General features: G+C 65.6%; 56 protein-coding genes and 3 tRNA genes (1 of these 59 only partly in view). 27 read left to right on the forward strand and 32 right to left on the reverse strand.

Annotated elements, in window-relative coordinates; all coding sequences use genetic code 11:
• The 12 genes from dnaA to LDO14_RS00060 all read left to right on the forward strand — a co-directional run bounded on the left by dnaA (window position 1) and on the right by LDO14_RS00060 (window position 13256).
• Complete coding sequence (dnaA, locus tag LDO14_RS00005; protein WP_018769876.1) at window positions 1-1422, forward strand: chromosomal replication initiator protein DnaA; 1422 nt, start codon at window positions 1-3, stop codon at window positions 1420-1422.
• 538 nt (window positions 1423-1960) lie between these two features.
• Window positions 1961-3085 (forward strand): DNA polymerase III subunit beta, encoded by a 1125-nt coding sequence (dnaN, locus tag LDO14_RS00010; RefSeq protein WP_018769877.1) that lies wholly within the window; start codon window positions 1961-1963, stop codon window positions 3083-3085.
• 114 nt (window positions 3086-3199) lie between these two features.
• On the forward strand, window positions 3200-4084 hold the full coding sequence (gene gnd, locus LDO14_RS00015) for a phosphogluconate dehydrogenase (NAD(+)-dependent, decarboxylating) (protein ID WP_018769878.1): 885 nt from the start codon (window positions 3200-3202) through the stop codon (window positions 4082-4084).
• Between the two features lie 45 nt (window positions 4085-4129).
• Complete coding sequence (gene recF / locus LDO14_RS00020) at window positions 4130-5335, forward strand: DNA replication/repair protein RecF (protein WP_223993189.1); 1206 nt, start codon at window positions 4130-4132, stop codon at window positions 5333-5335.
• Window positions 5325-5879, forward strand: a complete 555-nt coding sequence (locus LDO14_RS00025; RefSeq protein WP_018769880.1) for a DciA family protein — start codon at window positions 5325-5327, stop codon at window positions 5877-5879. Before recF ends, LDO14_RS00025 begins: the two co-directional genes overlap by 11 nt.
• A gap of 378 nt (window positions 5880-6257) precedes the next feature.
• Window positions 6258-8342, forward strand: a complete 2085-nt coding sequence (gene gyrB, locus LDO14_RS00030; protein ID WP_026265861.1) for a DNA topoisomerase (ATP-hydrolyzing) subunit B — start codon at window positions 6258-6260, stop codon at window positions 8340-8342.
• Between the two features lie 55 nt (window positions 8343-8397).
• Window positions 8398-11076, forward strand: coding sequence for a DNA gyrase subunit A (gene gyrA / locus LDO14_RS00035; protein ID WP_018769882.1), 2679 nt, complete (start codon window positions 8398-8400; stop codon window positions 11074-11076).
• Window positions 11069-11740, forward strand: coding sequence for a DUF3566 domain-containing protein (locus LDO14_RS00040; protein WP_026265862.1), 672 nt, complete (start codon window positions 11069-11071; stop codon window positions 11738-11740). Before gyrA ends, LDO14_RS00040 begins: the two co-directional genes overlap by 8 nt.
• Before the next feature lie 97 nt (window positions 11741-11837).
• A tRNA-Ile gene (locus LDO14_RS00045) sits at window positions 11838-11911 on the forward strand.
• 71 nt (window positions 11912-11982) lie between these two features.
• Window positions 11983-12099: a DLW-39 family protein gene (locus tag LDO14_RS00050; protein ID WP_018769884.1), complete on the forward strand. Its 117-nt coding sequence runs from the start codon at window positions 11983-11985 to the stop codon at window positions 12097-12099.
• Window positions 12100-12171: 72 nt separating this feature from the next.
• A tRNA-Ala gene (locus tag LDO14_RS00055) sits at window positions 12172-12247 on the forward strand.
• An 82-nt stretch (window positions 12248-12329) separates the two neighbouring features.
• A complete protein-coding gene (locus tag LDO14_RS00060; protein WP_018769885.1) occupies window positions 12330-13256 on the forward strand; it encodes a DMT family transporter in 927 nt (308 codons plus the stop codon).
• A 1-nt stretch (window position 13257) separates the two neighbouring features.
• Here LDO14_RS00060 and LDO14_RS00065 read toward each other — a convergent pair whose 3' ends face one another.
• Both LDO14_RS00065 and LDO14_RS00070 read right to left on the reverse strand, forming a co-directional pair.
• Window positions 13258-14133, reverse strand: coding sequence for a glycosyltransferase family 2 protein (locus tag LDO14_RS00065; protein WP_223993191.1), 876 nt, complete (start codon window positions 14131-14133; stop codon window positions 13258-13260).
• 169 nt (window positions 14134-14302) lie between these two features.
• Window positions 14303-15265 carry a hypothetical protein gene (locus tag LDO14_RS00070; RefSeq protein WP_018769887.1) on the reverse strand — a complete coding sequence of 321 codons (963 nt, stop codon included), beginning with the start codon at window positions 15263-15265 and terminating at the stop codon, window positions 14303-14305.
• Window positions 15266-15420: 155 nt separating this feature from the next.
• Between LDO14_RS00070 and LDO14_RS00075 the strand changes: the two genes are divergently transcribed.
• The 3 genes from LDO14_RS00075 (at window position 15421) to LDO14_RS00085 (ending at window position 17862) form a co-directional block, all read left to right on the forward strand.
• Window positions 15421-15966, forward strand: a complete 546-nt coding sequence (locus LDO14_RS00075; RefSeq protein ID WP_018769888.1) for a peptidylprolyl isomerase — start codon at window positions 15421-15423, stop codon at window positions 15964-15966.
• Between the two features lie 9 nt (window positions 15967-15975).
• Window positions 15976-16854 carry a rhomboid family intramembrane serine protease gene (locus tag LDO14_RS00080; protein WP_026265864.1) on the forward strand — a complete coding sequence of 293 codons (879 nt, stop codon included), beginning with the start codon at window positions 15976-15978 and terminating at the stop codon, window positions 16852-16854.
• A 540-nt stretch (window positions 16855-17394) separates the two neighbouring features.
• Complete coding sequence (locus tag LDO14_RS00085) at window positions 17395-17862, forward strand: carboxymuconolactone decarboxylase family protein (RefSeq protein WP_018769890.1); 468 nt, start codon at window positions 17395-17397, stop codon at window positions 17860-17862.
• A gap of 247 nt (window positions 17863-18109) precedes the next feature.
• Here LDO14_RS00085 and LDO14_RS00090 read toward each other — a convergent pair whose 3' ends face one another.
• Together LDO14_RS00090 and LDO14_RS00095 are read right to left on the reverse strand one after the other, a co-directional pair.
• Window positions 18110-18715, reverse strand: a complete 606-nt coding sequence (locus LDO14_RS00090; RefSeq protein ID WP_223993193.1) for a DNA-3-methyladenine glycosylase I — start codon at window positions 18713-18715, stop codon at window positions 18110-18112.
• Window positions 18716-18749: 34 nt separating this feature from the next.
• Window positions 18750-19001 carry a cell division protein CrgA gene (locus LDO14_RS00095; RefSeq protein WP_018769892.1) on the reverse strand — a complete coding sequence of 84 codons (252 nt, stop codon included), beginning with the start codon at window positions 18999-19001 and terminating at the stop codon, window positions 18750-18752.
• 173 nt (window positions 19002-19174) lie between these two features.
• Between LDO14_RS00095 and LDO14_RS00100 the strand changes: the two genes are divergently transcribed.
• From LDO14_RS00100 to LDO14_RS00110, 3 genes are read left to right on the forward strand one after another with little or no spacing between them, the layout of a single operon-like run.
• Window positions 19175-19969 (forward strand): class E sortase, encoded by a 795-nt coding sequence (locus LDO14_RS00100; RefSeq protein WP_056392318.1) that lies wholly within the window; start codon window positions 19175-19177, stop codon window positions 19967-19969.
• A gap of 2 nt (window positions 19970-19971) precedes the next feature.
• Window positions 19972-20142, forward strand: coding sequence for a hypothetical protein (locus LDO14_RS00105; RefSeq protein WP_186447823.1), 171 nt, complete (start codon window positions 19972-19974; stop codon window positions 20140-20142).
• Window positions 20139-20780 (forward strand): aminodeoxychorismate/anthranilate synthase component II, encoded by a 642-nt coding sequence (locus LDO14_RS00110; protein ID WP_018769895.1) that lies wholly within the window; start codon window positions 20139-20141, stop codon window positions 20778-20780. Before LDO14_RS00105 ends, LDO14_RS00110 begins: the two co-directional genes overlap by 4 nt.
• A 42-nt stretch (window positions 20781-20822) precedes the next feature.
• Here LDO14_RS00110 and pknB read toward each other — a convergent pair whose 3' ends face one another.
• The 7 genes from pknB to LDO14_RS00145 are packed head-to-tail and all read right to left on the reverse strand — an operon-like array spanning window position 20823 to window position 30351.
• Window positions 20823-22817, reverse strand: a complete 1995-nt coding sequence (gene pknB, locus LDO14_RS00115; protein ID WP_276573326.1) for a Stk1 family PASTA domain-containing Ser/Thr kinase — start codon at window positions 22815-22817, stop codon at window positions 20823-20825.
• Between the two features lie 15 nt (window positions 22818-22832).
• Window positions 22833-24560: a protein kinase gene (locus tag LDO14_RS00120; RefSeq protein ID WP_223993199.1), complete on the reverse strand. Its 1728-nt coding sequence runs from the start codon at window positions 24558-24560 to the stop codon at window positions 22833-22835.
• Entirely contained in the window at window positions 24557-26017 is a 1461-nt protein-coding gene (locus LDO14_RS00125; protein ID WP_018769898.1) for a penicillin-binding protein 2, read from the reverse strand. Before LDO14_RS00125 ends, LDO14_RS00120 begins: the two co-directional genes overlap by 4 nt.
• Window positions 26014-27402 (reverse strand): FtsW/RodA/SpoVE family cell cycle protein, encoded by a 1389-nt coding sequence (locus LDO14_RS00130; protein WP_223993200.1) that lies wholly within the window; start codon window positions 27400-27402, stop codon window positions 26014-26016. The genes LDO14_RS00125 and LDO14_RS00130 overlap by 4 nt, the downstream gene beginning before the upstream one ends.
• Window positions 27399-29072 (reverse strand): PP2C family serine/threonine-protein phosphatase, encoded by a 1674-nt coding sequence (locus tag LDO14_RS00135; RefSeq protein ID WP_155845571.1) that lies wholly within the window; start codon window positions 29070-29072, stop codon window positions 27399-27401. The genes LDO14_RS00130 and LDO14_RS00135 overlap by 4 nt, the downstream gene beginning before the upstream one ends.
• Window positions 29073-29131: 59 nt before the next feature.
• The gene (locus LDO14_RS00140; RefSeq protein ID WP_018769901.1) at window positions 29132-29611 is read right to left on the reverse strand and encodes an FHA domain-containing protein; all 480 of its coding nucleotides are present in this window, start codon (window positions 29609-29611) and stop codon (window positions 29132-29134) included.
• A complete protein-coding gene (locus LDO14_RS00145; protein ID WP_018769902.1) occupies window positions 29608-30351 on the reverse strand; it encodes a DUF3662 and FHA domain-containing protein in 744 nt (247 codons plus the stop codon). The genes LDO14_RS00140 and LDO14_RS00145 overlap by 4 nt, the downstream gene beginning before the upstream one ends.
• A gap of 395 nt (window positions 30352-30746) precedes the next feature.
• Here LDO14_RS00145 and LDO14_RS00150 point away from each other — a divergent pair.
• Window positions 30747-30829: transfer RNA gene (locus LDO14_RS00150), tRNA-Leu, on the forward strand.
• A 126-nt stretch (window positions 30830-30955) separates the two neighbouring features.
• On the opposite strand, the gene LDO14_RS00155 is transcribed toward LDO14_RS00150, so the two are convergent.
• Window positions 30956-31690 carry an FCD domain-containing protein gene (locus LDO14_RS00155; RefSeq protein ID WP_018769903.1) on the reverse strand — a complete coding sequence of 245 codons (735 nt, stop codon included), beginning with the start codon at window positions 31688-31690 and terminating at the stop codon, window positions 30956-30958.
• 9 nt (window positions 31691-31699) lie between these two features.
• Complete coding sequence (locus LDO14_RS00160) at window positions 31700-32827, reverse strand: mandelate racemase/muconate lactonizing enzyme family protein (RefSeq protein ID WP_018769904.1); 1128 nt, start codon at window positions 32825-32827, stop codon at window positions 31700-31702.
• Between the two features lie 154 nt (window positions 32828-32981).
• On the opposite strand from LDO14_RS00160, the gene LDO14_RS00165 reads away from it, so the two are divergent.
• A complete protein-coding gene (locus LDO14_RS00165; protein WP_043425038.1) occupies window positions 32982-33911 on the forward strand; it encodes an NADP-dependent oxidoreductase in 930 nt (309 codons plus the stop codon).
• A gap of 30 nt (window positions 33912-33941) precedes the next feature.
• Here the strand turns inward: LDO14_RS00165 and LDO14_RS00170 are convergent, their stop codons facing one another.
• Entirely contained in the window at window positions 33942-34655 is a 714-nt protein-coding gene (locus tag LDO14_RS00170) for a TetR family transcriptional regulator (RefSeq protein ID WP_026265867.1), read from the reverse strand.
• A gap of 135 nt (window positions 34656-34790) precedes the next feature.
• On the opposite strand from LDO14_RS00170, the gene LDO14_RS00175 reads away from it, so the two are divergent.
• Both LDO14_RS00175 and LDO14_RS00180 read left to right on the forward strand, forming a co-directional pair.
• Window positions 34791-36182, forward strand: coding sequence for an NAD(P)/FAD-dependent oxidoreductase (locus tag LDO14_RS00175; RefSeq protein ID WP_018769907.1), 1392 nt, complete (start codon window positions 34791-34793; stop codon window positions 36180-36182).
• Between the two features lie 66 nt (window positions 36183-36248).
• Entirely contained in the window at window positions 36249-36731 is a 483-nt protein-coding gene (locus LDO14_RS00180) for a pyridoxamine 5'-phosphate oxidase family protein (RefSeq protein ID WP_018769908.1), read from the forward strand.
• A 38-nt stretch (window positions 36732-36769) separates the two neighbouring features.
• Here the strand turns inward: LDO14_RS00180 and LDO14_RS00185 are convergent, their stop codons facing one another.
• Complete coding sequence (locus LDO14_RS00185) at window positions 36770-37378, reverse strand: hypothetical protein (protein ID WP_018769909.1); 609 nt, start codon at window positions 37376-37378, stop codon at window positions 36770-36772.
• 59 nt (window positions 37379-37437) lie between these two features.
• Complete coding sequence (locus LDO14_RS00190) at window positions 37438-38094, reverse strand: hypothetical protein (protein ID WP_051081377.1); 657 nt, start codon at window positions 38092-38094, stop codon at window positions 37438-37440.
• A 190-nt stretch (window positions 38095-38284) separates the two neighbouring features.
• Here LDO14_RS00190 and LDO14_RS00195 point away from each other — a divergent pair, with 190 nt between their 5' ends.
• A complete protein-coding gene (locus tag LDO14_RS00195; protein ID WP_018769911.1) occupies window positions 38285-38722 on the forward strand; it encodes an NAD(P)H-dependent oxidoreductase in 438 nt (145 codons plus the stop codon).
• Between the two features lie 16 nt (window positions 38723-38738).
• Window positions 38739-39119 (forward strand): VOC family protein, encoded by a 381-nt coding sequence (locus tag LDO14_RS00200; protein WP_026265868.1) that lies wholly within the window; start codon window positions 38739-38741, stop codon window positions 39117-39119.
• A gap of 3 nt (window positions 39120-39122) precedes the next feature.
• On the opposite strand, the gene LDO14_RS00205 is transcribed toward LDO14_RS00200, so the two are convergent.
• Complete coding sequence (locus LDO14_RS00205) at window positions 39123-39527, reverse strand: DUF5997 family protein (RefSeq protein ID WP_026265869.1); 405 nt, start codon at window positions 39525-39527, stop codon at window positions 39123-39125.
• On the opposite strand from LDO14_RS00205, the gene LDO14_RS00210 reads away from it, so the two are divergent.
• Window positions 39526-40323, forward strand: a complete 798-nt coding sequence (locus LDO14_RS00210; protein ID WP_081620206.1) for a LysR family substrate-binding domain-containing protein — start codon at window positions 39526-39528, stop codon at window positions 40321-40323. The genes LDO14_RS00205 and LDO14_RS00210 overlap by 2 nt on opposite strands.
• An 84-nt stretch (window positions 40324-40407) precedes the next feature.
• Here the strand turns inward: LDO14_RS00210 and LDO14_RS00215 are convergent, their stop codons facing one another.
• Genes LDO14_RS00215 through LDO14_RS00225 form a run of 3 tightly spaced genes read right to left on the reverse strand, consistent with a single transcriptional unit; the run spans window position 40408 to window position 42394 of the window.
• Entirely contained in the window at window positions 40408-41070 is a 663-nt protein-coding gene (locus tag LDO14_RS00215) for a DUF3618 domain-containing protein (protein WP_223993201.1), read from the reverse strand.
• Window positions 41067-41498 (reverse strand): phage holin family protein, encoded by a 432-nt coding sequence (locus LDO14_RS00220; protein WP_223993203.1) that lies wholly within the window; start codon window positions 41496-41498, stop codon window positions 41067-41069. The genes LDO14_RS00215 and LDO14_RS00220 overlap by 4 nt, the downstream gene beginning before the upstream one ends.
• A complete protein-coding gene (locus LDO14_RS00225) occupies window positions 41498-42394 on the reverse strand; it encodes a hypothetical protein (protein ID WP_223995326.1) in 897 nt (298 codons plus the stop codon). The genes LDO14_RS00220 and LDO14_RS00225 overlap by 1 nt, the downstream gene beginning before the upstream one ends.
• A 274-nt stretch (window positions 42395-42668) precedes the next feature.
• Between LDO14_RS00225 and LDO14_RS00230 the strand changes: the two genes are divergently transcribed.
• The gene (locus LDO14_RS00230; RefSeq protein ID WP_018770406.1) at window positions 42669-43208 is read left to right on the forward strand and encodes a MarR family transcriptional regulator; all 540 of its coding nucleotides are present in this window, start codon (window positions 42669-42671) and stop codon (window positions 43206-43208) included.
• A gap of 118 nt (window positions 43209-43326) precedes the next feature.
• On the opposite strand, the gene LDO14_RS00235 is transcribed toward LDO14_RS00230, so the two are convergent.
• The 9 genes from LDO14_RS00235 to LDO14_RS00275 all read right to left on the reverse strand — a co-directional run bounded on the left by LDO14_RS00235 (window position 43327) and on the right by LDO14_RS00275 (window position 52790).
• Window positions 43327-44487, reverse strand: coding sequence for a Vms1/Ankzf1 family peptidyl-tRNA hydrolase (locus tag LDO14_RS00235; RefSeq protein ID WP_223993205.1), 1161 nt, complete (start codon window positions 44485-44487; stop codon window positions 43327-43329).
• 117 nt (window positions 44488-44604) lie between these two features.
• A complete protein-coding gene (locus tag LDO14_RS00240; protein WP_018770404.1) occupies window positions 44605-44949 on the reverse strand; it encodes a hypothetical protein in 345 nt (114 codons plus the stop codon).
• A 22-nt stretch (window positions 44950-44971) separates the two neighbouring features.
• Window positions 44972-46222, reverse strand: a complete 1251-nt coding sequence (locus LDO14_RS00245; RefSeq protein ID WP_223995334.1) for a D-arabinono-1,4-lactone oxidase — start codon at window positions 46220-46222, stop codon at window positions 44972-44974.
• Window positions 46223-46281: 59 nt separating this feature from the next.
• On the reverse strand, window positions 46282-47190 hold the full coding sequence (locus tag LDO14_RS00250; protein ID WP_223993208.1) for a pentapeptide repeat-containing protein: 909 nt from the start codon (window positions 47188-47190) through the stop codon (window positions 46282-46284).
• A 183-nt stretch (window positions 47191-47373) separates the two neighbouring features.
• Window positions 47374-49170 (reverse strand): amidase, encoded by a 1797-nt coding sequence (locus tag LDO14_RS00255; protein ID WP_223993210.1) that lies wholly within the window; start codon window positions 49168-49170, stop codon window positions 47374-47376.
• Window positions 49167-50195 carry an agmatine deiminase family protein gene (locus LDO14_RS00260; protein ID WP_223995336.1) on the reverse strand — a complete coding sequence of 343 codons (1029 nt, stop codon included), beginning with the start codon at window positions 50193-50195 and terminating at the stop codon, window positions 49167-49169. The genes LDO14_RS00255 and LDO14_RS00260 overlap by 4 nt, the downstream gene beginning before the upstream one ends.
• A gap of 122 nt (window positions 50196-50317) precedes the next feature.
• Window positions 50318-51028, reverse strand: a complete 711-nt coding sequence (locus LDO14_RS00265; protein WP_018770399.1) for an alpha/beta hydrolase — start codon at window positions 51026-51028, stop codon at window positions 50318-50320.
• 44 nt (window positions 51029-51072) lie between these two features.
• Complete coding sequence (gene rsgA, locus LDO14_RS00270; protein ID WP_223995338.1) at window positions 51073-52230, reverse strand: ribosome small subunit-dependent GTPase A; 1158 nt, start codon at window positions 52228-52230, stop codon at window positions 51073-51075.
• Window positions 52231-52517: 287 nt separating this feature from the next.
• Window positions 52518-52790, reverse strand: coding sequence for a zinc-ribbon domain-containing protein (locus LDO14_RS00275; protein WP_223993212.1), 273 nt, complete (start codon window positions 52788-52790; stop codon window positions 52518-52520).
• Between the two features lie 111 nt (window positions 52791-52901).
• Between LDO14_RS00275 and LDO14_RS00280 the strand changes: the two genes are divergently transcribed.
• Complete coding sequence (locus LDO14_RS00280) at window positions 52902-54053, forward strand: GGDEF domain-containing protein (RefSeq protein ID WP_018770396.1); 1152 nt, start codon at window positions 52902-52904, stop codon at window positions 54051-54053.
• 37 nt (window positions 54054-54090) lie between these two features.
• On the opposite strand, the gene LDO14_RS00285 is transcribed toward LDO14_RS00280, so the two are convergent.
• The 3 genes in view from LDO14_RS00285 to LDO14_RS00295 are tightly spaced (at most 51 nt apart) and all read right to left on the reverse strand, a layout consistent with a single transcriptional unit that may run on beyond the window.
• Complete coding sequence (locus LDO14_RS00285; protein ID WP_018770395.1) at window positions 54091-55206, reverse strand: Gfo/Idh/MocA family oxidoreductase; 1116 nt, start codon at window positions 55204-55206, stop codon at window positions 54091-54093.
• Complete coding sequence (locus LDO14_RS00290) at window positions 55191-55889, reverse strand: ThuA domain-containing protein (RefSeq protein WP_018770394.1); 699 nt, start codon at window positions 55887-55889, stop codon at window positions 55191-55193. Before LDO14_RS00290 ends, LDO14_RS00285 begins: the two co-directional genes overlap by 16 nt.
• A 51-nt stretch (window positions 55890-55940) precedes the next feature.
• Window positions 55941-56436, reverse strand: the final stretch of a protein-coding gene (locus tag LDO14_RS00295; protein WP_018770393.1) for a sugar phosphate isomerase/epimerase. 509 nt of this gene lie beyond the right edge of the window; only the last 496 of its 1005 coding nucleotides appear in the window; its start codon lies off the right edge, out of view; it ends in the stop codon at window positions 55941-55943.

Here is a 56436-nt window from a genome sequence, read left to right on the forward strand (position 1 = left end):
ATGACAGTAGACGAAGCCAACCACGCCAATACTGTCGGAAGTTCCTGGCGCCGGGTTGTCAGCCTGCTGGAACAGGACCACCGCGTATCACCCCGCCAGAGGGGCTTTGTCATCCTTGCCCAGGCGCAGGGGCTCATCGGTTCCACCCTCCTGGTGGCCGTGCCCAATGAACTCACCCGGGAAGTGCTGCAGACCCAGGTCAAGGACGCCCTGGACGATGCCCTGCACAACGTCTTCTCCGAGGACATCCGCTGCGCCATCGACGTCGACACGGATCTGGTTCCCATCCATGAGGAGCCTGAGCCCGTCGTCGAGCCCGCCTACGCACCTGACCAGCTGATCGAGCAGAAGCCGCAGCCCATGCTGCCCAGCACGTCGCATGAATTCGGCCGGCTGAACCCCAAGTACGTCTTCGACACCTTCGTGATCGGTTCCTCGAACCGCTTTGCCCACGCAGCCGCCGTCGCTGTCGCCGAAGCTCCTGCCAAGGCGTACAACCCGCTCTTCATCTACGGTGACTCCGGACTGGGTAAGACCCACCTCCTGCACGCAATCGGCCACTACGCCCGGCGGCTCTACAGCGGGATCCGTGTGCGCTACGTCAACTCCGAAGAGTTCACCAACGACTTCATCAACTCCATCCGTGACGATGAGGGCGCCAGCTTCAAGACCACGTACCGGAACGTGGACGTGCTGCTCATTGACGACATCCAGTTCCTGGCGGGCAAGGACCGGACGCTGGAGGAGTTCTTCCACACATTCAACTCGCTCCACAACAACAACAAGCAGGTAGTCATCACCTCGGACCAGCCGCCCAAGCTGCTGGCAGGGTTCGAGGACCGCATGAAGTCCCGGTTTGAGTGGGGCCTGCTGACGGACATCCAGCCGCCGGAACTCGAAACCCGTATCGCCATCCTCCGCAAGAAGGCACTGAGCGAGGGCTTGTCGGCACCGGATGATGCCCTGGAGTACATCGCTTCCAAGATTTCCAGCAATATCCGCGAGCTTGAAGGTGCCCTGATCCGGGTAACGGCCTTCGCAAGCCTGAACCGCCAGCCCGTGGACGTGGCACTTGCCGAAATGGTCCTGAAGGACCTGATTACCGACGACGGCGCGCAGGAGATCACGTCCGCCCAGATCCTCCAACAGACGGCGGACTACTTCAAGCTCAGCATGGAAGAACTGTGCAGCAAGTCCCGGACCCGGACACTGGTCACCGCCCGGCAGATCGCCATGTACCTCTGCCGGGAGCTGACTGACATGTCGCTTCCCAAGATCGGGCAGGAACTTGGCGGCCGCGATCATACGACGGTCATCCACGCCGACCGGAAGATCCGCGAACTGATGGCCGAACGCCGTGTGATTTACAACCAGGTGACAGAGCTGACCAACCGGATCAAACAGCAACAGCGCGACTCCTGAATCCACACCGCCCCCGGCACTCCATACCTTATTAACAGGGACATGTGGATAAGCCTGTGGATAGTTAAGGGGACAAGCGCGGTTAATGGGCTTAAAACCCTTAAGCCGTCTGTGGATCGTTAAAAACCGGCCTTCACGTTGTCCCCATCCACACCCTGTTTAAAACCCAGTTAACGCACAGTCCGTGAACAGGCCTTAACCGCGGAACGGTGGGGCAGGACAGGGTTATCCACAGTTTCCACAGCAGTTATTAACACTACGAATCCCAAAAAATTGAATTCCCTCAAACAACAAGATCGATCCGGACGCCCGGCGAGGGGGCCTGCCGGCCCCAAAGCGGGCCGGGCTGTACACCGGGGGATGGGTTAATCGAGGATCTTCCGGCTAAGCTGTCAGCAGCGCTCCCATCCCTGGGTTTCTGCGTGGTTGCGAGCTCGACGAACCATGCACCAGCCAGGGTGCGCCCCACTTCTTCCGGAGTTTCCCTGCGAAATTCCCGGGTTTACCTGGCAGCAGCAATGAAAGGCGGCACCCTTCCGTGAAGTTCAGAGTCGATCGGGACGTCCTGGCAGAAGCCGTCACCTGGACAGCCCGCTCGTTGTCTCCGCGGCCGCCGGTGCCTGTCCTCTCCGGCCTGCTGTTGAAGGCTGAAGCGGGAACGGTCAGCCTCTCCAGCTTCGACTACGAGACCTCGGCACGGCTTGAAATCACGGCGGACATCAGGGACGAAGGAACCATCCTCGTGTCGGGCCGCCTGCTCGCCGACATCTGCCGCAGCCTGCCTTCCGCTCCGGTGGATGTCGAAACGGATGGCAACAAAGTCACGCTCACCTGCCGCCGAAGCAGCTTCCACCTGGCCACCATGCCCGAAGCCGAGTACCCCCCGCTGCCTGCCCTGCCGGCCATCAGTGGAACCGTTCCGGGCGACGCCTTTGCCCAGGCCGTTTCCCAGGTCATCATCGCTGCGAGCAAGGACGACACCCTCCCCATCCTCACCGGCGTGCGGATGGAGATCGAAGACGACCTGATCACGCTTCTGGCAACGGACCGGTACCGGCTCGCCATGCGCGAAGTACCATGGAAGCCGGTTACCCCGGGCATCTCCACCAGTGCCCTGGTCAAGGCCAAGACCCTCAACGAGGTGGCCAAGACGCTGGGCAACAGCGGTGACATCAACCTGGCCCTGTCCGACGACGACAGCCGGCTTATCGGCTTCGAAAGCGGCGGCCGCACCACCACTTCACTGCTGGTGGACGGTGACTACCCGAAAATCCGTTCGCTGTTCCCGGAGTCCACGCCCATCCACGCCACCGTCCAGACGCAGGAACTGGTGGAGGCTGTCCGGCGCGTCTCGCTCGTGGCCGAACGCAACACCCCGGTCCGGCTTGCTTTCACCTCAGGCCTGCTGAACCTGGACGCCGGCACCGGTGAGGACGCCCAGGCCTCCGAGGAGCTGGAGGCCCAGCTTTCCGGTGACGACATCACGGTTGCCTTCAACCCGCATTACCTGATTGAAGGCCTCAGCGTCATTGAGACCAAGTTCGTCCGCTTCTCCTTCACCACGGCGCCCAAGCCGGCCATGATCACGGCCCAGGCAGACGCCGACGGCGAGGACCAGGATGACTACCGCTACCTGGTGATGCCGGTCCGCCTTCCCAACTAGTCCCCATCGGCTCCCAGCCTTCGCAAGCTCAGGCCGGGTCCCTCGCCGATGGGGCCCCAACCACCGCCACCCTCGCCTCATCGGCTCCCGCCATGCAGAAAGAGAACCCGCATAATGCACATTGGACTGATTGGCCTTGGCAAAATGGGATTCAACATGCGCGAGCGGCTGCGCAAAGGTGGCGTGGAGGTCACCGGCTATGACCGGAACCCGGACGTCACTGATGCCGCCAGCGTCGATGACCTGATCGCTGCCGTCCCGGTGCCCAGGATTATTTGGGTGATGGTGCCGTCGGGGGCCATCACGGACGCGGTAATCAGCGAACTCAGTGAAAAACTGGAACAGGGCGACCTGGTCATCGACGGCGGGAACTCCCGGTTCACCGAAGACCAGAAACACGGCGAACTGCTTGCCGCCAAGGGGATCCGTTTTGCGGACTGCGGCGTCTCGGGCGGAGTCTGGGGTCTGCAGAACGGCTATGGACTGATGGCCGGCGGTGACGCCGCCGACATCGAACGTGCACTGCCCGTCTTTGACGCCCTGCGCCCCGAGGGCGAACGGGCGGACAGTTTCGTCCACGTGGGCGGCATCGGTGCCGGCCATTACGCCAAGATGGTCCACAACGGAATCGAGTACGGCCTGATGCAGGCATATGCCGAAGGCTACGAACTGCTCGCGGCCAAGGACATCGTCACCGACCTGCCCGGCACCTTCCGGGCATGGCAGAAGGGAACGGTGGTCCGCTCGTGGCTGCTGGACCTCATGGTCAAGGCACTTGACGAGGACCCGGGACTGTCCTCGATCGACGACTACGTGGAGGACTCGGGCGAGGGCCGCTGGACCGTGGAAGAGGCCATTGCCAACGCAGTGCCCGCTCCGGCCATCACCGCCGCGCTGTTCGCCCGGTTCGCATCGCGCGAAGACACCTCTCCTGCCATGAAGATGGTTTCCGCGCTCCGCCACCAGTTTGGCGGCCACGCCACCCGTCCCGCCAAGTAGCACCCACCGGGAACCAGCAGCGTTCCCAGAATTGCCGAAAACCGCGTGTACCTGGAACACCTTTCACTGACCGACTTCCGCAGTTACGCCCAGGTTGACCTTGCCCTGGGCCCGGGCGTCACCGTCCTGGTGGGATACAACGGCATCGGCAAGACCAACCTCATGGAGGCCATCGGCTACCTGGCCACGCTCAGCTCGCACCGGGTGGGTTCCGATGCGCCGCTGCTGCGGTTCGGCACGGAGCGTGCCCTGGTGCGTGCCCGGCTGGTCCGCGGAACCCAGGTCACGGTCCTCGAGCTGGAAATCAATGCCGGCCGCGCCAACCGTGGCCGCATCAACCGCAGCAACCCGGTCCGTGCCCGCGATCTTCTCGGCATCTGCCAGACCGTCCTGTTCGCGCCGGAAGACCTGGCATTGGTCAAGGGCGATCCGTCCAACCGCCGCCGCTTCCTTGATGAGCTGCTGGCCAGCCTTATTCCGCATCATGCCGCCACCCGCAGTGACTACGACCGTGTCCTGAAACAGCGCAATGCCCTGCTGAAATCGGCCCGCGCCGGAAAATTCAGCGCAGCGCATGAATCCACCCTCGACGTGTGGGACCAGCACATGGCCCGCGCCGGCGCGGAACTGTTGCACGCCCGGCTGGAGCTGGTGGAACGGCTCCGCCCGCACCTGGCCCGCGCCTATGCTGAGCTCACGGACGCCACCAAGCCCGCCGACGCCACCTACCGTTCAACGCTCCAGAACCAAATGGACGACGACGGCGTCCCGGCCGGCGGCGTGCAGCGCGCCGCTGCCGGGGGTACTTCGGACGGGCAGGATGACCTGCGACTTCTATCGGTGGAACAACTCACGGAACGGTATGTCCAGGCCTTTGCGGAGTCGCGGAAGAAGGAACTGGAACGGGGCATATCGCTGGTCGGGCCGCACCGTGACGAACTGGAGCTGATGCTGGGCCAGGCGCCGGCCAAGGGGTATGCCTCGCATGGGGAAACATGGTCCATGTGCCTGTCGCTCCGGCTGGCCTCGTACTACGTGATGCTGGACGATGCCCGGACCGGAGGCTCGGCGCCCATCCTCATCCTGGACGATGTGTTTGCCGAACTTGATGTCCAGCGGCGGCGTAAACTGGCGGCAATAGTCTCCGGCGCGGAACAGGTCCTGGTGACCGCCGCCGTCGACGCCGATATTCCGGAAGAGCTGTCCGGGCGGCGGGTGAAGGTCATCCCGGGAGGTATCGATGAGCACTGAGCAGGGCGGGGGGCCGCAGCCCGGCCGCGAGCCTGACAACATCGATGCCCCGCAGGCTGCGCTGAACCGGATGCGCGAAGCCGCGGCCGCGCGCGGTGAAGTCCGGCGCAGGGTGGCCCGGCCTGGTTCGCAGAAGGCCAAGGGCGGTATCCGTGACACGCGCGGCTTCAGCCAGTTCCACTCCACGGGCCGCGACCCCCTGGGCCTGGGAAAAGTTGTTGGCCGGCTGGTGGCAGAGCGCGGCTGGACGTCACCGGTGGCCGTCGGTTCCGTCATGGCGGAGTGGGCCACACTGGTGGGGCCGGAAATCTCGGCCCACTGCACTCCCGAAAGCTTTACCGACACCACACTCCACGTGCGGTGTGATTCCACTGCCTGGGCCACGCAGCTGCGGCTTTTGAGCAGCAGCCTCCTCGATAAATTCCGCCGGGAACTGGGCGACGGCGTGGTGACCAGCATCCAGGTACTCGGCCCCTCGGCACCCAGCTGGCGCAAGGGTGGACGCAGCGTCAACGGCCGTGGGCCGCGGGACACGTACGGATAGCCGGCACCCAGCTCTTGAAACTGCGCCCGAGGGCGTGTAGGGCGCTGTAAGGACCGCAGCGTGTATAGGCACCCGGAGGGCGTACCGCGGGGCCGCCCTAGGCGGGACCCAGAGCCTCGGAGGGCCATGTTCACTGGCGGCGAAGGCCCTCCGAATGCAGGGATCTGGACCTGTTCGCGGTAGAATCGATGCAGATAACTGGGCGCGGATGAAACGTTGACACCAGTCCGTTCTCCGCGCGCTATCCGCGTGCGGAGCGTGGAGCACCAACCGTCAGCAAGTCACCGGCGCCATAAGTTTGTGCCTGTTGGCGGGTGGCTTTTCCTTGGGAAAAGAAACCGGCCGGCCATCATCGAGAACAGAGGAGTCGCAGCGCCTGTGGCTAACGACAATACAGATATTCTGGCAGCAGATACAGCAGTCGAGGATGGCCGCACCCCTGATACCCCGGCTGCGCCCAGCACCCAAAGGGAATACGGCGCCAGCGATATCACTGTGCTTGAAGGCCTGGAAGCTGTCCGCAAGCGTCCCGGCATGTACATCGGCTCCACAGGGCCCCGCGGCCTGCACCACCTGGTCTATGAAGTGGTGGACAACTCAGTGGATGAGGCGCTGGCCGGCTACTGCAGCCATATCGAGGTGGTCCTTCAGGCCGACGGCGGCGTGAAGGTGGTGGACGACGGCCGCGGCATTCCCGTGGACATGCACCCCACTGAACATAAGCCCACCGTCGAGGTGGTCATGACCATCCTGCACGCCGGCGGCAAGTTCGGCGGCGGCGGTTATGCCGTCTCCGGTGGCCTGCACGGTGTCGGCATTTCCGTGGTCAACGCCCTCTCCAGCCGCGTGGACACCGAAGTGCGGCGCCAGGGGCACGTATGGCGGATGTCGTTTGCCGACGGCGGCAAGCCCCAGGGCAGCCTGGTTAAGGGCGAGGAGACGGACGCCACCGGCACCACCCAGACCTTCTACCCCGATCCTGCGATCTTTGAATCCACCGAGTTCGATTTCGAGACGCTCCGCGCCCGTTTCCAGCAGATGGCCTTCCTGAACAAGGGCCTGCGTATCACCTTGACGGACGAGCGCACGGCAGCCGACGACTCGGACGGCGACCTGGACCTCGACGACCTCAGCACCGAGGGTGAGGTCAGCGCAGAGCACCGCACAGTGGTGTACCAGTACGACGAAGGCCTGCTGGACTACGTCAAGCACCTGAACTCGGGCAAGAAGGTGGAGGTTGTCCACGAAGACGTCATCGCCTTCGAAACCGAGGACACGGAACGCCGCATCGCCCTGGAAATGGCCATGCAGTGGACCAGCGCGTACTCCGAGAGCGTGCACACCTACGCCAACACCATCAACACCCACGAGGGCGGCACCCACGAAGAAGGTTTCCGCGCTGCCCTGACATCCCTCATCAACCGGTACGCCCGGGAGAAGGGCATCATCAAGGAGAAGGAAGACAACCTCACGGGTGACGACATCCGTGAGGGCCTCACCGCCGTCATCTCCGTCAAACTGGCTGAACCCCAGTTCGAAGGCCAGACCAAAACCAAGCTGGGCAACTCCGAGGTCAAGGGCTTCGTCCAGCGCGTTGTCACCGACGGCCTGGGCGACTGGCTGGAGCGCAACCCAGGCCCCGCCCGCGACGTCATCCGCAAGGCGATCTCCGCCGCCCAGGCAAGGATGGCAGCGCGCAAGGCCCGGGACAATGCCCGGCGCAAGAGCCCGCTGGAGTCCTTTGGCATGCCTGGCAAGCTTTCCGACTGCTCCTCCAAGGATCCGGAAAAGTGCGAGGTCTACATCGTGGAGGGTGACTCCGCCGGTGGTTCCGCCAAGCGCGGCCGCAACCCCGAGACACAGGCCATCCTGCCGCTGCGCGGCAAGATCCTGAACGTGGAACGCGCGCGCCTGGACAAGGCCCTGGGCAACGCGGAGGTCCAGTCCATGATCACCGCCTTCGGAACCGGCATCGGTGAGGACTTCGACCTCGCCAAGCTGCGGTACCACAAGATTGTGCTCATGGCAGATGCCGACGTGGATGGCCAGCACATCACCACCCTGCTGATGACCCTGCTGTTCCGCTACATGCGTCCCCTGATCGAGAACGGCTACGTGTACCTGGCGCAGCCGCCGCTGTACCGGATCAAATGGTCCAACGCGCCGCATGACTACGTCTACAGCGACCGCGAACGCGACGCCAAGCTGGTGGCGGGACAGGCCGCCGGTCGCCGCATCCCCAAGGATAACGGCATCCAGCGCTACAAGGGCCTGGGCGAGATGGACTACACCGAGCTGTGGGACACCACCATGGATCCCGACCACCGCACGCTGCTGCAGGTGACCATGGACGATGCCCTTGCCGCCGACCAGATCTTCTCCGTCCTCATGGGCGAAGACGTGGAATCACGCCGCAACTTCATCCAGCAGAACGCCAAGGATGTCAGGTTCCTGGACATCTAAGGACCCGCTCCAAAGTATTCGGAACCAGACATATACCTGAAACGGAAAATAAAGAATGAGCGACGAAACCCCCGAGATTCCCGCCCCCGAGGCCGGGACTCCGGACACCGTTCTTGAAGGCGACGTGCTGATCGACCGTGTGGAACAAGTGGACCTGCAGACCGAAATGCAGCGTTCCTACCTGGACTACGCCATGGCCGTCATCGTGGGCCGTGCCCTTCCGGACGTCCGCGACGGCCTCAAGCCCGTGCACCGCCGAGTCCTGTACGCGATGTTCGACGGCGGCTACCGCCCCGACCGGTCCTTCAACAAGTGCGCCCGCGTGGTGGGCGAGGTCATGGGCCAGTACCACCCGCATGGCGACACCGCCATCTACGACGCCCTGGTCCGCCTCATCCAGGACTGGACCATGCGCTACCCGCTGGCCCTTGGCCAGGGCAACTTCGGTTCGCCCGGCAACGACGGCGCAGCGGCACCCCGGTACACCGAAACCAAGATGGCACCGCTCGCCATGGAAATGGTCCGGGATATCGACGAGGAAACCGTCGATTTCCAGGACAACTACGACGGCAAGAACCAGGAACCCACCATCCTGCCGGCAAGGTTCCCCAACCTGCTGGTGAATGGCTCCTCGGGCATTGCCGTTGGCATGGCCACCAACATCCCGCCGCACAACCTCCGGGAAGTTGCCGACGGCGTGCAGTGGTACCTGGCCAACCCCGGCGCCACCCGGGAAGAACTGCTCGAGGAACTGCTGGTGCGGGTCAAGGGCCCCGACTTCCCAACCGGCGCCACCATCCTGGGCCACAAGGGCATCGAGGACGCCTACCGGACCGGCCGCGGTTCGGTCACCATGCGCGCAGTGGTTGCGGTTGAGGAACTGCAGGGCCGCACCTGCCTGGTGGTCACGGAGCTCCCGTACCAGGCCAACCCTGACAACCTGGCCATCAAGATCGCCGAACTGGTCAAGGACGGCAAGATCTCAGGCATCGCCGACCTCCGGGACGAAACCTCCGGCCGCACCGGCCAGCGCCTGGTGATCGTCCTCAAGCGCGATGCAGTGCCCAAGGTGGTGCTCAACAACCTTTACAAACACACAGAGCTGCAGAGCAACTTCTCCGCCAACATGCTCGCCATCGTGGACGGCGTTCCGCGGACACTCAGCCTCGATGCGTTCATCCGGCACTGGGTAACCCACCAGATGGACGTCATTGCGCGCCGTACCCGTTACCGCCTGCGCAAGGCGGAAGAGGAAGCCCACATCCTCCGTGCCCTCCTTAAGGCACTGGACATGCTGGACGAGGTCATTGCCCTGATCCGTGCTTCCAACACCACCGAAGCCGCACGCGACGGATTGATGGAACTGCTGGATATCGACGAGCTGCAGGCCCGGGCCATCCTGGACATGCAGCTGCGGCGCCTGGCCGCCCTGGAACGCCAAAAGATCCAGGACCGGCACGCCGAACTTGAAGCCCTGATCGAGGAGTACAACGCGATCCTGGGCTCCGAGCAGCGCCAGCGCGAGATCATCAGCGTCGAACTGGGCGAAATCGTTGACAAGCACGGTGACGACCGCCGGACCAAGATCCTGATGGGCTTTGATGGCGACATGTCCATGGAGGACCTCATCCCCGAAGAGGAGATGGTGGTCACCATCACCCGCGGCGGCTACGTCAAGCGCACCCGCAGCGACAACTACCGGTCGCAGCAGCGCGGTGGCAAGGGTATCAAGGGTGCCCAGCTTCGGGGTGACGATGTAGTGGAGCACTTCTTCGTGACCACCACCCACCACTGGCTGTTGTTCTTCACCAACCTGGGCCGGGTCTACCGTGCCAAGGCGTACGAGTTGATGGAAGCGGGCCGGGACGCCAAGGGCCAGCACGTGGCCAACCTGCTGGCATTCCAGCCGGATGAGCACATTGCGCAGGTCCTTGACCTGAAGGACTACCAGCAGGCGCCGTACCTGGTCCTGGCCACCAAGAGGGGCCTGGTGAAGAAGACCAGGCTGGAGGACTATGACACCAACCGTTCCGCAGGCGTAATCGCCATCAACCTGCGCGACGGCGATGAACTGGTCTCCGCCCAGCTTGTGTCGGAAACCGACGACCTCTTCCTGGTGTCCCGCAAGGGCCAGTCCATCCGCTTCACCGCTACGGACGACGCGCTGCGCCCCATGGGACGTGCCACCTCGGGTGTGACCGGCATGAAGTTCCGTGAGGACGATGAACTCCTGGCTGCCGACGTGGTCACCGACGGCTCATTCGTGTTCGTCGTAACTGAGGGCGGCTACGCCAAGCGTACGGCCGTGGAGGAATACCGCCTCCAGGGCCGCGGCGGCCTGGGCATCAAGGTGGGCAAGTACCAGGAAGAGCGCGGGCACCTCGTGGGGGCGCTCATTGTCCAGGAGGAGGATGAAGTCCTGGTGGTCATGGAGGGCGGCAAGGTTGTCCGCTCCTCCGTTGCCGGTGTCCCGGCCAAGGGCCGTGACACCATGGGCGTCATCTTCGCCAAGCCGGACAAGAACGACCGGATCATTGAGGTGGCACGCAACAGCGAACGCGGTCTTGAGGACGAGGAATCCTCGGGGGATGACGTAACGTTGGCTGAAGATGGCGGGACCGCTGGGGAATCCGCCGAGCCAGCAGTGGCAGAAGAATCACCGGCCGTTGAGTCAGAGGACGCCTCGGGCGACGCTGAGCCGAACGAAGACAACACGGAGGTAACGAGTGAGTAATTCCGACTCATTTCCCAAGCCGAACAGTACTGTTCCCGACGGGAACCGGCCTGCAGGGGCTCCCCGCGTGAACGCCCCCGTACGTCCGCAGCAGCGGCCGGCAGCCCCTGCCGGCGCTCCCGGCCAGCGACCTGCTGTCCCGGGCCAGCGGCCGCAGCAGGGAGACCGTCCCGCGCAGCCCGGCCAGCGCCCCTTCCAGGGCCCTCAGGGGCAGCGCCCGGCACCGGCGGGGCAGCGTCCCGCCCAAGGGGCCCCGGGCCAGGGGACGCCCGGCCTGGTCAAGCCGGCGCCGAAGGCCAAGGTCCGCCGGGCCCGTCTTCTGATCAGCAAGGTGGACCCGTGGTCCGTCCTGAAGATGGCGTTCCTGCTCTCCGTGGCACTGGGAATCGTTACCGTGGTGGCCGCCATTGTCCTCTGGACTGTTCTGGACCTGACCGGGATCTTCGACCAGGTGGACAGCCTGCTCGGTACGCTCGCAGGTTCTGAAAGCGGTGGCTTCGAACTGAAGAAGGTGGCCTCACTGGGACAGGTCGCCTCGTTCGCCACCATCATTGCCGTGGTCAACGTCGTCCTGTTGACGGCGCTGTCCATGCTGTCAGCTGTCCTCTACAACATTTCTGCCACCCTGGTGGGCGGCATTGGCGTTACCCTCACCGACGACTAGGAAGCCATTTCCGCCGGCCCAAAACCGGCGGAAAGGCCCGATTTGAGATCGGGCCGGGGTGTGCTGTAAAGTCATGTCTCGGCCCGATGAGGGATCGGGGCGTATAGCTCAGGCGGTTAGAGCGCTTCGCTGATAACGAAGAGGTCCCAGGTTCAAGTCCTGGTACGCCCACGGAACCTGTGCAGGTTTCAAACAAGGGTCAGGGATGGATTCATCCATTACCTGGCTGGAACGGGGAGCATGTGAAGAAGTTGCTTGTACTGGCAGCGGCAATCGCAGGCATCCTGGTCTACCGGAAAGCACAGGAATCCGAAGCCCGGAAAACAGTCTGGAGCAAGTCAACCGATACGGTGGACTAGCCCGGGAGCCCGCACCGGGAGCCTGTCAGGGGCTCCACGGTTCTAGGGTATGATTGACGGGTTGCTTCTTATGGGGGCATGGCGCAATTGGTAGCGCACCTGCTTTGCAAGCAGGGGGTTCGGGGTTCGAGTCCCCGTGCCTCCACCATAAGGAAGTCCCGGTCAGCGGAAACGCTGGCCGGGACTTTTCGCTTTCCATCTCTGTCAGGGACGAGCTTCAGGGGGTTGCCGTGAATCTGATCATCGCGGCCCTCGGCGTTCTCGGCGTCGCCTCATCGGGCCCCCTGATAGCGGCCACACTTGGCGCAACCAGCGTCAGCGCCCTGGCCATTGCCTTTTGGCGGAACGCCATCGGAGCGGCCGTCATGGCCACGCCCACCCTGGTCCGGGAGCCCCGCCAGTTCGGCATGATTTCCCGCCGCGAGTTCGGCTGGTCGTCCCTGGCCGCGGTCGCCCTCGCACTGCACTTTGCCTGCTTCATCACTTCCCTGCAGCTCACCTCCGTAGCCGCCGCAACAGCCCTGGTCTGCCTGCAGTCGGCCTGGATTGCGGTCTTCCAGCTCTTCCGCGGCACCCGGCACCGCTGGCAGGTCCTGGCCGGTCTGGGCATCGCCTTCGGCGGGGTCGTTGCCATCACCGGCTTCGACCTCGGAACCTCACCGCAGGCACTCACGGGAGACCTGCTGGCGGTGGCCGGTGGCGCACTGGCAGGCCTCTACACCCTGGCCGGGGGCAAGGCGCGGCAAAGCATGACCACCGGAACCTACACCACGCTTTGCTACGGGATGTGCGCCGCCCTCGTGGCAGTACTGGCGCTGTTCGCCGGCCAACCCCTGGCCGGGTTCGAGCCCGCAGGCTGGCTGGGAATCGCAGCCATCACCGTCTGTGCGCAGCTGGTGGGCCACACCGCATTCAACCACCTGCTGGCCACCATGAGCCCGCTCATCGTCTCCATGATCATCCTCCTGGAGATCCCCGGCGCAGCGCTGCTGGCTGCCGTGTTCCTGCACGAGACCCTGCCGGCCGGCACGTACGCCGGACTCGGCCTGATCCTGGCTGGACTCGCCGTCGTGGTCCTGGGCCAGAGGGCCGCAATGGCAACGCGGCGCGGAACGGCCCCGCCACCGGACCGGCTCGCGGAGTTGGGGACGGACTGAGCTACTGCCCGCCGCGGCGCACGGGCTGGGCTGTGTTGACCGTGTGGATGGCCCGGAGGAGCTTGGCCGGGAAATATACCGAGAAGAAGACCACCATGGGGGCCTTCAACGCCATCTTCCTGACATTGTGGGCTTTATAGGTCCGGTCAAAACGGGTGACGTAGTAGCGGTAGTCGCGCGGGGAATCCTCCAGCCGGCGTGCCGACATCCCGGACACCATTTGTGGCCAGTACCGTACCGGAAGCTCATGATCGGCCAGGTGCAGGGACAAATCGATGTCCTCGTGCATTTCGTCCTTTTCGTCGCGGCAGGTCTCGGAGCGGATGGTCTCCCAGGCACTGGCCCGCAGGGCCATATTGGAGCCGAACAGGAAATGGTACTGGTGCTTGGCCAGCTTGAGCATCAGCTGGCGCATTTTGTCGTCGGCCTTGAGCCCAAAGCGGCGCATCGGCATGTCGTAGTACACCACAGGGCCCGTGGCAGCCTGGACGGACCAGTCAGCGAAAGCCTTCTGGACCTGCTCAACCCAGTCCGGTTCCACGATGGAGTCCGCGTCAATGCGACCCAGGATGTCCCCGGTGGCGCTGTCCAGACCGAAGTTCCGGGTGGGGATCAGTCCCTGCTCCCGGTCCTGGCTCAGCAGGATGATGGGACCTTCCGGGTACTCAAGCTGCATCTGGCGGACAATGTCGGCAGTGCGGTCTTTGGAGAGGTTGTCCACCACGATGATCTCGTGGGCGGGAACGGACTGGTAGATGGCAGCGATGAGGCACTGCCTGATCACGCTTTCCTCGTTGTAAGCCGGGATGACGATGGACACGCGGAGCTGTTCGGCTGCGTCGTTCAAGGCATCCCCAGAGGGTCGATTGGCTGGCATCACTACAAATCTAGCACCCGGGCCACCGCCTGCCTTATGCGGTGGCCGCGCTTCTGCGGCGGCCCGGGAGTCTGTGGAGGGCAGTCAGCAAAATCGGCGGGAGGAATGGCTCTGGTACGCAAAAGGGGCCCCGCGGTGAAACGGAGCCCCTTGGTGCGTTGCGGGAAAACTAGGCCTGGCTGCTGCCCTTGTCAGTCTCCGTGGCCGGTTTTGCGTCATCGGCTGTGCTCTTGGCAGCCTCCGAGGTGTCGGCGGCCACGTGCTTGGCCTTGTCAGCGGCGTCTGCGGACTTTTCAGTGGCCGTATCCGCTGCCTCACCTGCCTTCTCCGCTGCGGCGGCTGAGGCAGATCCGGCAGCAGAGGCAGCGCCGCCGGCAGCGTTTGCCGTGTTTTCCTTGACATCACTGACAGTGGTGGCGGGCACCGGGGCAGGAGTCGGCGTGACCGGTGAAGGAGTCTTCCAGGGGTCCTCCACAGGCTTGGATGCCTTCCACGCGGCGACACCGGCGGCAACGGCAGCAGCAACAACTCCGAAGACCAGCCAGCCGCGCTTCTTGGGCTTTTCGGGCTGGGCCAGCTGGAGTTCAGCGGCACGGCCGGCACCTGCTGCGGCTGCCTTCAGCTGTGCACCGGTTGCCTGGGCCTGTTCCTGGAGGGCGTGGATGATTCCCACATCGCCCAGCTTCTGTGCGACGGCATCCACCCGTGCCGGAGTGTTTTCCAGGGTGCGGTGGACTGCACCGGATGCCACGCCGATCTGGTCCGAAAGCTTGGGCAGGTATTCCACCACCACCCGGTCGCGCGCATTCAGGACAACGGGCGTGGCTTTGTCCAAAGCCTCGTGCAGCCTGGGTGATGCGCCTTCGACGACGTCATTGATCTTGGGGGCCAGCTGGGCCAGACCGTCCTGGATCCGGGGAGTCACGGTGGCAACACCGTCGGCCAGGGAGTGCGCGGCCGTCTTCAGGCCTTCCTGGATCTTGGGAGAAGCGGTATCCAGGCCGTGCTGCAGACGGGGAACAGCCCAGTCCACTGCAGCTTCCACCCGCGGCGCCGCCCAATCCTTGGCATTTTCCACCGCACTGGTGACCGACTGCTCAAGGTCACGGGTAATACGATCCGATTTCTTCACAACTACCTCCCGATTAATGTGACGGTTCTGTCGCTAGCCTACGTGCCCAGATCACCCCGGGCTATTCACTCTGCGGATTTTAGGGGGATTTCACCCAGCGCGGAACTGCCCCCGCAGCCGTGGCCGCAAATAACCGACATGGGAGAATGGGGCCTATGACTGCCATCGCAACTGCAAAAGCAACCATCCACACCAGCCTCGGCGACATCGTGGTTAACCTCTTCGGCAACCACGCGCCCAAGACTGTCAAGAACTTCGTTGGCCTTGCCACGGGTGAACAGGCATGGACCCACCCGGAAACCGGCGAGGACAAGACCGGCACCCCGCTCTACAACGGAACCATCTTCCACCGCATCATCAAGGACTTCATGATCCAGGCGGGCGACCCCCTGGGCCGTGGAACCGGTGGCCCCGGCTACCGCTTCGACGACGAAATCCACCCGGAGCTGAGCTTCAACCAGCCCTACAAGCTCGCCATGGCCAACGCGGGAATCCAGATGGGCAAGGGCACCAACGGTTCACAGTTCTTCATCACCACCATTCCCACCGACTGGCTCCAGGGCAAGCACACCATCTTCGGTGAAGTGGCTGACGAGGAATCCAGGAAGGTCGTCGACGCCATTGAGGGTGTCCGCACCGGCATGGGCGACCGCCCGGTTGAAGACGTCACCATCAACAGCATCGACATCGAGCAGCTGTAACACCCCAGCATGAGTTACGGAATTCCGTCGGCCGAGCCGTCCGCCCAGGTCCCGGTCTGTCCCCGGCACCCGGACCGGCCGTCCTACGTGCGCTGCCAGCGCTGCGGGCGCCCGGCATGCCCTGACTGCCAGCGGGCGGCCGCCGTCGGATTCCAATGCGTTGACTGCGTCAACGAAACAGGACGTTCGACGCCGGAAGTGCGGACCGTCTATGGCGGCGCCGTTGCCACCGGCAAGCCATTGGCGACGTTCGGCATCATCGCGGCCTGCGTTGTTGTTTACGCACTGCAGATGCTCATCCCGGGCGACTTCGTATACAAGCAGTTCGCCTATAACAACATTTTTGTTGCCCCGCAGTACGGTGCTTTCGAGCCTTGGCGGATGCTGACATCAGCCTTCCTCCATTCCCCGGATTCGCTGCTGCACATCCTCCTTAACATGTATACGCTCTGGATTTTCGGCCAGGCCCTCGAACCCGTTCTGGGCCGCGTCCGGTTCCTGGCGCTGTACCTGATTTCAGCGGTTGGTGGTTCAGTCGGCTACCTGCTGCTCAATCCCGTGTTGGTGCCCGGCCAAGGGCTCGTGGGGCTGGTAGGTGCTTCCGGAGCCATCTTCGGCCTTTTCGGCGCCATGCTGTTGGTTCAACGGCAGCGCGGCGGCGACACCCGCCAGCTGTGGGTCCTGATTGCCATCAACGGCGTCATTGGCTTCCTGATCCCCCACATCGCCTGGCAGGCCCACCTGGGCGGCCTCATTACGGGCGGACTGTGTGCGGCCGTCCTCGCCTACACTCCGCGCGGACGCCGCCAGGGTGTCATCCAGGCCTTGGGGCTGGCGGCCGTGCTGGCCCTGCTCATCGCTGTGAGCTGGGTGCGGGTAACTCTCTAGGATCCCGCCCAAACCGCAACGGCACTCTGCCCCCGCCACCAATGGTGTCGGGGGCAGAGTTGTTTTCCACAGGGCTTATCCACAATGTTGGTAACTTACACAGCTGTAGTTCATATGCGCGTCCTCCCGTTTATGGCCTGCGTCCGGGGATGGGCTGGAAGGCTGCGCCACTTTCTCCACATCTGTGGATAACCTGTGGGGATATTGCTGTGTGTAAGTGGATAAGCAGGGGATTCCACGGGATTTTGTGGACAACTACGCACCGGCAGCGTCATGTTGGCCCAGTGCACCACCCCGGAGGGGCGTTATCGACACCCTTATACACAGTGTTAATAACTGACAGAGGTGTAGTTTCCGCGTTGGAAAACCCGCGGGAGTAGGCGCAGCGCCCGGCGGCGGGAGGATTTCCACGGGCTTACCCACAGTTGTGGATAACTTGTGGGTATTGCGCTGTTGGTAAGTGGATAACATCCCCGGCGGGCCCTCCGCGTCCTGCCTATGATGGTTGCCTGCCAAGCCGTTCTATCGACAAGGACCCCCGTGAGCGTCACCGAGCATCTATACCTGGACAAACAGCACCCCGCTCTCTGGAAGTCAATCAGCGGCCTGGGCCTCAGGGTGCAGGAAGCAGCAGAGGAGGCTGGAATCGGGCGCGGCCTGCTGGAACTCCTCAACGTCCGGATCTCCCAGATCAACGGATGCGCCTACTGCCTGGACCTACACGTGCGGAAGGCGGGCGAGGCAGGGGAAACCCCGCAGCGGCTGGCAGTATTGCCCGCGTGGCGTGACACGGCCTTGTTCACCGGCAAGGAGCGGGCGGCCCTGGCGTTGGTGGAGAGCATCACTGAACTCCCGGACCAGCGGACGCAGGAGCATGCGGAGGCGGCCGCCCGCGAATGCCTCACGGCAGAGGAATTTTCGGCCGTGAGCTGGGTTGCGGTGACGATGAACGCGTTCAACCGGGTTTCCATTACCAGCCACCATCCCGTCAAGCGGGACCGCCTGTAGCCTCCCGGACCCCCGGACCCCCGGACCCCCGGACCCCGCGGGTATCCACCGGGCACGTAGGGATTATCCACAGGTATTCCACACTGTTAATAACCGCATCTGCCCGGCAGACTTAGCCTTATCAGCACGGCCCCGGGGGCCGGCTGCCACATCTGGAGCTGCCAGGGAGGCTTTTCCACACTGTGGATAACTTTCCCAACAGTTGGGGATAACGGTGTGCCGCGGACCGGTTCTGCCCCGACCGGCCTCACACCTGCCAGACGCCGGAAGATCCCCGCCGATGGCTCGCCAGGAGGTGGGTGTCCACGATTCCCACCGCCTCCATCAGGGCGAACATGGTGGTGGGTCCCACGAAGGAAAAGCCGCGCTTCCTAAGTGCCTTGGACAAGGCAATGGACTCTGCAGACTGGGTGGGAATCTCCGCGGCAACCCGGGGCTCCGGGGTGCTGTCCGGCCGGAAGCCCCAGACAAAGTCCACCAGGCCGCCGTCGTTCCGAAGCTCCAGGGTGGCCTGTGCGTTCTTAACCGTGGCAAGGATCTTCAGCCTGTTTCTGATGATGCCCTGATCCTGCAACAGCCGCTCCACGTCCGCGTTGCTGAACAGGGCCACAGCCTCCGGATCGAAGCCGGCAAAGGCGGCGCGGAACGCGGGGCGTTTGCGCAGGATGGTGGCCCATGAAAGCCCGGCCTGGAAGCCCTCCAGGCAGATGCGTTCATACAGGCCCTGCTCGTCGGTGACGGGCATGCCCCATTCCTGGTCGTAGTAGTTCCGCATGAGCGGGTCCGTCGCGGCCCACGCCGGCCGCGCGAGGCCATCCTCGCCGATAACTACGCCGGCGGATTCGGGAGCCACGGCAGTCCTCCCCGGAACAGTCGCGGGACGCCGCTCAGGAGCGCCAGCGGGTAGTCATCAGGAAGCCGACGATGGCAATGCCAAAGCCGGCAACGATGTTCCACGACTGCCAGGCCTGCACAGGGAAGCGTCCCTCGCTGATGTAGAACGTGATGATCCAGAAGAGGCCAATAATCATGAGTCCAAACATGACCGGCTTGAACCAGACGGGATTGGGCTTGTAAGCCTGGGGGGAAGCCGGCTGGGCGGTGCTGGCGGTCTTCTTGCGAGGCTTTGACTCGGGCACTGGCTCTCCTTGGCGGGCTGGGCAAGACCGGCGCCCCGGGCTTGGTATCCTGCAAGAAGGAAATTTCCAGCGGTCTGCGCGATCTTGGTCAAATCTGGATTCTTACTAGCAGCCAATTCTAGCCGCAGTTGATGGGCAGCCGGTGCCCAGGGTAAACGCCCGGAGGAGAACGCGTGGTATTGCAGGAGAAGGCGGGGCCCGCCACTGCGCCCGCCCCCCGTCGTGCCCTGCTGCGCGGCACCATCCAGCTTCTGGGCGAGCTGTTGATAACCGCCGGCGTCATCCTCCTTCTCTTTGTGGCATGGCAGCTGTGGTGGACCAACGTCGAGTCCGATGCCAGGCAGAGCCAGGTCATCAAGGAATTCGCCCAGGACCTGGGCACTGCCGCCCCCGCTCCCGCACCAACTGCGCCCGCCGCGGCACCCGCCGCCGGTGAGGATTTTGGCAAGCCCGTGGTGGGTACCGCCCCCGGCCACGCGGGAACGATCGGCATCATGTACATCCCCCGGTTCGGCCCCGGCTACACCCGCCCCATTGTCGAGGGGACCAGCCAGGATGTCCTGGACACCCTGGGCCTTGGGCACTACGGCAACACGGCCATGCCCGGTGCGGTAGGCAACTTTGCGGTGGCTGGGCACCGCCAGACGCACGGTGCAGTGCTGGATAACATTCACACCCTGGTGCCCGGCGACAAGATCTACGTCCAGACCAAGGACGGTTATTACGTCTACGTCTTCCGGAACAACCAGATTGTGATGCCTTCGCGCACGGACGTCCTGGAACCGGTACCCACCCAGCCCGGCGCCACGCCCACCGAAAGCTACCTCACCATGACCAGCTGCAACCCCCGCTTCGGGGCGGAAGAACGCATCATCGCCTACGCCCTCCTGGACAGCTGGCGTCCGGCTGCAGCGGGCCCGCCGGCCGAAATCGCGGCGCAGGTTGCGGCAGCCACCGGAAGGAACTGACTGTGTACGCCTGGATTTTCCGCCACCTGCCCGGACCGCTCTGGGTCCGGATCTTCATCTCGCTGGTTCTGATCTTCATTGCCCTGGTATTGATGGTCCAGTTCCTGTTTCCCTGGATGTCCCATTTCACCCAATTCACCGACTCGACGATTGGTTCCACAGACCAGCCATGACCACAACCAAGATCCTTGTAGTGGATAACTACGACAGCTTTGTCTACACCCTGGTGGGCTACCTCCAGGAGCTGGGCGCCGAGACCACAGTTGTCCGGAATGACGACGTGACGCTGGCGGAGGCGATTGAGCTTGCCAGCACCCGCGACGGCGTCCTCATCTCCCCGGGTCCGGGTAATCCTGCTGAAGCGGGCATCTGCATCGAGCTGATCAAGTGGTGTGGCGAAAACAGCGTCCCCATGTTCGGCGTATGCCTGGGCCACCAGGCACTGGCCGAGGCCTTCGGCGGCAAGGTGACGCACGCCCCGGAACTCATGCACGGCAAGACGTCCCAGGTGGAGCACATCGGCACCAGCGTTTTCGCAGGGCTCCCCTCCCCCATCACGGCCACCCGCTACCATTCCCTGGCCGCGGTCCGGGAGTCCATTCCTGACGTCCTGGAAGTCACCGCGCAGACCGCATCCGGCGTGGTCATGGGGCTGCAGCACCGGACCGCGCCGCTCTGCGGTGTGCAGTTCCATCCCGAATCGGTCCTTACCGAAGGCGGCTACCAGATGCTCGGCAACTGGCTGGAGTCCCTGGGCATGAAAGGCGCAGCCGCGCGGGCGGCGAAACTGAGCCCCCTCATCCAGCACTAGGCCGGCGCCCTCCACCAACCGAAAACAGGTCCAGGGAGGACGTCAGCCCTTCCTGGTGGGCTTCGGCGTGGGAGTGGGAGTGGGCGTCGGCGTCGCCGTTTCGGTCGGAGCCGGTGGGGGCGGAGCCTTGGCCACAACGATGCCGATGGTCTTTCCCTGGTCGACGGCGGCGTTGGCGGGGTCGCTCTGGTCCGTCACCTTGCCCGGCTCTACCTGGGAATTCTCCGCCTCCATCACCGACGGCACCAGGCCAAGCCCCTTCAGGGCCGCCTCGGCCTCATCACGGGCCAGGCCGCGCAGTTCGGGGACAACCACCTTGCCCGTGGAAACGATGAGTTCCACGCTGGTGCCGACGCCAACGCTTTGCCCGGGCGCCGGATTGGAGGTGATCACTATTCCTGCCGGAACGGTGGCGCTGTTGGCCGTGCTGGTTGACGGCGCGCCCACCAGTCCCACCTGCCGCAGGATATCCCGGGCGGCTGCCTCGGTCTTGCCCGGGATGCTGTCCGGGACCTTAACCGAACTGGGGCCCTCGGAGATGTTGAGGATGACCTCCGCCCCCGGCTCCAGTGACCCGCCCGCCGCGGGATCAGTCCCAATGGCGGTTCCCTTGGGCACTGTGTCATTCACCGCCCGCGCGATCCTGGGGCGCAGGCCGGCGTTGTACAGTGCCTGAAGCGCCGCGGTCTCCGTCATCGACGCCACCGAGGGGATTGACACTTTGGGTGCAGCGGGGGCTGGGCGGTTGACCGTTTGGTAGAGCCACAGGCCACCGCCTGCCAGTACCAGCAGGGTGAAGATCACCAGGGTGGCGATCCACGCACGACGGCGGGACTTTTGCCCGGTGGTCCGCTCACGTTCCGGAGGGAAGCCAAGCGGGAGCGGCGCAGCCGACCCGTAATCGTCTGCCCTGTATCCGCCCGGCCTGTACCCGTCCATCTCCTGCTCATCCGCAAGTTCCAGCGGACCTGCTGCTCCGTCGTCATGGAGGGAGGTGGCTGCCAGGCGGCCGGTGGGCGCGTCATCAAGGAAGTTGGTCCCCGATGCGGCGAACGCCTCCGTTGGCGGGGACGCTTCGGGAACGTGGTCGTTGGGATCGGTGGGCGCCTCGGACACAGGCACGGCAGGGACAGGGACCCCGGCCTTTGCCGCCCTCAGGGCGCGCCGGAAGGCTGCGGCATCCTGGAACCTGTCGGCCCGGTTCTTTTGCAGGGCCTTGGCCAGTACGGTGTCCAGGGCCGGTGACACATCCGGATTCAGGCTGCTGGCGGGCTCCGGAATTTCCCGCACGTGCTGGTAAGCCACGGACACCGGGCTGTCCCCGACGAACGGAGGGCGCGAGGTCAGCATTTCGTAGAGCAGGCATGCGGCGGAATAAAGGTCACTGCGGGCGTCGACGGTTTCGCCCCGGGCCTGTTCCGGTGACAGGTACTGCGCTGTTCCCACCACTGCCTGGGTCTGGGTCATAGTGGCGGAGGAATCGGCAATCGCGCGGGCAATGCCGAAGTCCATCACCTTGACGGAATTGCTGCCCGGGCAATACATCACATTGGCGGGCTTGATGTCCCGGTGCACGATTCCGGCCTTGTGGCTGTATTCCAGGGCGCCCAGGACCCCCAGGCAGTACTCGATGGCCTGGTCGATGCTGACCTCATGGGCGCGGATCAGATCGCGCAGGGTCTTTCCCTCGACGTACTCCATCACGATATAGGGCACGCGGACGTCCTCGCCGGTGCCGTCGTGGACCAGGTGTTCACCGGTATCGAAGATGGCCACGATCGAGGGGTGGTTCAGGGCCGCCACCGCCTGTGCCTCACGCTTGAACCGTGCCTGGAACTGCGGGTCGCGGGCCATATCCGGCCTGAGCAGTTTGATGGCAACAGTCCTGCCCAGGCGGGTGTCGGTTCCCCGGTAGACATCCGCCATGCCGCCCCGGCCAATGAGGCTGCCCAGTTCGTAGCGGCCGCTCAGGACACGCCGGTTGTCCACCGGCAGGCTGTCCTCCCGGTGCAACGGTGTGCGTGGTGACTCATTCACTGGTGGTCCCGACGTTTACGGCGTGCAGGTCGCAGGCGTTCCGGGCGTCTGGCCGGCCGCACAGGTTGGCAGGGGCGAGAGGGGCGTGGGGCCCGCCACGGGTGAGGACGTGGTGGGAGCAGGCGTGGGTGCCGCCGTCGTGGGCGCGGGTGATGGAGCGGTCGCGTAGATGACGGTAATCAGCGAACCCTTGGGCACCACGCCGGTCGGATTGAGCTCCAGGACGGTGCCGGGGGCGGCCGTCCGGCTCTCCTGCGGCAGGACCGTCACCTGGAGTCCCAGGTTGGCAAGGGACGTCCGGACCTGGCGGTAGTCCTTGCCGAGGTAGGCGGCCGGGATCACGTTGACAGTGTCCTGGGTGGGCTCGGAAGTAGGCGTCGGCGTCGGTGTGCTGCGCGTCTGCGTCGGCGTGGCTGACGCAGTGGTCCGCGTGGGCGTTGCCGACGACGGCGGCGCGCTGCTGGTGGTGATGCCGGATGTCGGGTTGCCGGAGGGCGAGAAGAGTCCCATTTGGTTCAGCAGGAAACCCACCAGCGCAAACAGGAGCAGCAGGATCAGGGCGACCAGGGGCCAGGTCCATGGACTGCGTCCCTTGCGCCGGGGCTCATCGGAGGGACCGTCGTCGTACGTTTCCTCCTCCTGGTCCCAGTTCCGCTCGGCAGCCAGCGCATCGGCCCGGGCCAGTGGCCCCTTGGGAACATCCCCGTCGGCGGAAGCGCCCGCGGCGCCCGCAGCCAGCCCGGCCGCGGCGCCCGCCGCGCCGGCACCCAGCACTGGAAGGGCTGATGTGGCAGCCGGAGTGGAGTCATGCTGGGCGCCAATGACTCCGGTGGGGGCAGTGGCAGTGTCAACGGGGGCCGTGATGGGCCCTGTGTCGGCGTCGAAAAGAAGCATGCCGGGAACGGCGGCGCGTGCTGCGCTGATGTCGCCGTTGCGGATGGCCTCCGCAGCCTCGGCCAGCCTGATGGCGTTGGCGGGACGGTCCTTGGGGTCCTTGGCCAGCATTGACATCAGGAGGGCCCGGACCGGGGCCGGCAAGGTCTCCGAAAGAGGCGGCGGAGCGTCGTTCACCTGGGCCAGGGCAATGGCGATCTGCGATTCGCCGGAGAAAGGACGGTGCCCGCTGAGGCACTCGTAGCCGATAACGCCGAGCGAGTAGATGTCCGAGGATCCCGTGGCGGTCTGGCCGGTCGCCTGCTCGGGTGCCAGGTACTGCGCCGTTCCCATGACCTGGCCGGTCTGCGTGAGGGGCACCTGGTCGGCGAGTCGGGCGATGCCGAAGTCCGTGACTTTGACCCGTCCGTCCGGGGTGATCAGGAGGTTGCCGGGCTTGACGTCGCGGTGGACCAGGCCCTGGGCGTGGGCGACGGCCAGGGCGCGGGCGGTCTGCGCAATGATGGACAGCGTGCGGTCCGGCGACAGCACTTGTTCGTGCTCGATGATGCTGCTCAGGGGCTGGCCCGGGACCAGTTCCATGACCAGGTAGGCCGAGCCTTCTTCTTCGCCGTAGTCAAAGACGTTGGCGATCCCCACATGGTTCAGCAGGGCAGTGTGGCGGGCCTCCGCACGGAAGCGCTGGAGGAATCCGGGGTCCCCCGTGTACTCCTCCTTCAGCACCTTGATGGCGACGATGCGGCCCAGGACGAGGTCTTTGGCTTTCCAGACTTCCCCCATGCCGCCGATCGCAATCCGCGTGGTCAGCTGGAATCTGCCGCCGAGGGTGATTCCGGTTGTAGGCCTCACTTATTCAACACCGCCTCAAAAATCTTCTTCGCGTTAGGACTGGTCAGCTGTGCGCCGGTGGTGATGTTCACGCCCTCCATGACGATCGTGACACTCACCTGCGGATTGTTTGCGGGCGCGAAGCCGGTGAACCAGGAGTTATTGGTTCCGTTCCCGAGCTCTGCGGTTCCTGTCTTGCCGGCCACCTGGACGCCGGGGACCGCTGCGCCCTTGGCAATGCCCTCGCTGACTGCGCTTGCCATCCACTCGGTGATCTGGCTGGCGATCTGCGGGGTGGTGGAGGTGCGCAGTTGCTGCGGCTGCGGTTCGTCGATGACACGAAGGTCCGGAGAGCGCAGGGTCTTGATGAGGTTAGGCTGCATCTGCTTGCCGCCGTTGGCGATGGCGGAGGTCATCATGTTGATCTGCAGCGGCGTGGCGCGGACATCCTTCTGTCCGATTGCCGACTGGGCAAGGCCGGGTGCGTCCAGGTTTCCGGGGAAACCATTGCCCAGCGCGTGGCCCAGCTTCAGCTGGCCGCCGACGTCCTCGCCGAAGCCGAACTTCTTGGCCTGGTCGGCGATGGCGTCGCGGCCAAGATCCAGGGCAATGCTGGCGAAGGGGGTATTGCAGGACTGCTGCAGCGCGAAGGCGAAGCTGGCGGTGTCCCTGGTGTAGCAGTTGCCGCCCGCGTAGTTGGGCAGTTTGTACTGGATGCCGTCAAAGGGCATCTCCGCCGGGTTGGGGAGGACACTCTCCTTGTTGTACTTGCCGGAGGCAAGCGCCGCCGCGGTGTCCACGAGCTTGAAGACCGATCCCGGTGCGAGCAGCTCGCCGGTGGGGCCGCTGACGTTCTGGTTCAGGTTGATGCCCGGAACCTTGACCAGCTCGTTCATGCCGGCGCGCTCCGCGGCAGCGTCCTGGGTGGCCACCACGTTGGGGTTGTAGGACGGCTTGGACACCATGGCCAGGATGGCGCCGGTCTTGGGGTTGGTCACCACAATCGAGCCGCGCTGTCCGTCCGGGATCAGGCTGTAGGCAAGCTTCTGGATCTGGGGGTCGATGGTGAGTTCCACGGACGCGCCCTTGGGCTGGTTGCCCAGGAAGAGCTGGCCCACCCGGTCAAGGAAGAGCTGGTCCGAGTTCCCCGCCAGTTCGGCGCCCATGGCCTGTTCCAGGCCGGTGGCGCCATAGTTCTTCGAGAAGTAGCCGGTGATTCCCGCATACAGTTCCGGCTGCGGGTAGGTGCGCTGGAACTTGCAGGTCTCCGAACCGGTTTCCACCGACTCGGCAACGGGGGTGCCCCCAACGATGATGGCGCCGCGGTCGTTGCAGTAGTTCTGCAGGATGGCACGCTGGTTCAGGGGGTTGGTCTTGAGGTCGTCGGCGCCTACCACCTGCACGTAGCTGATGGCCCCGAACAGCAGTGCAAACATGGCCACTGCGGCTACCCATGAATGCCGGATTGCCTGGTTCATGCCTGCTTCACCGCCTCGGTTGGAGTGTCAATGCCTGTTGCCGCTGCCGTCCCGGCCGGCGGCAACGGTGTAGTGTCCACCGGCCCGCGGGCCGCATGCGAGATCATCAGGAGCAGTCCCACAATGATCCAGTTGGCCAGAAGGGACGAACCGCCGGCCGCCAGGAACGGCGTGGTAAGCCCGGTCAGTGGAATGAGCCGGGTGACCCCGCCGATGACCACGAAGCACTGAAGCGCCACCGCGAAGGAAAGGCCGCAGGCGAGCAGCTTTCCGAACGCGTCCCGCGTGCCCAGGGCGGCGCGGAATCCGCGGGTGATCAGCAGCAGGTACAGCAGGACGACGGCGAACAGGCCGATGAGGCCCAGTTCCTCGCCCAGGGAGGCGATGATCATGTCGCTGTTGGCGAACGGGACCAGGTCCGGGCGGCCCTGGCCAAGGCCGGTGCCCACCAGGCCGCCGTTGGCCATGCCGAACAGGCCCTCGATGACCTGCCGGCTGCCGTTCTCGTAGACATCGGGGGAGAAGGCGTTGAGCCAGCCGTAGACGCGCTGCTGGACGTGGGAGAACACCTGGGCGGCCACGAAACCGCCGCCGAGGATCAGCGCCAGTCCAATCACCACCCAGCTGATGCGGCTGGTTGCCACGTAGATCATGACGATGAACAGCCCGAAGAAGAGCAGGGAGGAACCAAGGTCCCGCTGGAAGATCAGGACACCGATGCTGACCAGCCACGCGGTGATCATGGGGCCCATGTCCTTGAACCGGGGAAACTGCAGGGGGCCGATCTTGCGGCCTGCCAGCAAGATGAGGTCACGGTTGGAGGAAAGATACCCGGCGAAGAATATGGCGAGCGTAATCTTGGCTACTTCGCCCGGCTGGAACGTCATGGGGCCAACCCTGATCCACACCCGTGCGCCGAGGATTTCGCCGGCGCTGACTCCCGGGACCAGGGGCAGGATCAGCAGCAGGGCGGACGCAGCCAGGGAAATGAAGGTGAACCGGCGCAGGATGCGGTGGTCCTTCAGGAAGAACACGACGGCGATGGCCACCGCCATGGCGATGAGGGTCCACCGGAGCTGGTTGTTTCCCGTGTCCTCGCCCGGAGCATCCAGGCGGTGGATCATCGCAAGACCCAAGCCGTTAAGGGCGACGACAATCGGAAGTATTACCGGATCGGCATACTTTGCGCGGAAGCGCAGGACACCGTGGAAGGCCAGGGCTGCCGCTGCCAGCAGGCTGGACTGGAACCAGAAGTCGGAATCGAAGGCCTTCTCCTGGTCCACGCCCACCATCATGTTGGCGCCGATGCCAACGGCGAGGGCCAGGAGCAGGAGGGCAAGTTCAACGTTGCGGCGGGGCTTGGGCAAAGTGCTTACCTGGCTCATTTGGCCGCCTCGCAGGTGATAGTCGGAGTGGGGGACGGAGAAGCCGCGGAGGGTGCGGGCGCGGCGGCATCCGGTGCGGGCGGCGGAGCGGCTGCGCTGGCGGGCGGCGCTGCACTTGCCGACGTGCCTGTGCTTGCCGACGGGGCAGGCGCAGTGGCGGAGGCAGATGGCCTGGGGCACTCCTCCTCGGGGGAGGTTGTTCCCGTGAGCTCCAGGTTCTTGACGATCCGCTGCGCGTCATAGAGGTCATTGGCGGGGACGGTCTGGCGGACCCGTTGCTGCGAGAACGGCGGGAGCGAGTCCATGCGGATATCCGTCACAGCCTCAAGGGAGGACAGCTGGATGGGTCCCAACCGTTGGGAGACCCCGTTGTAGATGGCCACCCGGGAATCGAACTCGCCGACGTAGTAGCGGGTCTGGGTCCAGGCGTACCCCAGCCACAGGCCGACGGCAACGACAACCAGCACGGCGGCTGCAACGGACCAGGCCACCCAGCGGCGCGGACGCAGCGTCGGCAAAGTGTCCTCGGGATCGACGGCCGGTTCTGCCTTATGGGTGAGGAGCGTGGCTGCCCGTCGTGCCACGGTACGTCCGGCCACGGTGGGGATGGAGCCCGATTCGGCGGCGGCAGCGGCAGCACCCACCAGTTCATGCGGGCGGGAGGCAAGTTCTTCGCGGAGGACTTCAGCGGAAAGATGTTCGCCCAGGTGGGGGTCTGTACTGCCGGCCTCGGAGGAGCCGGCCTCCGGATCCCTGGTGCCGCCGACGGCCGTCTTCTTTTCGGGCGCCCGTTCCTGCCCGGCATCGTCAGTGGCTGAACCGGACTTGGCCGGTTCCGTCCCGCCGGCCGGAACAGGGGACGCGGCGGTGGCGCCTTGCCCGCCAGCTGCCGCGGCAGCGGACTTGCCGCCCTGCACCGGCGGAACGATTTCGACGGCGGCCGTGCTGACGTCGTCGGGCGTTTCCTCCACGATGTCCACCATGACCACGGTGACGTTATCCGGCGAACCGGCCTCAAGAGTCAGTTCAACGAGGGTGTCAGCGCATTCGTGCAGGTTGTGGGTTTCCCGGACCGTCCGCTCCACGGCGTGCGCGGCGACGTAGTTCAGCCCGTCGGAGCACAGCAGCCACCGGTCGCCGGGACGGGCGTCCAGGGTGTCCAGATCGAGTTCGGGGCTGGCATCGACGTCGCCCAGGACCCGCATGAGGACATTCTTGTGCGGGTGCGTTTCCGCTTCCTCAGGCCTGAGCCGGCCTTCGTCGATGAGCCGCTGTACGAAGGTGTGGTCCACGCTGACCTGTTTGAATTCGCCGTCGCGGAGCCGGTAGGCCCGGGAGTCGCCGATGTGCGCGAAGTGCAGTTTGCCGTCTGCCAGCAGGAGGGCCGTCACGGTGGTGCCCATGCCGGCCAGCTTGGGGTTGATGTGCACCAGTTCGGAGAGCAGTGAGTTGGCGGTCTGGATTTCGTCGGCCAGGATCGTCCCGGCTTCATCGCCGTGGTCGGGGCTGTCCAGGTGGATCATGTCCAGGACGGTCGCGGCTGAGGCAACGTCACCGCCCGCGTGGCCGCCCATGCCGTCGGCGACGACGGCGAGGTGGCGGCCCGCGTAGGCGGAATCGTCATTCTTCGAACGGATCCGGCCGACGTCGGACCGCGCCGCGAAGCGCATGATGAGGGGCCGCTGCGCCGGGCTGGAGCCGGTTGCGGGGTTTTCAGCCTCGGCCACGGTCACGGCCTCAATTCAATGACCGTCTTGCCGATTCTCACGGGGACCCCTGGCTCCACGGGCAGGGCACGGGTCAGTTGCTGGTCTCCCAGGTAGGTTCCGTTGGTGGAGCCAAGGTCTTCGATGAACCAACGGCTGCCCTGCGGGAAGAGCCGGGCGTGGCGGCCGGAAGCGTAGTCGTCTTCCAGCACCAGGGTGGCTTCCTGGGCGCGGCCCAGCAGGATGGGGCTGGCCGCCAGGGGCAGGGTCCTGCCCTTGAGCGGGCCTTCGACCACCACCAGTTGCCGGGCCTGCTGCTTTACGGGCTGCGGGGTCTCGGCAAGTTCCGGGTTCCGGCGGACCTGGCGGGCGGTGGGCACGCCGGATGCGGCCTTCCGGCCCAACATGAGGTCCCGGCGCATGGCGGAGACGATGCTGAAGATGAGTACCCAGAGGAGCAGCAGGAAGCCGAACCGCAGCGCGGTGATGGTCAGGTCGCTCATGCGTGGCCACCCGGGTTGGCAGGAAGCAGGCGGAAGATGATCTTTGTCCGTCCCATCGTGATGGTGGAGCCGTCTGTGAGTTCGATGCTTCCGGAGACCTTCTGCCCGTTGACGTAGCTGCCGTTGGTGGATCCCAGGTCCACGGCGCTGGTGGCGCCGTTGGCCGTTCGGATTTCCAGGTGGCGCCGCGATACGCCTGTGTCATCAATGTGGATGTCTGCCTCGGACGACCTGCCCAGGACGATGGACGGGGCGTTCAGCGAATAACGCTGGCCCTCGATGTCCAGCACAGGCTGCAGCCTCACGGGCGGCCGGCTGGGAGCTGCCGGCACGTTCGGCCGGGGCGGCGTGGCGCCGCCGGAGCCTTGGGACTTTTCGGTGGAGGAGGCAATTTCGAAATCACCGGGGCGGAGTGCCGTTTCGCGGCGGAAGGAGATCCGGACGGGCCCCTGGAGGGTGTAGCCCTGGCTCCGGACGTGGTTGATGACCACGTCGCAGAGTTCTTCGGCCAGCGGCGTGCCCCACTCCTGTGCGCGTCCGAAGTCCTCATCGCTGAGCTGGACGTCGAAGACGTTGGGCACCAGCGTACGTCCGGCCGCAATGGTGATCGCTTTATGGTCCACCTCGCGGCGGAGCCTGCTGGCGATCTCCACAGGTTCGACCTGGGCCTTGGAACCGGTGGAGAAGACACCGCGGACGGCCTTTTCAATGCCACGTTCAACCTTGTCCAGCAGACCCATGGTTCTTCTCCTTTCCCCCCGGTTCCGGGGCAGTAGTTGTTGCTGACCAGCACCTGCAGGGCGGTCCGGCACTGCGCGGCATGCCCGCCGGCAGCGGCCACTCCTACATCCGATACTACTGGGCACCCCTGCGAATGACCTTAATCCACAACGGCCGGGCGCCGGCAAAAGTTCAGATCTGTGACTGGTCCGGTCCCAACCCGCGCAAACCGGCGGCGGCTCCGGCCCTCCGTCTCCGGCCGGTGAGGCCCCTCTGTTATGCCGCCTTTAAGGGCATGGGGAAAGGGTGCCGGCGGCCAATTGGTAATTTGCGGCATCTGTCCGTTATGCTTGATCTCGCTGCTTTTACGAGGCGCGGAAACGGGAAACCGGACCGGCTGAGTGGAAGAAGTTGCGCGCGAGTGGCGGAACGGCAGACGCGCTGGCTTCAGGTGCCAGTGTCCGAAAGGGCGTGGGGGTTCAAATCCCCCCTCGCGCACGCAAAATGCTAAGGGCCCCAATCACACGATTGGGGCCCTTAGCTATTTAACACCGGCCTGGGTCTGGAAACGTCAGGGGCTTGTTCGCAGATCCGGCCCTCGAGGGCCTGGATCCGCGAACAGGCTTAGGACCCGGCGGTCCTGGCTGCGTCCTCCTGACTGGACGGGCGCGCCGACGCCTTGAACCGGCGTCGTGAGTTTGCCAGGTGGCAGCGCATGGCTGCCGCGGCCGCAGCCTCGTCACCATCTGCGATGGCGTCCCGGATGGACCGGTGCTCCAGCACCACCTGGTCGAAATGGTCCCGGGCGTAGTGTTCGACGCCGGTCATCAGGCGGGTTCGCGGCATGGCGATCATGGTTTGCCCCAGCGCCGCCAGGCAATCTGAGTAATAGGGGTTGCCGGATGCCGCCGCCACAGCGCGGTGGAACTCGAAATCCGACTTCATGGCGTGGGCAGGGTGGCCTGCGCTTTCGGTGAAGGATTCCAGTGCGGCGCTGACGGCCCGCAACTGGCGGTCCGTGCGGTTCCGCGCCGCCAGTGCGGCGGCTTCGGCCTCCACTCCCATCCGGAATGCCAGCAGGTGCAGCCGGTCCTCCGTGGTGGCCACCGGGCGGCCACCCGGCACTGCCGGGGGCACGTCGGTGGGGGGAGTGAGGGCGAAGCTTCCCCGCCCCCGCTCGGTTTCGACAAGCCCTTCGGCCTGGAGCCGGGTGAGGGCGGCACGGACGACCGTGCGGCTGACGCCAAAGTCGTTGATGAGCGTGTTCTCGCTGGGCAGCTTCTCGCCCGGCTGGATCACGCCGTCGACGATGCGGTTGCGAAGGTCAGCGGCAAGGTCCGCGGTGAGGTTCCGGCTCATGGCTCAAGATTACGCGCCGAACTCTACGCGCTCGGTGGTCCAGGCACGGGCCTGATCGCTGAGCGTGATGCCAAGGCCCGGGCGGTCCGGAACGATCATGCGGCCGTCTTTGGTTTCCAGCCGTTCATTGAACAGCGGGTCCAGCCAGTCGAAGTGCTCCACCCAGGGTTCACGGGGGTAGGCCGCCGCGAGGTGGAGGTGGATTTCCATGGCGAAGTGCGGTGCCAGGCCCAGCCCGCGTTCGTCTGCGAGGGCGGCGAGGCGCAGGAACTGGGTGATGCCGCCCACGCGCGGGGCGTCGGGCTGGATGATGTCGCAGCCATTGGCGGTGATCAAGCCCTTGTGCTCGGCCACGGACGCCAGCATCTCGCCGGTGGCAATGGGCGTGTCCAGGACCTGTGCCAGATGGGCATGGCCTTCGAAGTCGTAGGCGTCCAGGGGCTCCTCGATCCAGACCAGGTCGAATTCCTCGAGGCGGCGGCCCATCCGCAAGGCGGTGGCACGGTCCCATTGCTGGTTTGCGTCCACCATGAGCGGCACGTCCCAGCCGATGTGTTCGCGGATCCCTGCCACGCGGCGGAGGTCTTCCTTGCTGTCGGGAAGGCCAACCTTGATTTTGATGCCACCGATGCCTTCCTCGACGGACTGCGTGGCCCGGGCCTTAACTTCGTCCAGGGTGGCATTCAGGAAGCCGCCGGAGGTGTTGTACGTCCGGACGGAGTCGCGGTATGAGCCCAGGAACTTCGCCAGCGGCAGGCCTGCGCGCTTGGCCTTGAGGTCGTACAAAGCAATGTCGACGGCGGCGAGAGCCTGGGTGGCGACGCCGGACCGGCCCACCGAGGCACCTGCCCACAGGAGCTTGGTGTAGATCTTCGCGATGTCGTTGGGGTCCTCGCCGATGAGGCCTTCGGCGACTTCCTTGGCGTGGGCGTACTGCGCCGGGCCGCCCGCGCGCTTGGAGTAGCTGAAGCCGATGCCGGAGTGGCCCAGCTCCGTGGTGATCTCCGCGAACAGGAAGACCACCTCGGTCATGGGCTTCTGCCGCCCGGTGAAGACCTTGGCGTCGCTGATGGGAACGGCGAGGGGAAGGCGGGCGGTGGACAGTTTGACGTGCCGGATCAGATCAACGGTGCTCATAAGTTCTCCTGGAGGCGGGATAGGGCTCCTTCGCCCCACCTGCTTAGGATATAAGTATCAGACTTGTATTACAAGTACATCCGCCGGAGGTGTGGTGCGACACTCCCGGGCCGGAGCAGGAATAGTGGCGGACCGCTGCGCCGTTGTCGCAGGCATGAAGGCAATTACCTACAGCGAATACGGAAGCCCGGACGTCCTTGAATTGACCGAGAGGCCGATGCCGAAGGTGGGGCCGGGGATGGTCCTGGTCAAAGTGAAGGCAGCCTCGGTGAACCCCGTGGACTGGAAGATCATGGCCGGTTACCTGGATGCGGCAATGGACCTGCAGTTTCCCGCGATCCCGGGATGGGACGTGGCGGGGGTCGTCGAGTCGGTGGGGATCGACGCCCGGGCGTTCCAGCCCGGTGACGAGGTCATTGCCTACGGCCGGAAAGACTATGTCCATGGCGGAAGTTTTGCCGAGTACATCGCATTGCCGGAACGGCTGCTGGCCCGCAAGCCCGAGTCTCTGGGATGGAACGAATCGGCGGGGCTTCCGCTGGCCGGACTGACTGCTTACCAGGTCCTGAACCGCCTGGGCCTCGCGTCCGGTGAGACTGTCCTTATCCACGGTGGCGCCGGTGGAGTGGGGTCGCTGGGCATCCAGATTGCGGTGGCACTGGGTGCGAAGGTCATTGCAACGGCCTCCGAAAAGAACCATGAATTCCTCCGCTCCTTGGGGGCCGAGCCGGTTGCCTATGGGGAAGGACTCGTGGAGCGTGTTCGTGCATTGCGTCCCGCCGGCGTGGAGGTCGTTGCCGACTTCGCTGGAGGCAATCTTGAGGCGACGCTGGCCGTACTGGCTGAAGGGGGCAGGCATGCATCCATCGCCGACAGCGAAGTGGAGGAGCACGGCGGCACCTGGATGTGGGTCAGTCCGGTGGGAGCAGACCTGCAGGAGCTCGCCGGGTTGGTGGACCGGAACAACATCAGGGTAGAGGTTGCCAAGGTTCTTCCGTTGGCTCAGTCCGCGGAGGCTTTCCGCCTGAACATGGAGGGCCATACCCGGGGCAAGATCGTGGTGGCCGTGGACGGAGAAGCCTGATTCAGGGCTTTTGCGGCACGGCTGCCAGCGCTATGAACCGGATGTGGCGTCCTGTGTTCGCAGAGCCCCCAGCCCGGAGATCAGCGCATCAAGCCCCAGGCTGAAGGCGGTGTCGGCAGGTCGGCCACGCTCCCGGCCGGCTGCCGAACTGCGCACCGCGGCGGAGAAGTTGGGGGTGGAGCCGGCCATGGAGCCGGAATCGAAAATGTCCTCCGGAGCGGTGACGTCGTAAGCGGAGCCGAAGATGAAGGACTCCAGCGCCACGATGGCGGGGATGATGCGCTCCTGGGGGAAGCCGGCGTCGAGGAACCCCTTGCTCACGGTTTCGTACATGGCAAGGGTCTGCGGCGCGTCCGTCACGGGCAGGACGGCGATCACGGGAATCAGCGGTGTGTGCTCGGCGAAGACATCCCGGTAGCTCCACGCCCAGGTCCGGACGGCGTCCTCCCAGCTCCCGCCGCCGAAACCCGTAACGTCCACCAGGGACATCAGGTGGTCCTCCACCAGCAGCAGGACGTCCTGCTTTGATGCCACATGGTTGTAGAGGGCGGAGGGAGCGACGTCCAGCACCTTTGCCAGGGCGGCCATGGTCAGCCCGTCATATCCCTTGCGGCTGATCAGTTCCAGTGCGGCTTCGGTAATTCCGGACTTGGCCAGCACGGCCGCAGACGGCCTGCCTGCCCGCCTCCTTTGTGCTCCGCCGTTGCTGGTGGAGCGTCCCTGTGCGGCTGATACTGCCGGCATTGCTGCCCTTTCGTCGATGTCCCCTGCATTATTCCACCCGGCACTTCCCCTCCCGGCAGGCACCCGCTATAGTTCTCATAAATGAATGGCATTCATTTAGTGGTCCCCGTCACTAAGGGGCCCAGAGAGGACATCATGCTGAACCTGAACCGCGACGTCGTGGTCGTCGGAGCCGGGCCGTCCGGACTCACCGCCGCCCGCGAACTGAAAAAGGCCGGCCTCACGGTCGCCGTGCTCGAGGCCCGTGACCGCGTGGGCGGCCGCACCTGGACCGACACGGTGGACGGTGCCATGCTCGAAATCGGCGGCCAGTGGGTTTCCCCGGACCAGACCGTACTCCTGGACCTGCTCCAGGAGCTGAACCTGGAAACGTACCCGCGCTACCGCGAAGGGGAGTCCATCTACATCGGCGCGGACGGCGCACCCGTGCGCTATACGGGTGACACGTTCCCGGTGGATCCGGACACCGCCGTCGAAATGGACCGCCTGGTGGCTCTGCTGGACGGCCTTGCGGCGGAAATCGGCCCCACAGAGCCCTGGGCGCATCCCAAGGCGCGTGAACTGGACACCATTTCCTTCCATCACTGGCTCCGGCAGAACTCGGGCAACGAGGAAGCATGCAAGAACATTGGCCTCTTTATCGCCGGCGGCATGCTGACCAAGCCGGCCCACGCCTTCTCTGCCCTGCAGGCCGTCCTGATGGCAGCCTCCGCAGGTTCGTTCACCCACCTGACGGACGAGGATTTCATCCTGGACCGCCGCGTGGTGGGCGGAATGCAGCAGGTCTCGCTGCTGCAGGCGCAGCAGCTGGGTGACGACGTAATCCTTAACTCCCCGGTGCGCACCGTCAACTGGGAGCCGGATTCCGACGGCGGCCACCGGGTCACCGTTGAATCCGACCGGGCCACGGTCAACGCCCGGTTTGTGATCATGGCCGTACCGCCGAACCTCTACTCCCGCGTCTCCTTCAACCCGCCGCTGCCGCGCCGCCAGCACCAGATGCACCAGCACCAGTCCCTGGGCCTGGTGATCAAGGTGCACGCCGTCTACAGCACGCCCTTCTGGCGGGACAAGGGACTCTCCGGCACCTGCTTCGGGGCGGACGCCCTGGTCCAGGAGGTCTACGACAACACCAACCACGGCGATCCGCGCGGCACCCTGGTGGGCTTCGTGTCGGATGAGAAGGCGGACGCCGTCTTCGAACTCAGCGCCGAAGAACGCCGGAAGGCCATCCTGGAATCGATCGCCGGCTACCTTGGCGACGAGGCCCTGGCGCCGGAGGTCTACTACGAGTCCGACTGGGGCTCGGAGGAGTGGACCCGCGGCGCCTACGCCGCCAGCTACGACCTGGGCGGACTGCACCGTTACGGCAAGGACCAGCATGCACCCGTGGGCCCCATCTACTGGTCATCGTCCGACCTTGCTGCCGAGGGCTACCAGCACGTGGACGGCGCGGTCCGCATGGGCCGGATTACCGCTGCACGCATCGCCGAGGTGGCAAAGGTGCCGGTGGCCGCCGGCTGGTAAATAAGCATGCTTACTAATAGGCTGGCGGCGGGGAGCGTCCCCGACTTTCGACGAACGAGGTGAGGCATGACTGACGCCCAGAGCATCAGCAAGGTTACTGAGATCATCAACGATTCCAGGATCGGGATGGTCACCACCATCAACGAAGAAGGCGCCCTCGTCAGCCGGCCGCTGGCCGTCCAGGAGGTAAAGGACGACGGCGACATGTGGTTCTTCACCGGCCTTGGCACTTCCCAGGTTGCGCATGTCCGGGCTGATCCGCGCGTGAACGTCGCCTTTGGCAGGAAGACCGAATGGGTTTCCGTGGCCGGGACCGCCGAAGTGGTCACAGACCGGGCAAAAATCCGTGAACTGTGGAACCAGGCGGTTGAAGCCTGGTTCCCTGATGGCCCGGATACCCCCGAGGTGTGCCTGCTGCGCGTCGATTCGGATTCTGCCGAGTACTGGACCAGCCCCGGCGGCACGGCCGCCACGGTGCTGCAGTGGGTGAAGGCAAAGGTCACCAACAGCCGGATGAGTGTCGGTGAAAGCGGCACCGTGGAGCTGTAGTTCCCGGGAGCGCCGGGTAAGCGAACGGGGCGGAGCGGCTAGGGCTGCTCCGCCCCTTTCAGTGCCTGCAAGACCGCCGGAAACAGTACGCCGTTCCTTCCCCAGACCGGATCCAGGATTTCCACGTACCAGGAGTCGGCCAGGAGCAGGGCCAGGGCATCATTGGTTTCCTCTGCCCAGTCCCGGATCTGTTCCTCCTCAACGGGGTTCTCGCTGGAGCCGAGCACGGTGGTGACTTCCGATCCGGCAAGGGTTACCGGGATGGCTGCACTGCTTGCCTCGCCCGGTGCATGTGCCACGGTCACCAGTTCGGTGCGGGTGGACAGCGCCAGCAGTTCACCGGCGGTGGCGGCGCTGCAGAATCCGGTGACGTACTCCCGTTGGGCCGCGGCCCCGTTACGGATGCCGGGCTGGGATTCCTTGGTGAACAACCCGTGACGGTTCAGCTCTGCCAAGTCTGTGGCGATGGGTTTGGTCTCGTCGTCGGAGCCCGGCGCAAAGTGTCCAGGCTGGTAAGAACTCCCGCCCTCCAGCCACCGGGCAGTCAGTTCGCCGGCCGCTTCCAGTGTGGTGGCCTGCCGCCAGACTCCGCGGTCCTCCAGCAGGCGGCCATACTGATCGTGGACAGGCAGTTCCTCAGGCTTCATCCTGGGATGCTACCGCCGGGCTCTCCGCTGATCCACCGCCGGCGACACAGCAGTTAACCTCAGGTGGCCTGCTCCGCAGGCAGCGCGGCCGGGATTCCCGCCGCCCGTTCCGCCGCTGCCAATGACGCAGCCAGCCTTCCGACGGCGTCCGGGTAACCCTTGTGCGCGGCCGTCCGCAACTGGTCCGCCGTCCGCATCGCCTTGATCAGTGCCGACGTTTCGGGCAGCCGCACGTCAGTCAGTGCCGGGTAGTCGATGCTGTACGCCGGATCAAGTTCGTAGCGCCGCCACCGGACCATGAGCTCGTCGTGATGCGCGCTGGCGGCCTGGTGGGCCGAACGCTGCCGCCGCCCTTCCCGGCGGACGGTGCGCCAGGCCAGGAACCGGGGGCTGCCACGGTAGGCGGCGATGCCGGCAGCGGCAGCTGCCCCTGTCAACAGCAGTCCAGCCCACGGCGAGACCAGGGCGGGGATAATCAACGCGGGAAGGGCGACACAGGCACCCAGGAACAGGTCCCAAAACAGCTGGTCCGGAGCCTCCGCTGCGCGGCCGGCCAGTGCGTTGCCGGCTGGTGCGCTGCCTCCGGAAGCCAAAGCCCGGCGTCGGACAACAAAGACCGTGGCGGCCACGCTGGCCACCAGCACGGGACCGCACAGCAGGACCGCCCACGCACCTTGAAGCAGCCCCTGCATCAGAGACTCCGCCACAACTGACATCCTGCACCTCCAGCGCCCAGCCCCCGGCCGGAAGAGGCCGGGCTGGTCCTTCCATTGCACCGTCTCCCGGGCGCAGCGTCAATGGCGGAGAAGGCGTGCCACAACCTCCCGGAGCAGCCGGAATAAAAGGACATGGGGATGCCTTCACCTGAGTTACAAAGGTGCCATCCGCAGGCCAAGGAGGAAGGCAATGGTCAGGATCGCCGTGGTTGTCGGCAGTACGCGGCCGGGGCGGCGCAGTAGGCAGGTAGCCGAGTGGGTCCTCAAGCACGCACAGGAGCACGGCGGCGCCGAGTTCGGGATGCTGGACGTTGCCGATTTCGCCCTGCCCTTGCTTGATGAGCCGTTGCCGCCCTCTTTGGGCAAGTACCAGCAGGACCACACGAAACGGTGGGCCGCGGCGGTAAAGGGGTTCGACGGGTTCATTTTTGTCACCGCCGAATACAACCATTCCGTTCCGGGCGCCCTCAAGAACACGCTGGATTACGGCTACGCGGAGTGGCCGTTCGCCGCGGATTTCCAGGAATACACCACCTTCACACCGTCAGAAGGGGCGGAAGAGGCGCTGCAGCCGCTGCTTGATCAGGTCATTTCCTGGTCCAAGGCACTGCAAACCGTCAGGAGCTGAGCGGTACGGTGAAGGCATGCGACTCAAAATGTGCAGCATCCACGTCCAGGACCCCGCCGCCGCCCATGCCTTCTATACGGGAACGCTCGGCTTTGACACGCTCATGGCCATGCCGGAGTACAACCTCTACATCATCAAAGACCCGGGAGCGGACGACAGTTCAGTAGGACTCCTCCTCGAGCCCAGCGACAACCCAATCGGCGCGAACTACATGAAAGCCGTGCGCGAGGCGGGCCTACCCGCGATAGTCTTCGGGGTTCCCGATGTGCAGGCGGAATACGACAGGCTGGTGGCCGCCGGAGTCAGCTTCAAGACCCCGCCCACCACGGATCCGTTCGGGACCAGTGCAGTGTTCGACGACGGCTGCGGAAACTACATCCAGATCCACCAGGACTGAGGGCTAACGGGCCTGGGTGCGGTCCTTCTTCGCCTGCTTCTTCGCGGCCTCTTCCTTGACCCGCTGGGCCTCGGCGCGGACAGCCGCGTGGGTGGCACGTTCGGTGACCAGCCACTGCGGCGGAGCCTGCAGCAGCGCGGTGATTTCCGCCGTCGTCAGTGCTTCCTCCACGCCGCCGCGGGTTAGGCCGCTGATGGACACGTTCAGCTTCTGTGCCACCACGGGGCGGGGGTGCGGGCCGTTGCGGCGGAGCTCGGCGAGCCATTCCGGCGGGTTGGCCTGCAGTTCGGCGAACTCCTCGCGGGTGATGGTTGAATCCTGGAACTCCTGCGGCGTGGCCGGGAGATAGATGCCAAGTTTCTTGGCAACGGTGGCCGGCTTCATGGACTGGGAGTTTGCAGAGGTCATGCTTCAAGGGTATCCGGGCGGCGGGTACTGTGAAGACGTGCCCTCCGACAATACCCCCTCGCCTGATGCCCAATCCGCCCCTGACGGGCCGGCCGACCAGGCGGCACCCCGGGTGCTGCGCATCGCATACGTGGCCGGCGTGACGCCGGGCAAATGGATCCGCCGCTGGGAAGAGCGGATGCCGCATATTCCCCTTGAGGCATTCATGGTCGACGACGGCGCGCAGCTTGGGAAGCTGCGGGACGGCGCGGCGGACATGGGTTTTGTCCGCCTTCCCATCGAGCGGGAAGGGCTCAGCGTCATACCGCTCTACGAGGAACAGCCGGTGGTGGTGGCGCCGAAGGGGCACGAGATTTCAGTGTTCGAGGAAGTGGCCCTGGCCGACCTGGCGCAGGAGTCATTCCTCGATGTTGCTGCCCTGGGCGGACCGGAGGCCGCGCTCCAGGTGGTTGCCGCCGGCGCCGGCCTGGTGGTCCTCCCCATGTCGGTGGCCCGCCACTTCAACGTCAAGGACACGGTGGCGCGCAGGCTCACCGGCGCGGACGGAACTGAGATCGCGCTGGCCTGGCCGACGGAGGCCACGGATGAGGTGCTGGAGGAGTTCATCGGCATCGTGCGCGGACGCACTGCCCAAAGCTCACGCCAGCCCTCGGCCCAGCCGGTCAAGGTCAAGAAGGATCCGAAGCCGGACCGCCGCGGCACCGGCGCCAAAAAGGCGCCCAAGGTAGCCCAGAGATACGCCCCCAACCCGGACAAGGGCCGGGGGAAAGGGTCCCGAAAGAAGGGCAAGCGCTAGGCAGGAGTCCAGGCCCGGCAACGGCAAAGCCGGCCCGCGGGATGCGGAGCCGGCTTTGCTTTGGTACGTGGATACCCACGCGGGTTACGTGTTTTGGACGTGGTCTTTGGCGTCGGTGGCGCGGTCTTTGACGTCGGTGGCGGCTTGTTGGCCTTCGAGTTTGACGTTTTGGGCGGCGTCGGTGGCGGTGGCCTTGACGTTTTCCATGGCTTCCTGGGCTGGTTCCTTGAGGTCCTGGGCCATGGTTTTGGCGGCGTCGGTGACCTGGGTTGCCAGGGGCTGGGCTGCGGTTTTGAGCTGGTCCGCGGCTTCGCGTTCCTTCTGGCTTGCCGGGATCAGCGAGGAGACCAGGAGTCCGGCGCCGAAGGCGATCAGGCCGGCGGCGAGGGGGTTGCCGGCGGTTTTGGCTTTGACCTGGTCCGGGGCGGCGGAGACGGCGTGGCCGGCGTCGCTGAGTTTTGCTGAGACGGTGTCGCCTGCCTGGTGGAGGCTGTCGCCGGCGGTGTGCATGGCGTTGGTGGTGTGCCCGGCGCCGGTGGCGGTGGTGTCGTGGACATTGGTGGTGGCGTTGTCTGCGGCGCCCATGATTTTCTCCTTGACGCCGGTGACGGCGTCTTTGACCTTGTCGGTTTGGCGGTGGACGATGTTGGACGGGGTGACCTTGTCTGCCACGGCGTCCACGTTGGTGCCCAGGCGTGCCCGGGTGGCTTCTATGTCTGCGCGGATGACGTCAGGGTTTTCGCTCATCGGTTTACCTCACCTGGTTTTAGGGTTGGGGGAATTTCTGAGAGGGTTTCCCCGGTTTGGGGCAGGCCTTTGATCTGCTTGAGTTCGTTGCGGCCGATGGAGGCCAGGACGGCGGCGATGATGGCCCAGATGACGGCGACGATCAGTGCGGACCAGCCCAGGGGCATGATGGCGCCCAGGGCCCACATCAGGGCCAGGGAGAGGAAGAGCAGGACGAAGTGTCCGCCGACGCCGGCGCCGGCGAGCATGCCGGCGCCTTTCCCTGCGCGGGAGGTGGATTGTTTGAGTTCGGCCTTGGCCAGTTCCACTTCCTGGCGCATCAGGGTGGACAGGTCCCGGGTTACGTCGCCCAGCAGCTCGCCCAGGGACGCGTTGTCCGCTTTCACATGCGCCGCACTCGGCGGCATTTCCGGAATCTGGCTACTCATTACAGGCCACCCGTGCCGCGGCGGCCAGTCCCGGAGGTTCCCTCGGTGCCGAACGCCTCGTCACCGGTGTACACGCCGTTTTCGGCCCGGTAGGGGTCGTCGTCGAACCGGAGCGGGGTTTCCTCCGCGGTACCCGAGGGAAGCGTGCTGGTGGATACCGGGGTTGCGCCTGTGACGGTGGGCTCATTGAAGAGGTCATCGTTACCCGCGGCGTACACGGTCTCCTGCCGCAGCGGCGCTACCGGTGACTGCACTGCCGGGGGTGTCTGCGCCGCGCGGTGCTGGCCCGAAGCCTGGACCTGCCCCTGCGAGTCGGGGGCGCCTGCGGTGAGGCCGCGGGTGAGGCGTCCGGCAAGGACACCGGCGCCGGCGGCGAGGAGCAGGAACGTGCCGGGATTGTTGCGGGCGTACCGCTGGACCTCGGTCAGGAGGTCACCGGGTTCCCGGTTCTCCAGCCAGGACGCGATGGAAGACGTCCGCTCGGCTGCCTGCCGGACAAGGTCGCTGGCCATGCCCTGCTGGTCCGGGGCGCTGGCCATGCTGTGCAGCTGGCTGGAAATGTTGCGGATGCCCTCGGCGGCCTTCTGCTGCTGCGTGCCGGCCTGGGTGGTCAGGCCCGACTTGGCCTGGTGGAGCAGGTCCTGGGCATTGAGCTTGGCCTCGTGGGCCACATTCGCGGCCTCGCCCTTGGCGGTCTCCGCTACATTCTGGGCGGCTGATGCGGCTTCACCAGCAACGTTGGAAGCCTCTTCCTTGGCTGCCTGCGACTTGGAGGAATCGGTTGAAACCCCCGTGTAAGAGTCATGCTGGGGCGCTGTTTCCGTTGCGCCGTACGGATCGGCAACACCGGGGGCGGCGGGGGTATGTGGAGTCTGGGGCCATTGGTTCTCTGTCATCATCGCTCTCTTTCAGAAAGGGTTAGCTGGCGAACAAGAACCAGCAGTGCTGGCAACTTAGTAAGCAAGGTTACTAATTAGATACTAAGCACACTTCCCATTTCGATTGCAAGGGGTAGTGGTGTTCGGCTTCCAATGGCTGCGCCTATGCAAGGGCGTGAAGGTGGGCGGTTAGTAAGCCTACTTGCGAATGTGTTGCTAAGCATGCTTATTGTAGGGGTGTAGCGACGCATGGTGACCAGCACTTTCGCCACCTACAGGAAGGCTGCGGCCGATGACCAGCAATCTCGATCCGGACGCCCGGAGCAGCTACCGCCTGATCACTCTGGCGGCACGGCTGATCCAGCGGCGGCAGGACGATGCACTGGCCCCCCTTGGCCTCACCCGTGCCGCTGTTATTGCATTGGAAGGCCTGATGGGGGGCCCACTGAACCAGGAACAGCTTGCCGACGCGATCAGGGTCCAAAGCCAGACGTTGGGCCGTGTCCTGACCCGGCTTGAATCCACAGGACTCATCACCAGGATGCGCCATGCCACAGACCGAAGGCAGCTGAAAGTGGAACTCACCGATGCCGGTGTTGCCGCCGTTGAAGCGGCGCGGGAGGCAGAGGTCAAGGCCTATCCTGACGATCCGGACATCGCATGGAAGGCACTCCGCGAGGAGCTGACAAAGTTTGTCCGCGCCGCACCGCTCAGCCACGACACCGGCGTGGTTCCGTTTGCCCCTCCCGAACACCGGGCCGCGCACGGTCACCGGCCGCAGGCCGGGCGTGCAGGCGGCCTGCGGGGATGGGACCAGCCCCGCCAGAATTGACGGGAAGTCTAAAAAGCAGTGGCCGGACCTTTCGGACCGGCCACTGTTTTGTCCAACCTTCGGCTTCCCGTTCCTCCTCCAGCAGTCCCCCTTGCACCAGGTGGGCTGCATAGGCTGATTACGACGACGGGACGCCCGGGCCCGGGGACCAGCGGAGCAGTGCCGCCACATCCACGCCCTCCGGCAGGACAGGTCCAGGGACCAGGAGAACGCGGGCGTCAGTCAGGGCAGCTGCCCGCAACAGGGCGGCAGGGGCCGGAACTTCGCCAAGTATTCCTGCCGCCAGGGCTTCCTCTTTGGCCGTGGCGATCCACGGTTCGGCATCCAAGGCCAGCATGGTCCGCCGGGACAGGGCGGCGTCATCAAGGATCAGGACCTCAACCTGTCCCTGCTGGAGCGCGTGGACCACAGCTCCCGCCCCGTGGGCCGCTTCCGGATTTGCCTGGCCCTCCTGGACTGCCAGCCTGTCCATGACCGCCTGCTGTTCTTCAGCCCAGACCTCCGCCACCCGCTGGCTGACCTGGTCCTCCAGGTTGGCGCTGTCCGCCCCGGCAGTGTGCGTGTGGGAATCGACCTCCGACAACAGTGCCCTGCCGGCCTCGGAGAGGCTTTCCCTGACCAGCCCGCGGGCGCGGATATCGCCGGCGAGAACAATCAGCCGGGCGCCGCCCGCACTGGCCACCCTGTCTATTTCGCCCGCCACTTCGTCGGCGTTCCGGCGCCACACGTCCTCGGTGTGGTGCTGGAACCGCAGCTCCGACCAGCCGCCGCCATGGAATTTGTGAATGTGTTCGGACTCGCCCTCCACCTCCCGGACGCTGGCAGGGGCCCCCGCCCCGGCACGGTACAACCGGATTTCCCCATGTTCGCGGCTGACCTCGGCCACAACGTACGGAAACTCTTCGGGCTGGTGTTTCAGCAGCGGGAGCAGGTCCGGGACGGGCTCGACGACCATCCTCTCCGGCAAGACCAGCCGGCCCGGGAGCACCTCGTTGAGTTCGGCTTTCCCGCCGTGGACCAGCACGAACCTGGACACGGGGGAGGGCATCCCCGTTGCGGGCGTGAGGGCCTGTTCCATGGCGTCGATGTCAGCGGACGTTGCTCCCTGGGCCTCGAGCTGGGCGCGGGTGTTTCCGGCCCGGACGTCGCCGGCTTCCAGGCTGTCCACTGTTCCGGTTCCGGCATCCACGTAGGCTGTGCACCAGGGGCCGGGCAGGCGGTACAGGTCCGCGTATGCCTTCAGGCCGGAACCGTGGGTGGTATTGCCGCGTTCTGCCATGACGATCTCCTTCGCGCGTGACGTGGTGTCACAGGCTTATTGGTTCGTCACTTCACGCTAGCACCGGGGAAGAGGCGGCTGAAGGGTCTTCCGGCCCCCCGACAGTCAGCCCGTCCGTCAGGCCTGGCAGGCGTCCTTCAAGGCCCGGACTGAGTCTGCCGGCACCTGGTCTCCGGCTTCGGCGATCTGGCCCAACGGCGTCGTAATTTCCGCCGGTACCCCTGCCGTGCGTGCCGCCGAGACGAGCCCGGCCAGCGCCTGTCGGTCCTCCACGCTGACCAGGCCGTCCTGCACCACCGCGCAGATTTGCCGGTTGACTTCCTGTGCGGCGGCGGAGGCAACTTTGGATGCGGCATCGCTGGCGGCATTGCCCGCAGCCTCCTCCACCCCGCCACATCCGGTCAGCAGCAACAGGGCGGTGGACAGGGAGGCGGCAGTAACGACGGCGGCGCGGAAGGTCATGCCTCAAGCGTACCGGCGGTGCCTACCGGCGGGCCGGGACGCCGAGGATGCTGTCCAGGAGTCCGTTCCGGAACTTGCCCTCCGGGTCGTGCCCGGCAGCAAAGGAACGGAAGTCGGCGAAGCGCGGGTACAGCTTTTCCCAGTCATGGGCGTCCGCTGTGAACAGTTTGCCCCAGTGCGGGCGCGCCCCGAAGGGCCGGAGGGCGTCTTCCAGGAATGGGAGGAAGGCTTCCACCTCCGGCTGCAGCGGTTTCCAGGTGAAGTGCAGGGCAACGCTCTGCTGGCGGTAGAAAGGGCTGAGCCAGAACTCGTCGGCGGCTCCGGTGCGGATCTCCGAGACGAAGAGCAGGGGTGCAAGTTGGCCGGCCAGCCCGCGGACTGCCTGGAGGGCGGCGGGGGCGTGCTCCAGGGGAAGGATGAATTCGCTTTGCAGTTCGTCCCCGTTGCTGGGAGTGAACTCGTGCCGGAAGTGCGGCAGCCGGTCCAGCCAAGGCCCGGGTTCGTCCAGCTGTGCAGTGCAATTCTCGGCGGACATGTCCGGCAGCGGGTGCCGGGGACGGAGGGCGGCGGTGGCACCAAACAGGTTGGCGGGTGGTTGCTCCCCGTCGAGTGCTTTGAGCCAGACCTGGTTGATCCGGTCGCCGGCGTAGTCCGTAAACAGGCTCACGCTGTAGGCGCTGGAGACGATGGCGGTGAAATCCGACAGGGCGTTGTCCCAGGGAAGGTCCTCCAGGACACGCTGGCGCACTGTGAAGCTGGGACGTACCGCCAGTTCCAGTCCGGTGACGATGCCCAGGGCGCCGATGCCCACCACGCTGGCAAGGAACTCATCGCCGTCCGCCCGGGTAAGTGTCACCTGCTCGCCCGAGGCCCGCACCAGGTCGATGGATTCCACGGCGCCGGCGAGGGACGGGTTGTCCACCCCGGAGCCGTGCGTGCCGGTCTGGACCGCACCGGCTACCGAAATGTGCGGCAGCGAGGCCAGGTTGTGGATGGCAACCCCGGACTCCTCCAAGGTCCGGCACAGTGCCCCGTAGCTCACCCCGCCGCTGACCCGCACGGTTCCCCGCCCGGCATCCAGTTCCACCTGCTGCGGCAGGGCATCGAGGAGGATGTGGACGCCGTCAGTGTCGCCCACCCGGTTAAAGGAGTGCCGGGAGCCCAGGGCCTTGACCCGCGGCGAGTCCGCCACGATGTCCGCCAGCTCCGCTACGGATTCCGGCCTCCGCACGTCCGCGGAGGAGTATTCGAGGTTTCCTGCCCAGTTCTTCATCGGGTGGCTTTCGTTTGACATCGGTTTCCTCCAACTGTCAGCGCTAACAATCTTCGCTGTCAAGGCGCTTCCACGGGACGGGCGGGGGCCGCAGGAGTGGCAGCATGCCAGTGCCCGGGCTGCTCAAGCCCGGCGGGGAGGAGGGTGGAAGCGCTGCCGTGGGCCGCGGTGATTTGCGCCTGGGTGAGGAAGAGCGCCCCGGTGAGGTCGGCGTCGTCGAGCTTTGCATCCCGCAGGTCGGCACCAAGGAGGTCCGCTGCCGTCAGGTCGGCGCCCCGGAGGTCCGCGGCGATCAGGCAGGCACCGCGAAGGTCCGCAGCGCACAGCGGCAGGCCGCGCAGGTTTGCTCCCGCGAGGTCGGCGCCCGGCGCCAGGCGGACCAGGCGCGGATCGTCGCCGGAGGGGCCGGCGCCGAAGTAGCCCGCGCGGACCTCCTCACTGACCTCGCGGAGTGCGCCGCCCACCTGGAGGTGCAGGGATGCGATGTCGGCTGCGAGGACCTCCTCAAGGGCGCCCGCTGCAACTGCCCTGACCTTCGCCTGCAAGCGGCGGACATCCTCCGCGGTATCCGGGCCGTAGGCTTTCGCCCCAGCCTGGGCCAGGAGCCACAGCATTTCGTGCAATTGGCGCAGGACTTTAAAGGCGCCGAACATGTCCGGCGCCGATTCCGGGTCTTCCCGCCAGCTGATGCCCCTGAACAGCCGCTGGCTGACTGCCTGGCCTGCGCCGAAGCAGTCGAAAACCGTGCAGCCCGCAAACCCGCGGGGCCGGAGCCGGTCATGGATGGTGCAGGAGAAGTCCGGCGCCAGGTTGGGGCATGGCGTGGCGGGCGGTTTGTCGATGGCGAAGTCGGCCGAGCGGGTGAACCCGAAAGCCGTGCAGCACAGGGCAAAGCACTGCGAACAGTCAGGCCTGAGGGCGGCCGGGCCGGTGGGGGTGGCGGCGGAAGGAGGGTTGGTGGGTTTCATGATTGCTCCCGAGGGTGGTTCCGGTAGGGGCGCGGGACGGAGGGGAACCCATGGTGGGGTTCCCCTCCGTGGCACGCGGAATCACCGTTCCTGCCGGGAATGACGGGAACTGCGGACGGCTGGACATCAAAGGCAATGAAGGAGAATCACTGCGTCCAGAATATCCGCATCGGGCGGGAATGGTCAGTCGCTGTTCGTGTTTACCGTGCCCTTTCCTGAGGCTTTTCCTGTGGGCGTGGTGCGCGGCGGTGGAACGCGGCGGCTCCCGGTGGCTTCGAAGGCCGCGGCCAGCCGCAGCACGTGGGTGTCACTGTAGGCGCGGCCGGCGATGGTGAGGCCAACGGGCATCGCGATATCCGCAGCGATGCCCATCGGAACCGTGACAGTCGGGATGCCGAGGTGGCGGGGTACCAGGTTTCCATTGGCCACCCAGACGCCATTGCGCCAAGCGATGTCCGCCGAGCGTTCATTGGTATCCGCGTCGGCAGGTGCCACGTCGGCCGCCGCCGGGAACACCACGGCATCCAGTCCCAGCCGGTCCATCCATTCCTCCAGGTCCACCCGGCGGGTTTCCTCAAGTCCCGCCAGGCCTTCGGGCAGGTGCGGAATGTCGGCCAGGACGGGAACCCCGTTGTCGCGGATCCAGGAAGGATAGTCGGCGATGTCGTCGTCGAACCCGTCGTAGCGGTCCGGCAGCGCGCCCTGGGGGGCGGGGAAGATCGCGGAACCGTCGACGTCGGCAAGGCGGTTCAGCCGCGGGTCGCCGTTGGCGTCGAGGAAGTCATGCCACGCCCAGGCCGACAGGTCCACGATCTCCCGCCGCAGATACTCCGGCGACACTAGTCCGCGGGTGGCGATGGTGGGCGAACCGGGCCGGTCGCCCTCATAGTTGGACACCACGGGGAAGTCCACTTCCACCACTTCCGCGCCCGCGGCTTCCAGAGCACGCCGCGCCGCGTTCCAGAGGTCCAGGATGGACCCGCGCGTCTCGATCCGTTGCCCCGTGGGACCGCCGATGCCAGGTGCTTCGGCCGTACCGGCGGCGGGATCGGCATTGATGTACATCCGGGGGATGCCAAGCCTTTGTCCCGCAAGCACGCCCGCGGCCGCCGAAGCGTCCCGGACCGCGAGGCCAACGTACGACGGCGGGCGGACGGCGGATGCCTTGGGCAGCGGGATCCACGGCTGGACGCGCCAGAAATCCCCGCGGGCCTCGGCGTCATCCGCCACCACCACATCCAGGACCTCCAGCAGGTCCGCCATGGTGCGGGTGTGCGGCACCACCACGTCCATGGTGGGTACCAGGGGCCAGTTGCCACGTACGGAGATGATGCCGCGCGAGGGTGTGTAGGCGCACAGGGCATTGTTCGACGCCGGTGCCCGCCCCGAGGACCAGGTTTCCTCGGCGAGGCCGAATGCCGCGAAGCTGGCGGCCGTGGCGGTACCGGAGCCGTTGGATGATCCGGAGGCGAAGGCGGCGGTGAGGTATTCCGCGTTATAGGGGCTCTCTGCCCGGCCATATACGCCGCGCTGCATACCTCCGTTGGCCATGGGCGGCATGTTGGTGAGCCCGATCAGGACCGCCCCGCCTGCCCGCAGCCGTTCGATGGTGAAGGCATCCCGCTGTGCCACCAGGTCCTTGAAGGCCGGTGAGCCCGCGGCTACGGTAAGCCCCTTTACCTGGTAGCTGTCCTTAGCCGTGTAGGGGATACCGTCGAGGGGTCCCAGGGTGAAGCCGGCAGCGCGGCGCCGGTCTGACGCCTGTGCTTCGGCAACTGCATCCGGGTTCATCACGACGAGGGCGCTGAGGCGTATGCCGTGCGAGTCATACTTCTCGATGCGGTCAAGGTAGAGACGGACCAGTTCCTCGCTGGTGACCTGGCCGGAGTCGAGGGCGGCGCGCAGCTGTGCGATGCCGGCCTCCACGACATCGAACGTCTGCCCCACCGGCAGCGGAACCTCCGTTTCGGCGAGCTTCACAGTGTGCCTCCATCCTTGGCAGCCGGCTGCTGCTGCGTGATGCAGTGGATGCCGCCGCCGAAAGCGAAGATGTCCCTGGCATCCACCAGTTCCACGGCCCTGCCCGGATACGCGCGTTCCAGGATCCCCGCGGCGATGGTGTCGTTGGGATCGTCAAAGCTGCACAGCACCACCACGTCGTTGCCGACGTAGTGGTTGATGTAGGACCAATCCACCCAGCCATCAGCATCGCGCAACACCGTGGGTGCCGGGACGTCGATAATGCGCAGCGGCCGGCCTTTGGCATCCAGCTGGCCCGCGAGGACGGCCTTCAGCTGCAGGTAGACGGCATGGTCGGGGTGGGCGGGATCGTCCTGGCGGTGCAGCAGGATGGTGCCGGCGCCGGCGAAGGCTGCCACGATGTCCACGTGTCCCCGGGTGCCGAATTCGTCGTAATCCCGGGTCAGTCCGCGTGGAAGCCAGATGGCTTTGGTGGTGCCCAGGGCGGCGTGGACTTCTGCTTCAACCGATTCCTTGGTGGCGCCGGGATTGCGGCGGGGATCCAATTGAACCGTTTCGGTAAGCAGGACGGTCCCTTCGCCGTCCACATGGAACCCGCCGCCCTCATTCACCAAGGGGCTCGGCCAGACGGGAACTCCGGTGCCTATTGCAACAGTCCGGGCAACGTCCTGGTCCTTGGCCCACGCCGCCCACTCCTGGGCCCCCCATCCATTGAAGATCCAGTCGACGGCTGCCAGTGCGCCGTTGGGCTGGTGCACGAACGTGGGGCCGCTGTCCCGCAGCCAGGCGTCATCGAGCGGGACCTCCACGACGTCGATGCCGCTGCCGAGCCATTCCCGTGCGGCCGTGGCGTCCCTGGGGTCAGCCACCACCGTCACGGGCTCGTGCCGGGCGATGGTCTGGGCCACCGTGGTCCAGGCGGCCCGGGCCCGGTCAAGGGTGGGGCTGCCTATGGGGCCGAAGGTGTCGTTGGGTGGTGGAAACGCCATCCATGTGCGCTGGTGGGCCTCCCACTCTGCGGGCATGTGGCCTGCGGTGCCGGTGGATACATGGTCAGGGGCGGCGCTGTCCCGGACTGCGGTCGAATAAATGAATGCCATTCATTTATTATGGGGACCGTACTGGCAGCGCGCAAGAGTATTTCGTTTCAGTCCCTGCCTGTCCGGTCCACCGCCGACAGGATGGCCTGGGCCAGTTGGTCCGGTTTGGTGAACTGCGGCCAGTGCCCGGTGGGCAGGTCGATGAATTCCACGTCCCGCACCTTGGCCAGTTCCGCCACGAAGGGATGGTTTGCCGCGATCCACTCCCGGAGCATGGCCGAGGGGAACCCGCACGAGATGACGGTGGCGGGAACGTCGTAGCGGCGCCCGTCATGCAGGCGCTGCCTGCCGTACGCCACGCCGCGGGGTTCGGGAATGGCGCGGGCGCGGAATGACTGGCGCAGCCGGTCGTTGAGGTCCACCGGTTCGGCGTCGTCAAAACTCTGCCAGGGCGGCAGCGGGACATCGTCCCCGTGGGCAGGCAACTGGTCGTTGATGACGCTGCCGTCAGCCAGCGGCCCGCTGTCCACGTAGATGGCGCGTTCCACCCTGTCCGGCCGCGCATCCACTACCCCGTGAATGATTGCCCCGCCGCCGGAGTGGCCCACCAGGACCACCCTGCCCGGCAGCCCGTCCAGGACCTCCACCACCGCATTGATATGGTCCTGCAGGCTGATGCCTGCGCGGCTGGCATCCACCGAGTCCTTGCCGGGAAGCGTGAGGGGATGGGGGCGGTGCCCGGCTGCTTCCAGGGCAGGTGTTACCCCCTCCCATGACGAGGCGTCCAACCAGAAACCGGGTACCAGGATGATGTCCATGACCGAACCCTACTCCCCACCCATGACACGGAATAGGCGTTCTCCTACCGCTTGCGCTTCCGGTCCTTGTCTCCGTTCCGGCTTCCGCGTTCGGAGGCCTCGCGCTCAGCCCAGCGTTGCGACTTCCCCGCCGAAACCACCTTCTGGTGCCACTCCCGGTGGTAGGCGCGCTGGGCGGCGACATCGGAGCGGCGCGCCAGCGCCGCCAGTTCCCGCTGCATCTTCAGATACGAGTTCCAGCGGCGCGCGGCCAGGACGCCGGTGTCGATTGCTTCGCGGACAGCGCAGCCAGGCTCGCTCCCGTGTGAGCAGTCAGCGAACCGGCAGCCGGCAGCCAGTTCCTCGACGTCGCCGAACATCCCGTCCAGGCCGTCCCCGGCATCGAACAGGCCAAATCCGCGCACGCCGGGAGTGTCCATCAGCACCGTCCCGTTGGACAGCGGAACCAGCTCGCGGACGGTGGTGGTGTGCTTGCCCTTGAAGTCTCCGGACCGCACTTCGGCGGTCTGCTGGACGTCGCGGCCCACCAGGGCATTGATCAAGGTGGATTTGCCAGCACCGGACGGTCCCAGCAGCACGATGGTTCCGCCCGGCGGAATCCGTGCCATCAGTTCGTCGATACCGTCGCCGTTTTCGGCGGATGTGGTGACCACCTCCACGCCCGCCGCCTGAAGGATAACTTTTCCGACGACGTCGTCCGCCACCTCGGCCAGGTCCGCCTTGGTGATGATCACCAGGGGGGTGGCGCCGGAATCCCATGCGGCGACGAGGGTGCGTTCCAACCGGTTGTGTGTGAGGGGCCGGTCCACGGGCACCACCACGCCCACGGTGTCCACGTTCGCGGCCAGGACCTGCGCGGCGGACGAATCCTCGAAGGCACGTTTGCGGCTGAGTTCCGAGCGGCGGGGGAGGACGGCCAGGATTTGCCGGTCGCCGCCCCGGTTGGGGCCGATCCAGACCCAGTCTCCGGTGACGGCCGGCTCGCCCGAGAGCGGGTAGGGCAGGTGGAGGAGACCGTCATGGACCGCAACGAGCAGCAGGGTGCGGTCCACGCGGACCACCCGGCCCCGTTCAGTTGCCGGCGGACAGGGATGCTGATCGAAATAGCCGGCAACGGCGGGCGTGTAGCCGTATGCGGAGGGGCCGGGCAGCGGACGAGTGCCAGCAGCGCTGTCTGTTTCTGTGGTGTTGGTGGTGTCCAGGGGGTTGCCTGAAGAAGTATGCACTGTGGTTCCTTGGGCTGTCCCCGGTGCAGTGCGGCTGGACGCGCAGCGTCAGGAACCGCGAAGGCAGCCGGGAGGGATGGTGGGTGTGATGGATGCGGGGCGCCCAGGGCGCGCGGCAACTGCAGTCATCAAAACCACCTCCATTCCCTTGTGCGGTTTCCCGTCCTCCTGCCGGAAGCGGCGGGGCGGGACCGTCTCCCACTTTAGCGGCCGCCAACGCCGGAGGCTAGAGGTTGGCATCTTCCGCAGGGGATTGCCGCGTGCTACCGCCGAAGTTCCTGCGCCCGCTTCTGCCGTCCGCTGATGGACGAAGCGTAGCCGCAGTTGGTGCAGGTGATCAGGTATTTCCGGGACACCGTGAGGACAGGGATGAAGAACAGCGTGAACTTGGTGGCCTGTTCGTCCAGGGCATGGTGGACGAAGGCGCCGCAGTGCTGGCAGGTTGCCGTCCGGCCCGGCAGGGCCTGGTGGACGGTCTTGAAGCCGAAAAGGAGGAGCATGGGCGGGCCTTTCATTGCCTGGGTGGTACCTGCCACCCTAGGTGAGTTTGACGGCTGTCCTTCAGGGGTACGGACGCTTCTGTACGGTGTGCGTGGATGCCATACTGTGCTGGGCAACATCGGGCCTTCTGGGGGGACTTCTGGCACATGGTTCTGGACACGGCGACCCTGCGCATCGCTTTCGGCCTCATGGCCCTGGTCCTGGTGGTTCTCTTCTACTTTTCCGCCTACCGGCTGACGCGTTCGCCATACAGCGCCTGGTGGTGCGGTGCCCTGCTGTTCTTCCTGGCCGGATCAGGCTGCTTCCTGTTTGACGGCACAGTGCATCAGGTGTGGGCCAACCCCCTGGGAAACACCCTGCTGGTGCACGGCGGCGTTGCAGTGTGGGCCGGGGCGCGCTCCCTGCGGACCGTACGGCCTCCCAGGTGGGCCTTTACCGGCATTCCCTTGGTCACCCTGGTGGCCTCCCTGCTGGACCAACCCGCCACCAACACCTGGTCCGGCGGCACGGTGTTCCTCGCCGCCATGAGCCTGACCGTCGGATTGGCGTCCCGTGAGCTCTGGCGCCTTGAGCCCGGGTATTCGCGGGTCCGGATCCCCATGGCTGTGGCGGCAGGAGGGCTCAGTGTCTTCTACTTCTTCCGTTGGCTGGCGTTCCTGGTGGAGGGCCAGAACGGGCCTGTCTTCGTCACCGTTTTTGGGTCCGCCATCACCACCCTGGTGACCATGGTCCTGCTGGTGGTGGTGTCCTTCAGCATGGCGGCCTTGAGCACCGAACAGCAGACGCGTGCCCTGCGCGTGGTGGCCAGCCGCGACGACCTCACCGGGCTCCTGAACCGCAAGGCCTTCCTGGACCTGGCCACCGAGCAGTTGGCCGACCGCACCATCACCGGCGGCTCGGGAGCCCTGATCCTTGCCGACCTTGACCACTTCAAGACTGTCAACGACACCTATGGGCATGCCGCCGGCGACCTGGCGCTGCAGGCCTTCGCCGACGCCTGCGCTGCCACCGTGCGCTCCACAGATCTGACGGGGAGGTACGGCGGGGAAGAGTTCGTCATCCTGGTTCCCGGAGCAAGCGCCGAACGGGCCGAGACGATTGCCGAGGAGATCAGCAGGCGCATGGCCGGCGCGGACACGCCGGCCGGCATGGAGATGCCCACCGCGAGTTACGGCATTTCCACCTACGACGGCGTGACCTCCGATGTTGATCAACTTATCGCCGCAGCGGATGCCGCCCTGTACCGGGCCAAATCGCTGGGCCGGAACCGCGCCGCCCGCAGCGACGGGCTGCGGTAGCTTTACTGCCCAAAGCGGCACGGTTCCGGACAGCCGGCTACTGGGACTGGAGCGCATCCGCCTGTTCGGCCAGGACGGTGAGGGCCACGCTTTCCGGCCGCTCCACCGTGCTCCGGATGCCGACCGTCATGCCGCTGCGTGCGGCTTTGAGGACGGATTCCATGACTTCCAGGACGTGGAAGGCAAGTGCGCCACCCGCCCTGGGCTCCTTGCCTTGCGGGGTGGCGGCAAGGTCCGCGATGCCGAACCCGCGTCCGGCGTCGACGTACCCTGCGGAGGCGGGAAGGGTCTCCCAGTCCTCGGCGCCGAGGGAGAACAGTTGGACGTCGCCGTCAAAGTGGTTCGGATCCGGCACCACCAGGGAACCGCGCTCGCCATGGATCTCGATGTTGGGCGACTTCGACTTCACGGCATCGAAGCTCATGAAGAGGGTGGACAGCGCACCGGAGGCGTGGACCAGGACGCCGGTCACGTGGGAGTCGATGGTGACCGGCACTTTCTCGCCCTGGCGCGGCCCCGAGCCGATGGTGCGCTCATTCCGGGTGTGGCTGGCCGCGCCCATCACGGAGACGACCGGACCCAGCAGGGTCACCAGGGCGGTGACGTAGTAGGGGCCCATGTCCAGCAGCGGGCCGCCGCCGGGCTGGTAGTAGAAGTCCGGGTTCGGGTGCCAGCGCTCGTGGCCTGGGGTCACCATGGTTGCCGACGCCGAGATGGGGGCGCCGACCAGCCCGTCGTCGATCGCCTTGCGGGCGGTCTGGATGCCGGTGCCCAGTACGGTGTCAGGAGCGCAGCCGACGGCGACGCCGGCCTCGCGTGCCGCGTCCAGCACCTGGCGCGCCTCCTCAGTCGTGGCAGCAAGGGGCTTCTCGCCGTAGACGCTCTTTCCGGCGGCGATGGCCTTCAGTGCCACCTCGGCGTGGGCGGCGGGGATGGTCAGGTTCAGGACAAGTTCGACGTCGTCCGCGGCGAGGAGTTCCTCCACGGAGATGGCGCGGACACCTTCGTAGCCATCCGCCACGGCCTGGGCACGTGCGGGGTCCAGGTCCGCCACGGCCACCAGGTCGATCTGGCTGAGTTTGCGGAAGTTCGCCAGGTACTGCGCGATGATGGCTCCGCAGCCAATGATTCCGACTTTCAACGGCTTGCCCACAGCAGGCCCCTTTCGATGATGGTGCGGACATTGGTGTCCTGGAGGATTTCGACCCGATGGCCGGGGGTGGCGACGAAGATGCGGCCCTTGCCCCACTGGCGGGTCCAGATGGCGGGGGAGGTCACTTCACGGTTCCACGGGTCCCATTCACGGACCTTCTGGGTGGTGGTGGCCAGGACATCGATGTAGTCGTCGGAGAGGACCCAGTACTGCTCGGTGACCAGGTCGAAGTCCTGGATGCCCCGGGTGATGGGGTGTTCGGCGGCCGCGGGCAGCATGTTGACGGTATAGGGCACGTAGTTGTCCGACTGCTCGCCGATGCACTCATCCGGGTGCTTGCCAGGGTGGCAGGCGAACTGGCCGCCGATCAGGTGCAGGTAGTCGGAGGTGTTCCGGTAGGAATCGGCGATTCCACCGTGCCAGCCGGCCAGGCCGGTGCCGTTCTCCACGGCGGCCCGCAGTCCGGCGAACTCGTCCTTTTCGATGGTGGACATGGTCATGCACTGCATGATCAGGTCCACACCGGCCATGTAGGCGGCGTCGGCGTAGACCTTGGGGGATTCCTCCACCCGGACGTCATAGCCGTTGTCTTTGAGATAGGGAATGAAGAGCTCGGTGGCCTCGTAGGGCTGGTGGCCGTCCCAGCCGCCGCGGACCACCAGTGCATTCTTTCGTTCTGTCATTGAATTTCCTTTGTTTGGCTACCGGCCTTGCGGGCCGGAAAGAGCAGGGGGTCAGCGGCTGGCGAAGGCGGCGTCGAACGCCGCTGCGGGCGGGGCGATGCGGGCCAGTTCCTGGACCATGGCAAGGGCCTGCGGGGCGCCGATGAGGCGGTCCATTCCGGCATCCTCCCATTCGATGCTGGTGGGGCCGTCGTAGCCAATGGCATTCAGGGTCCGGAAGATCCGGTTCCACTGCACGTCACCGTGTCCTGCCGTGACGAAGTCCCAGCCCCGCCGGGGATCCGCCCAGGCGAGGTGCGAACCCAGGCGGCCGTTGCGGCCATCCAGCTGCCGGACGGATTCCTTTACATGCACATGGAAGATCTTGTCCGCGAAGTCCTGCAGGAACATCACGGGATCCAGGTCCTGCCAGATGAAGTGGGAGGGGTCGAAGTTCAGGCCAAAGTTCGCCCTGTGGCCAATAGCCTCAAGGGTCCGTTTCGCCGTCCAGTAGTCGTAGGCGATTTCAGACGGGTGGACCTCGAGTGCGAACCGGACACCTGCCTCG

This window comes from Arthrobacter sp. NicSoilB11 (assembly GCF_019977375.1).
In the GTDB taxonomy this organism is placed as follows: domain Bacteria; phylum Actinomycetota; class Actinomycetes; order Actinomycetales; family Micrococcaceae; genus Arthrobacter.

Coding starts and splice junctions, on each gene's coding strand:
- dnaA (WP_018769876.1), top strand. CDS start 1: ATGACAGTAGACGAAGCCAACCACGCCAATACTGTCGGAAGTTCCTGG.
- gnd (WP_018769878.1), top strand. CDS start 3,200: ATGCACATTGGACTGATTGGCCTTGGCAAAATGGGATTCAACATGCGC.
- LDO14_RS00025 (WP_018769880.1), top strand. CDS start 5,325: ATGAGCACTGAGCAGGGCGGGGGGCCGCAGCCCGGCCGCGAGCCTGAC.
- gyrA (WP_018769882.1), top strand. CDS start 8,398: ATGAGCGACGAAACCCCCGAGATTCCCGCCCCCGAGGCCGGGACTCCG.
- LDO14_RS00065 (WP_223993191.1), bottom strand. CDS start 14,133: ATGCCAGCCAATCGACCCTCTGGGGATGCCTTGAACGACGCAGCCGAA.
- LDO14_RS00075 (WP_018769888.1), top strand. CDS start 15,421: ATGACTGCCATCGCAACTGCAAAAGCAACCATCCACACCAGCCTCGGC.
- LDO14_RS00080 (WP_026265864.1), top strand. CDS start 15,976: ATGAGTTACGGAATTCCGTCGGCCGAGCCGTCCGCCCAGGTCCCGGTC.
- LDO14_RS00110 (WP_018769895.1), top strand. CDS start 20,139: ATGACCACAACCAAGATCCTTGTAGTGGATAACTACGACAGCTTTGTC.
- LDO14_RS00125 (WP_018769898.1), bottom strand. CDS start 26,017: ATGAACCAGGCAATCCGGCATTCATGGGTAGCCGCAGTGGCCATGTTT.
- LDO14_RS00130 (WP_223993200.1), bottom strand. CDS start 27,402: ATGAGCCAGGTAAGCACTTTGCCCAAGCCCCGCCGCAACGTTGAACTT.
- LDO14_RS00135 (WP_155845571.1), bottom strand. CDS start 29,072: ATGCGCTTCGCGGCGCGGTCCGACGTCGGCCGGATCCGTTCGAAGAAT.
- LDO14_RS00140 (WP_018769901.1), bottom strand. CDS start 29,611: ATGAGCGACCTGACCATCACCGCGCTGCGGTTCGGCTTCCTGCTGCTC.
- LDO14_RS00145 (WP_018769902.1), bottom strand. CDS start 30,351: ATGGGTCTGCTGGACAAGGTTGAACGTGGCATTGAAAAGGCCGTCCGC.
- LDO14_RS00155 (WP_018769903.1), bottom strand. CDS start 31,690: ATGAGCCGGAACCTCACCGCGGACCTTGCCGCTGACCTTCGCAACCGC.
- LDO14_RS00160 (WP_018769904.1), bottom strand. CDS start 32,827: ATGAGCACCGTTGATCTGATCCGGCACGTCAAACTGTCCACCGCCCGC.
- LDO14_RS00165 (WP_043425038.1), top strand. CDS start 32,982: ATGAAGGCAATTACCTACAGCGAATACGGAAGCCCGGACGTCCTTGAA.
- LDO14_RS00170 (WP_026265867.1), bottom strand. CDS start 34,655: ATGCCGGCAGTATCAGCCGCACAGGGACGCTCCACCAGCAACGGCGGA.
- LDO14_RS00175 (WP_018769907.1), top strand. CDS start 34,791: ATGCTGAACCTGAACCGCGACGTCGTGGTCGTCGGAGCCGGGCCGTCC.
- LDO14_RS00180 (WP_018769908.1), top strand. CDS start 36,249: ATGACTGACGCCCAGAGCATCAGCAAGGTTACTGAGATCATCAACGAT.
- LDO14_RS00185 (WP_018769909.1), bottom strand. CDS start 37,378: ATGAAGCCTGAGGAACTGCCTGTCCACGATCAGTATGGCCGCCTGCTG.
- LDO14_RS00190 (WP_051081377.1), bottom strand. CDS start 38,094: ATGTCAGTTGTGGCGGAGTCTCTGATGCAGGGGCTGCTTCAAGGTGCG.
- LDO14_RS00195 (WP_018769911.1), top strand. CDS start 38,285: ATGGTCAGGATCGCCGTGGTTGTCGGCAGTACGCGGCCGGGGCGGCGC.
- LDO14_RS00200 (WP_026265868.1), top strand. CDS start 38,739: ATGCGACTCAAAATGTGCAGCATCCACGTCCAGGACCCCGCCGCCGCC.
- LDO14_RS00210 (WP_081620206.1), top strand. CDS start 39,526: ATGCTTCAAGGGTATCCGGGCGGCGGGTACTGTGAAGACGTGCCCTCC.
- LDO14_RS00205 (WP_026265869.1), bottom strand. CDS start 39,527: ATGACCTCTGCAAACTCCCAGTCCATGAAGCCGGCCACCGTTGCCAAG.
- LDO14_RS00215 (WP_223993201.1), bottom strand. CDS start 41,070: ATGAGCGAAAACCCTGACGTCATCCGCGCAGACATAGAAGCCACCCGG.
- LDO14_RS00220 (WP_223993203.1), bottom strand. CDS start 41,498: ATGAGTAGCCAGATTCCGGAAATGCCGCCGAGTGCGGCGCATGTGAAA.
- LDO14_RS00225 (WP_223995326.1), bottom strand. CDS start 42,394: ATGACAGAGAACCAATGGCCCCAGACTCCACATACCCCCGCCGCCCCC.
- LDO14_RS00230 (WP_018770406.1), top strand. CDS start 42,669: ATGACCAGCAATCTCGATCCGGACGCCCGGAGCAGCTACCGCCTGATC.
- LDO14_RS00235 (WP_223993205.1), bottom strand. CDS start 44,487: ATGGCAGAACGCGGCAATACCACCCACGGTTCCGGCCTGAAGGCATAC.
- LDO14_RS00240 (WP_018770404.1), bottom strand. CDS start 44,949: ATGACCTTCCGCGCCGCCGTCGTTACTGCCGCCTCCCTGTCCACCGCC.
- LDO14_RS00245 (WP_223995334.1), bottom strand. CDS start 46,222: ATGAAGAACTGGGCAGGAAACCTCGAATACTCCTCCGCGGACGTGCGG.
- LDO14_RS00250 (WP_223993208.1), bottom strand. CDS start 47,190: ATGAAACCCACCAACCCTCCTTCCGCCGCCACCCCCACCGGCCCGGCC.
- LDO14_RS00260 (WP_223995336.1), bottom strand. CDS start 50,195: ATGCCCGCAGAGTGGGAGGCCCACCAGCGCACATGGATGGCGTTTCCA.
- LDO14_RS00265 (WP_018770399.1), bottom strand. CDS start 51,028: ATGGACATCATCCTGGTACCCGGTTTCTGGTTGGACGCCTCGTCATGG.
- LDO14_RS00280 (WP_018770396.1), top strand. CDS start 52,902: ATGGTTCTGGACACGGCGACCCTGCGCATCGCTTTCGGCCTCATGGCC.
- LDO14_RS00290 (WP_018770394.1), bottom strand. CDS start 55,889: ATGACAGAACGAAAGAATGCACTGGTGGTCCGCGGCGGCTGGGACGGC.